Consider the following 56,192-nt stretch of genomic DNA (forward strand, 5'->3'; position numbering starts at 1 on the left):
TTGGGGTCCCCTCTGTGCGTGCCGAGGAGCGCAGCTTCAGGCGGAAAAAGGGCCGCGCGTGTTTGAGCGAAGCGAGTTTGCGCGGACCCCGCCTGAAGCGAGCACCGCAGGTTGCCCGAAGCGAAGCGCAGGGACACGCACAGTGGGGTCGCCTTTCTTTTGCTTACTTTTCTTTGGCGAAACAAAGAAAAGTAAGTCGCCCGCCGGGGCGAGACCCGGCCCCCACCCTCAAAGCGCCCAGTCAAACCAACACCCACATCAACGTCCCCAACGGAGGCACAGAAACCACAACAGACTGCCCCTGCCCATGCCAAGCCAAGTCCTCGCTCCCCACAACCCCATTCCCCACCCCACTCCCCCCATACACAGCGTTATCGGTATTGATGATTTCCCGATAAGCCCCCGCCGCAGGCACCCCCAACCGATACCCATGCCTCACCACCGGCGTGAAGTTGCAAACAGCCACCACAAAACTCCCATCCCTCGCCCGCCGCACAAACGCAAACACCGACTGATCCACATCGTCATGACACAGCCACTCAAACCCGTGCGGCTCGCTGTCCATCTCGTGCAGCGCCGGGAAATGCCGATATACGTTGTTCAGATCCCTCACCAGTCGCCAAATCCCTTGATGGGAAGCCTGCTCGAGCAGATGCCAGTCCAGGCTCCGATCGGCGTCCCACTCGGCCCATTGCGCGAACTCCCCGCCCATGAAAAGCAGCTTCTTGCCCGGGTAGGCCCAGAGATACCCATACAGATTGCGCAGTCCCGCAAACTTCTGCCAGAGATCCCCCGGCATGCGCCCGATCATCGAGCCCTTGCCGTGCACCACTTCGTCATGCGACAGCGGAAGCACGAAGTTCTCGCTATGGGCATACATCAGCCCGAAGGTGATCTGTTGGTGGCGGTACTTGCGGAAGACGGGATCGACACCGGCATAGGCCAGCGTGTCGTTCATCCAGCCCATGTTCCACTTGTAGTGAAAGCCGAGGCCGCCGCTTTCGGGAGGACGCGTCACGCCAGGGAAGCTGGTCGATTCCTCGGCGATGGTCACGGTGCCCGGCCGTTCCACGCCCACCACGTGGTTCATGCGGCGCAAGAAGTCGATCGCCTCCAGGTTCTCGCGGCCCCCCTGCGCGTTGGGCACCCATTGGCCCGGCTCCCGGCTGTAGTCGCGGTAGAGCATCGACGCCACGGCATCGACGCGCAGGCCGTCCACGCCATAGCGCTCCAGCCAGTACAGCGCGTTGCCGACAAGGTAGTTGCGCACCTCCGTGCGTGCGTAGTTGAAGATGAGCGTCTGCCAGTCGTTGTGGAAGCCCTCGCGCGGATCGGCGTATTCGTAGAGCGCGGTGCCGTCGAAGCTGCCGAGGCCGTGCGAATCCGTCGGGAAATGCGCGGGCACCCAGTCGAGGATCACGCCGAGTCCCGCCGCATGCGCCGCTTCGACGAAGGCGCGGAAATCACCGGGTGTGCCGAAGCGCGAGGTCGGGGCGTAGAGGCCGATCGGTTGGTAACCCCAGGAACCATCGAAGGGATGCTCGCTGATCGGCAGGAGCTCGATGTGGGTGAAGCCCATGTCGCGCGCATAGGGCACCAGCGTGTCGGCCAGTTCGCGGTAGTCGAGCCATTCGTGACCGTTCTTGCGTCGCCATGAGCCCATGTGCACCTCGTAGATGCTGATGGGTGCGTTGCGAGCGTTGGCTTGGGCGCGCCCGGCCGGCACTTTGGCGGGCGGCGGCAGCGGCTGGACGACGCAGGCGGTGTCGGGCCGCAGCCGGGCGGAGAAGCCGAAGGGATCGGCCTTGCGCAGCACGTGGCCGTGGGCCGACAGGATCTCGAATTCGTAGCTGTCGCCGGGCGCGAGGTGCGGCGCGAAGATCTCCCACACGCCGCATTCGCGCCGCAGCCGCATCATGTGACGGCGGCCGTCCCATTGGTTGAAGTCGCCGACCACCGACACGCGGCGCGCGTTCGGCGCCCACACCGCGAAGGCGACGCCGCGCACGCCGTCTATCTCGCGCAGATGCGCACCGAGTTGCTCGAAGGGGCGCAGGTGCGTGCCTTCCGCCAGCAGCCAGACATCGGTTTCGCCCAGAACGGGCGGGAAGCGATAGGGGTCTTCGAGCAGCGAACTGTGCGTGCCCCAGTCGACGTGAAAGCGATAGCCGAGCCGGGCTTCCGATGCGGGAACGAGCCCGGCGAACAGATCGCCGTCGCCTTGCCGGCCCAACTCCGCCAGCGGCCAGCCTGACTCGGACTGCATGACCGTCACGGACTTTGCGCCGGGCAACAGGGCGCGAACCCGCAAGCCCTCGTCCGTCCGATGCGGGCCGAGCACGGCGAAAGGATCGCCGTGCTCGGCCCGCATCAGGGCACGGACTTCGGAATCAGGAAGCATGGAGCGGTTCTCCGAAGAAAACGCCGAAGGGCGGCAGCATGAGTGTGGTGCCTTCGACCCGTGCGCCGGCAAAGGGCGTGTCCGTCATTGGCTCGAGCGCTTGCGGCAAGGCCAGAGTGGTCGACTCAGCGGAGAGGTTGAACACCGCCTGGATGGCGGAATCGCCCAGACGCCGCTCGAACCACAGCAATGGTTCGGGCGCATCGAGGAACTGCATGCTGCCCGTTTGGAGCAATGGCTGCCGGCGCCGCCAGCGCAGCAGGGCGCGGCTGAAATGGAGCATCGACTCCGAATCGTTCGCCTGGCGATCGATGGCCAGCGCAATATGCTTGTCGGAAACTGGTAGCCACGGCGTGCCGCTCGTGAAACCGGCCTGATGCAAATCGGCAACCCACGGTATCGGTGTGCGAGCGCCGTCGCGGCCCTTGAATTCCGGCCAGAACGCACGCCCGTACGGATCCTGCAGCAACTCGAAGGGCACCTCGGCCTCGGGCAGGCCGAGTTCCTCGCCCTGGTAGACGCTCGCGCTGCCGCGAAGCGACAACAGCAGGGCGAGCCAGAGCCGGTCACGACGGGTGTCGTCCGGGCCGCCGGCATTCCAACGGGTGGCGACGCGCGGCACATCGTGATTCGACACGGCCCAGCAACCCCAACCGTTGGTTTTTGCCAGCGCGCGGTCGAGCGCCTCGACCTGCGTGCGCAAATGGCGCGCGCTGTGCTCGCTCGTGAGCAGGCTGAAGCTGTAGGCCAGATGCAGGCGCTTGCCATGTTCCGTGTACTGCGCCATCACGGGCGGCGCGTCCTCGTCGCCGACCTCGCCGAGCGCCACGGCGCCGTATTCGTCGAGAAGGGAACGCAGCCGTTCGAGAAAGCGCAGGTTTTCCGGCTGGCTCTTGTCGTACAAGTGCTGCTGCATCGCATAGGGGTTGTCGGCGCGCACCGTGCTCACTGCGCCGCCGTCCGCTGGCGGGTTGTCGCGCAATTGCGGATCGTGGAACTGGTGGTTGCAGGCATCGAAGCGGAAGCCGTCGACGCCGCGTTCGCACCAGAAGCGCACCTCGCCGAGCAGGGTGTCCTGCACGGCGGTGCAGTGAAAGTTGAGGTCGGGTTGTTCGGCCAGGAAGCTGTGCAAGTAGTACTGCCGCCGCCGCGAATCCCATTGCCACGCCGACCCGCCGAAAACCGACAGCCAGTTGTTGGGCGGCGTGCCGTCGGGCCGGGGATCGGCCCAGACATACCAGTCGGCCTGTGGGTTCTGGCGGCTTGCCCGGCTGGCGGCGAACCAGGCATGCTGGTCGGACGTGTGCGAAAGCACCTGGTCGATGATCACCTTGAGGCCCAGCGCGTGGGCGCGGGCGAGAAGTGCGTCGAAGTCCTCCAGCGTGCCGAACATCGGGTCGACCGCGCGGTAATCGGCGACGTCGTAGCCGAAATCCTTCATCGGCGACCGAAAAAAGGGCGAAACCCAGATCGCGTCCACGCCCAGCTCGGCCACATGGTCGAGCCGGGCAGTGATGCCCGGCAAGTCGCCAATGCCATCGCCGTTGCTGTCCATGAAGCTGCGCGGGTAGATCTGGTAGATCACCGCTCCGCGCCACCAGTCCTTGACCATGGGAAGCCTCTCGGGTTCGTAAATCATTGTGGCATGCGAGAAGTGGGCCATCTCAGTACCCGCGATAATCCGCCTTCCCCCGGCCGCCTGGCGCCGGGCCGTTGCCCAAGCCCAATGAACCCCAGCTACAAACCCAGTGACGTCGAGTCCGCAGCCCAGGCCTACTGGACGGCTGCCGACGCTTACCGCGTGACCGAGGACGCGCGCAAGAAGAAGTACTACGCCTGCTCGATGCTGCCCTACCCCAGCGGCAAGCTGCACATGGGCCACGTGCGCAACTACACCATCAACGACATGCTCACGCGCTACCTGCGCATGAGCGGCTACAACGTCCTGATGCCCATGGGCTGGGACGCCTTCGGGCTGCCGGCAGAGAACGCTGCGCTCAAGAACGGCGTTCCGCCGGCGCAGTGGACCTACGAGAACATCGGCTACATGAAGAGCCAGCTCCAGGCCATGGGCCTGGCGATCGACTGGAGCCGCGAGATCGCGACCTGCGATCCGAGCTACTACAAGTGGAACCAGTGGCTGTTCCTGAAGATGCTCGAAAAGGGCATCGCGTACCGCAAGACGCAGGTCGTCAACTGGGACCCGGTCGACCAGACCGTGCTGGCCAACGAGCAGGTGATCGACGGCAAGGGCTGGCGCACGGGCGCCACCGTCGAGCGGCGCGAAATCCCCGGCTACTACCTCAAGATCAGCGACTACGCCGAGGAACTGCTGGAGCACACCCAGCACAAGTTGCCGGGCTGGCCCGAGCGCGTCAAGCTGATGCAGGAGAACTGGATCGGAAAGAGCGAAGGCGTGCGCTTCGCCTTCATGCACAAGATCAAGGATGACAAGGGCAAGTTGATCCAGGGCGGCCGCATGTACGTCTTCACGACGCGCGCCGACACCATCATGGGCGTGACCTTCTGCGCCGTGGCGCCGGAGCATCCGCTCGCACTGCACGCCGCGAAGCACAACCCGAAGCTCGCCGCGTTCATCGAGGAATGCAAGGCCGGCGGCACCACCGAGGCCGAACTCGCCACCCAGGAAAAGAAGGGCGTGCCCACCGGCCTGACCGTGACGCACCCGATCACCGAGGAGCAGGTTCCACTCTGGGTCGGCAACTACGTGCTGATGAGCTACGGCGATGGCGCCGTGATGGGCGTGCCTGCGCATGACGAGCGTGACTTCGCGTTTGCGAACAAGTACGGCATCGAGATCATCCAGGTCGTGCTGGTCGACGACGAGCCGCACTTCGACTATCACCGCTGGCAGGACTGGTACGCCGACAAGCAGCGCGGCGTGACCATCAATTCGGACAACTTCAGCGGCATGTCGCACGTCGAGGCCGTCAAGGCCGTGGCGCATGCGCTCGAGCAGAAGGGCCTGGGTGCGATGCAGACCACCTGGCGCCTGCGCGACTGGGGCGTGAGCCGCCAGCGCTACTGGGGTACGCCGATCCCGATCATCCATTGCGAAGAGCATGGCGCCGTGCCGGTGCCGGCGCATGACCTCCCGGTCGTTTTGCCGACCGATTGCGTGCCCGACGGATCGGGGAACCCCCTCGCGAAGCACGAGGGCTTCCATGCGGGCGTCGTGTGTCCGGTGTGCGGCAAGGCCGCACGGCGCGAGACCGACACGATGGACACCTTCGTCGACAGCTCGTGGTACTTCATGCGCTACTGCGATCCGAAGAACGACGACGCCATGGTGGCCGAAGGCGCGAAGTACTGGATGCCGATGGACCAGTACATCGGCGGCATCGAGCACGCGATCCTGCACCTGCTCTATGCGCGCTTCTGGACCAAGGTGATGCGCGACCTCGGCCTCGTGAAGGTCGACGAGCCTTTCAGCAAGCTGCTCACGCAGGGCATGGTGCTCAACCACATCTTCTACACGCGCGGCGAGAAGGGCGGCAAGGAGTACTTCCCGCCCTCGGATGTGACGCCCGTGCTCGATGCGCAGGGCCGGATCACCGGCGGCACGCTGGCCGACGGAACGAAGCTGGAATACGGTGGCGTCGGCAAGATGGGCAAGACCGAGCGCAACGGCGTCGATCCGCAGGATCTGATCGAAAAATACGGCGCCGATACCGCGCGGCTCTACACCATGTTCACCGCGCCGCCCGAGGCGACGCTCGAATGGAACGATGCAGCGGTGGAAGGCAGCTACCGCTTCCTGCGCCGGGTCTGGAATTTCGGCGTGGCGCTTCAGGGGGCGACGTCCGGTGCAGGCGCCGCCACGCAAGCTCCCGTCTTCGGCAAGGACGCCAAGGCGCTGCGGCGCGAGGTGCACACGGTGCTGCGCCAGGTCGACTACGACTACCAGCGCATGCAATACAACACGGTGGTGTCGGGTGCGATGAAGCTGCTCAACGCGCTCGAAGGCTTCAAGCCCGAAGCCGCCGATGCGGGTGACCGCGCTGCCGTGCGCGAAGGCATGGGCATCCTGCTGCGGTGCCTCTATCCGGCGACGCCGCACATCGCGCACCAGCTCTGGCATGAACTGGGCTATGACAAGGACATGGGCGATCTGCTCGATGCGCCATGGCCCGTGGTCGACGTCGGTGCGCTCGAGCAGGACGAGATCGAGCTGATGCTGCAGATCAACGGCAAGCTGCGCGGCTCGCTGCGTGTTCCGGCGGCCGCGACGAAGCAGGAGATCGAGAAGCTCGCGCTCGCCAGCGAAGCCTTCATCAAGCACGCGGAAGGCGCTCAGGCCAAGCGGGTGATCGTGGTGGCGGGGCGGCTGGTCAACGTGGTGATATGAGGGGCATGAACGCCGCTCGGCCGCCCGAAGGCGTTCGCACCGCAGTGCGAAGCACGAAGGTTACCCAATACACACGCCGTGCGCTGCCGCGCCGCGGGTTTCTCGCCGCCGTTTCGGCTTCGCTCGTGCTGGCGGGCTGCGGCTTCGAGTTGCGCAAGGCGCCGAACTTCTCATTCAAGACCATCGCCGTGCCGGGCAACACTGCCTTTGCGAACTACGTGCGTCGCAATCTGCGTTCGGCGGGTACCGTCGAGGTGCTGCCGGCGGATCAGGTGAACAAGGCCGAGGCCGTGCTTGAGATCCTGGCCGAGAACCGCGAAAACATCGTGATCTCCACCAACGCGGCAGGCCAGGTGCGCGAAATGCAATTGCGCCTGACGGTGCGTTTCCGGTTGCGCGGGCAGGGCGGCAAGGAATTGCTGGCTCCGGCCGAGATCGCGCAGACGCGCGACATCACCTACAACGAAACCGTTGCGCTGGCGAAGGAAGCCGAAACCGAACTGCTGTTCCGCGACATGCAGACCGATATCGCCCAGCAGATTCTTCGACGCCTCGCTGCCGCAAAGCCAGTGGCGTGATGATGCTCTCCCCCAGGCCTGGATCGGTATGCAACTGACGGCGGCGCAGCTTTCGGGGCATCTCGCGAAGCGGGTCGCGCCGCTTTACGTCATTCATGGGGATGAGGCGCTTCTCGCGCAGGAAGCAGCGGATGCGATTCGCGTGGCGGCGCGGGCGCAGGGGTACACCGAACGCAGTGCTTACACGGTGGCAGGTGCGCATTTCGACTGGAGCGCGGTGCTCGCTGCCGGTGGTTCGCTGAGTCTTTTCGCCGATCGGCAGATCGTGGAGATCCGCATTCCGTCCGGCAAGCCGGGCAAGGACGGCAGCGTGGCGCTCCAGCAGATCGCGGACGCGGCACAGGGCAATGAGAGCACGCTCACGCTGGTGATGCTGCCGCGCCTGGACAAGGCGACGCGGACGGGCGCATGGTTCTCGGCGTTGGAGAACAATGGCGTCAGCCTGCAGATCGAGACCATCGAGCGCGCCGCGTTGCCGCCGTGGATCGCGCAACGCCTCGCGCAGCAGGGCCAGCGCGTGAAGAGCGGCGAAGAGGGCCAGCGTACGCTGCAATTCTTCGCCGATCGGGTGGAGGGCAATCTGCTTGCTGCACATCAGGAGATTCAGAAACTTGCGCTGCTGTACCCGGCAGGCGAACTGAGCTGGGAGCAGGTCGAGGGCGCAGTGAACAACGTCGCGCGCTACGACGTCTTCAAGTTGTCCGAGGCCGTGCTGGCGGGCAATCCGCAGCGTGTGGCTCGGATGCTCGACGGCTTGCAGGCCGAGGGCGAAGCCGAGGTGCTGGTTCACTACACGCTGGCCGAGGACATCCGTGCGCTGAAGCGTGTCAAAGATGCCATGTCCGCCGGCCGGCCGCTGCCCATGGCGCTGCGCGAAAACCGGATATGGGGACCGCGCGAGCGCGCCTTCGAGCGTGTCTTGCCACGGCTGGACGACCGCGCGCTGGCGCGCATGCTGCGCGCGGCGCATGTGGTCGATGGCATCGTCAAGGGCTTGAAGCAGCCAGACTGGCCGGCCGACGGATGGCAGGCGCTGCAGCGACTGGCGCTGATGCTTTGTCGGGCGTGCGCAAGTCCTGCTGCGGCTTCGCGGTGACAGATGCTCGGCGGCGCACAAAAATGGTGCGAACTCGCCCCTTCGTGACGATTGCCCTTTGGGGGCGCGGCACAATCCGGGAATGAATATGTTGAATGTCCCCGACTATGTGCGGGCTCTGGGTTCGCAGGCCAAGGAGGCCTCGACCCTGATGGCGCGCGCGGATGCCGCCACCAAGAACAAGGCTCTCAGGGCCTTGGCGCGCCGTTTGCGCGCCGCCGGCGACGTGCTGGCCGAGGCCAATGCCAAGGATCTTTCCCGCGCTGAAGGCGCCGGCCTCTCGGCGCCGATGGTGGATCGCCTCAAGCTGACGCCGAAGGTCATCGAGACCGTCGCCCTGGGTTGCGAGCAACTGGCGGCCATGCCCGACGTGATCGGCGAAGTCATCGGGATGAAGCAGCAGCCCAGCGGCATCCGTGTCGGCCAGATGCGCGTGCCCATCGGCGTGTTCGGCATGATCTACGAGAGCCGGCCGAACGTGACCATCGAGGCCGCAAGCCTGGCGATCAAGAGCGGCAACGCGGCGATCCTGCGCGGCGGTTCGGAGGCCATCGAATCGAACAAGGCGCTGGCCTTGCTCGTCGCCGAATCGCTCGCTGAAGCGGGCCTGCCGGCCGCCGCCGTCCAGCTCGTACAGACCACCGACCGCGAGGCTGTGGGCCAGCTGATTGCGATGCCCGAATTCGTCGACGTCATCATCCCGCGCGGCGGCAAGGGACTGATCGAGCGCATCAGCCGCGATGCCAAGGTGCCGGTGATCAAGCATCTGGACGGCAATTGCCACGTGTACGTGGACGACACAGCCGAACTCGACATGGCCTTGAAGATCGTCGACAACGCCAAGACGCAGAAGTACAGCCCCTGCAATGCCGCCGAGGGCCTGCTGGTGGCCGCGTCGATCGCCGAGACTTTCCTGCCGGAGATCGGCGCGATCTTCGCGGCCAAGGGCGTGGAAATGCGTTGCGATCCTGCCGCCGCGCGAATCCTGCGCGAAGGCCTGAACGCGCCCGGCAAGGCCGTGGTGGACGCCGTGGAGTCGGATTGGTCGGAGGAGTACCTCGCGGCGGTCATCAGCATCAAGGTCGTCGAGGGTGTGGACGAAGCGATTGCGCATGTCAACCGCTACTCGAGCCACCACACCGATGCAATCGTCACGCGCGACCACATGAACGCGCAGCGCTTCTTGCGCGAAGTTGACTCGGCCAGCGTGATGGTCAACGCGAGCACCCGGTTCGCCGATGGTTTCGAGTTCGGTCTGGGCGCCGAAATCGGCATCAGCACCGACAAGTTTCATGCGCGGGGCCCGGTTGGCATCGAAGGCCTGACTTCCTTGAAATACGTCGTACTCGGCCAAGGCGAAGTCAGGACCTGACCGCCCGGCCTCTTCTTGTGACTTGTCATTGGGGCGGCAGCCCCAAAATCTACAATTCCCTTTTGCCCCGATACAAATCCAAGAAGGCCGCCGCATGGTCCCCCACCTCGTCACCGCTCTGAACGGCCCGATCAACGAACTCGAGCAGCGCATTCTCGATTCCACGCCGGCCATCGAGCGCTGGTTCCGGCTCGAGTGGATGGAGCACACGCCGCCGTTCTACAGCTCGGTCGACATCCGGAACGCGGGCTTCAAGCTGGCGCCGGTCGACACCAATCTCTATCCTGGCGGCTGGAACAACCTGACGCAGGAGATGCTGCCGCTGGCCGTGCAGGCAGCGCAGGCCGCGATCGAGAAGATCTGTCCCGAGGCGCGCAACCTGCTCGTGATTCCCGAGAACCATTCGCGCAACACCTTCTACCTGGCGAACGTGGCGCAACTGGTGCGCATCTTCCACATGGCGGGACTCAACGTCCGGGTCGGATCGATCGATCCGGCGATCAAGTCGCCAAAGAAGATCGAACTGCCGAACGGCGAGACGGTGTGCCTGGAGCCTGTGGTCCGCAGCAAGCGGCGCCTCGGGCTCAAGCACTTCGATCCCTGCACGATCCTGCTCAACAACGATCTCGCGGCCGGCACGCCGGGCATCCTTGAGGACCTGCACGAGCAATACTTGCTGCCGCCGCTGCACGCCGGCTGGTCGGTGCGCCGCAAGAGCAATCACTTCCACAGCTACGAAGAGGTGTCCAAGCGCTTCGGCAAGCTGCTGGGCATCGACCCCTGGCTGATCAATCCGATGTTTGCCAAGGCCGGCGAGATCAGTCTCGCCACAGGCCAAGGAGTCGACGTGCTGACCAGCCACGCGGATGCCCTGCTGACCAAGATTCGCCGGAAGTACAAGGAATACGGCATCAACGAGAAGCCCTTCGTGATCGTCAAGTCCGACAACGGACAGGACGGCATGGGGGTCGTGACGGTGCGCGATGCCAAGGAAATCGAGGCGCTTGCCCGCAAGTCGCGCAGCAAGGCCGGCGCGTCCAAGGACGGGCAGGAGCCGAGCGAGGTGATCGTTCAGGAAGGCGTGCTCACCAATGAGCGCGTGCATGACGGTGTCGCCGAGCCCGTGGTCTACATGATGGACCGCTACGTGGTCGGCGGCTTCTATCGGGTGCACGCGGAACGCAGCCCCGACGAGACGCTCAAGCTGCCGGGTGCGAGCTTCGTGCCGCTGGCGTTTTCAGAGAGTGCGCACTTACCGCAGCCGGGCGCGAAACCCGGAGCGAGCGCGCCCAACCGCTTCTACATGTACGGCGTGATCGGGCGCCTGGCCATGGTGGCGGCCAGCTACGAACTCGAGGCTACCAACCCCGACGCCGAAATCTATGAATGATTTCGGACTACATCTTGCGGGCCCTCGCGGCGGCGGCAAAATAGCGACCCCATAGCAACGCAAAAACGAGGGCGGAGGCGATGCGGCGGCCAGGTAGGGCGGCCGACGCACCCGGGTGCATCACCCGGAACGCCCTTTGCATCGACTTCGTGTCCGCCCCTAAATCCTCCTCCCTTGCGTTGATCCTCGCGGCGATCGGCGTCGTCTATGGCGATATCGGCACGAGCGTTCTCTATGCGGTCAAGGAGGTGTTCGGCCACGGCCACGTCCCCTTCACGATCGAGAACGTCTACGGCATCCTGTCGATGTTCTTCTGGACCCTGACGGTGATCGTCTCGCTCAAGTACGTCGTCCTCGTGCTCCGCGCGGACAACGAGGGCGAAGGCGGGCTGGTCGCGATGCTCGCCCTGGCGTCGCAGGCGGTGGTCGACAAACCCCGGTTGCGGCATGTGCTGCTGGTGGTCGGCATTTTCGGCACCTCGCTTTTCTACGGCGACGGCGTCATTACGCCGGCCATCTCGGTGCTGTCGGCGGTCGAGGGCCTGGAGGTCGTCTCGCCGGAGTTCCGGCACTACGTCATTCCGATCACGCTGGTCGTGCTGTTCTGCCTGTTCGCCGTGCAGAAGCGCGGCACCGCGGGCATCGGGCGGTTTTTTGGACCGATCACACTGTTGTGGTTCGGGGCGATCGCGCTGCTCGGCGTGTCGCAGATCGTGACCCATCCCGAAATCCTGAAGGCGCTGAGCCCGTTCTATGCGCTGCGCTTCATGTGGGGCAACCCGCTCACCAGCTTCATCATCCTGGGTGCGACGGTGCTGTGCGTGACCGGCGCCGAGGCGCTCTACGCCGATCTCGGCCACTTCGGCAAGCGACCGATCCGCGTCGCCTGGTTCTCGGTGGTGATGCCCGCGCTCACGCTCAACTACTTCGGCCAGGGCGCGCTGCTGCTCGAGAACGCGGAGGCCGTGAAGAACCCGTTCTTCATGATGGCCCCTGAATGGGCGCTGCTGCCGCTGGTGTTTCTCGCCACCGCCGCCACGGTGATCGCGTCCCAGGCCCTCATCACCGGCGCCTTCAGCGTCACACGGCAGGTGATCCAGCTCGGCTACCTGCCGCGCCTGAACATCGAGCACACCAGCGTGCGCACCACCGGCCAGATCTACATGCCCTTCGTCAACTGGGGCTTGTTCGTCGCGATCGTGCTGGCGGTGCTGATGTTCCGCTCGTCGAGCAACCTGGCGGCTGCATACGGTATCGCCGTGACGACCGACATGCTGATCACGACGGTGCTGACCTTCTTCGTGATTCGTTATGCGTGGAAGTACCCGCTGATCCTTTGCATCGGCGCGACGGGCGCTTTCTTCGTGGTCGACTTCCTTTTCTTCGCATCGAACCTGCTCAAGCTGTTCGAGGGTGGCTGGTTCCCGCTCCTGATCGGCGGCTCGATCTTCATGCTGATGCTGACCTGGAAGGAAGGCCGGCGCCTCATGGGCGAAATGCAGTTGGCCGAGGCCATCGACCTGCGCAGCTTCCTGGATTCGGTGTTCGTCAGCCCGCCGGCGCGTGTCGACGGCACGGCGGTGTTCCTGACCGCTGAGCCGGGCGTGGTGCCGAATGCGCTTCTGCACAACCTCAAACACAACAAGGTGATGCACGACCAGAACCTCTTCGTCACGGTGCGCAACCACGAGGTGCCCTGGGTTCCCATGGACAAGCGCATCGAGATGGAGCCACTGGGGCATCACTGCTGGCAGGTCGTCGTCCACTACGGATTCAAGAACGACGTGGACCTGCCACGCGCGCTGGAACATGCCCGCCTGCGCGGCTGCCAGATCGAACCGATGGCGACCAGCTACTTCCTGTCGCGCGACGTGGTGATCCCCACGCTGGGCAGCGGCATGGCCCCGTGGCGTGAAAAGCTGTTTGCGCAAATGCACCACAGCGCGAGCGGCGCGGCGGACTTCCTGGGCCTGCCGAACAACGCCGTGGTCGAACTCGGATCGAAGATCGAGATCTAGCTGTGATCTAGCTCGCCCCCAGGTTGGCTCACTTCGTGTAGCCGCCCACCCCCTGCCGGGGGCAACACCAGCGGCCCGGCAAAGCCGGTTCCTCGGTGTTTCCCGAATGATTGCGACGGGCCGGCACAATCTGGACATGAGATTTTTCAAGGACCTGAGTCTTTCGGCCTTTACCGCGGGGTTTGTTGCGGTGCTTGTGGGGTTCACGAGTTCGGTGGCGATCGTGTTCCAGGCTGCACAGGCATTCGGGGCGACGCCCGAGATGATTTCCTCCTGGATGTGGGCGTTGGGCCTCGGCATGGGGCTGGCCTCGGCGCTGCCTTCGCTGTGGTGGCGGAAGCCGGTGATGATTGCCTGGAGCACGCCGGGTGCTGCGGTGCTGGCGGTGGCTGGCGCGGGCTATTCCATGAACGAAGCGGTGGGCGCGTTCATCGTTTGTGCGGTGTTGATGACGCTTGCCGGCGCGACTGGCTGGTTCGAGCGGGTGATGAACAAGATCCCGATGGCGCTCGCTTCTGCGCTGCTGGCCGGGGTGCTGGCCCGCTTTGGCTTGCAAGCCTTCCTGGCTGCCCAGACCGCATTGCCGCTGGTGCTCCTGATGCTTGGCACTTATCTGATCGGCAAGCGGATGCTGCCGCGCTACGCGGTTCCGCTCACGCTGCTCGTGGCGATTGCTTTCGTCGCCGCGCACGGCGAGCTCGCCTGGGGCGCGGTGCATTTCAGCTTGGCGATGCCGGTCTTCACGATGCCGGTCTTCAACTGGCAGGCCGTGGTCAGCCTGGCGCTGCCGCTGTTCGTGGTGACGATGTCGTCGCAGAATCTTCCCGGCGTTGCAGCGATTCGGGCGGCGCGCTATGAATTGCCGGTGTCCAAGCTCATCACGATCAGCGGGCTGACGACGCTGGTGCTGGCGCCTTTCGGTGCGTTCGCGCTCAATCTCAGCGCCATCACCGCTGCGATCTGCATGGGCCGTGAGGCGCATGAAGACCCGGCGCGCCGCTACACCGCGGCAGTGAGCTGCGGCGCGATCTATGTGGTGATCGGGTTGTTCGGCGCGGCCGTCACCGGCCTGCTGACTGCATTTCCGAAAGAACTCGTTGCCGCGATCGCCGGGCTGGCGCTCCTGGGCACCATCGGCGGCGGACTTGCCGCCGCGGTGCAGGACGAATCGCACCGCGAGGCCGCGCTGATCACCTTCCTCGTCACGCTCTCGGGCGTCACGCTCCTTGGCATCGGCTCCGCCTTCTGGGGCGTGGCGGCCGGCGCCGTCGCGCTGGGCATCCAGCAACTCGGGCGCAGACCCTTCGTCGGCAAGGACATCCCCACTGCCCGCAAGATCAAGTCCGACAACGCCGGAAAGACCTCCTGAAATGCACATCCTCTTCGTCGCCGACCCGCTCGCGCACTTCAAGATCTACAAGGACACGACCTTCTCGATGATGCGGGAGGCGCAACGGCGCGGCCACACCATCTCGGTTTGCGAACCCCGCGACATGAGTTGGCAACGCGGCCGACCGGTCACGGCCAGGATCCGTGCGATCACGCTGACCGGCTCGCCGGACGACTGGTTCCGCGAAGAGTCCGTCGAAGAGCGACCGCTGCGCGACTTCGACGTCGTGTTGATGCGCAAGGACCCGCCCTTCGACGCCGAGTACATCTACGCGACGCACCTGCTCGAACAGGCCGAGCGCGAGGGCGCGCGCGTGGTCAACAAGCCGCGATCATTGCGCGATCACCCGGAAAAGCTCGCGATCATGGAGTTCTCGGAATTCACCACGCCCACGCTGGTGACCCGCGACGCCGCCGCGGTGCGCGCCTTTCACGCCGAGCACCAGGACATCATCCTGAAGCCGCTCGACGGCATGGGCGGCATGGGCATCTTCCGCGTCAAGGGCGACGGGCTGAACCTCGGATCGATCGTCGAGACGCTCAACAAGGAGGGTGCCGAAACGATCATGGTGCAGCGCTTCGTGCCCGAAATCTCGCAAGGCGACAAGCGCGTGCTGGTGATTGGCGGGCAGGCAGTGCCCTACAGCCTCGCGCGCATTCCGCAGGGGACCGAGGTGCGCGGCAACCTGGCCGCCGGTGGCAAGGGCGTGGCGCAGCCGCTGACGGATCAGGATCGCCGGATCGCCGAAGCAATCGGACCGGTGCTGAGCGCCCGAGGGCTGCTGTTGATCGGTCTGGACGTGATCGGCGGCTCGCTGACCGAGATCAACGTGACCAGCCCCACGTGCTTCCAGGAGATCACCGAACAGACCGGCTTCGACGTGCCGGCCATGTTCATCGACGCGCTCGAAGCGGAGCTGAAGAAGGCGGCTTGACGGCGCCGGCGGGCTTGCCTGCCCTGCCCGGCTTTCGCCCTTTGCCGTGGCCGAGCTGCGCCTGGAGCAGGCGGGCGCGGCGTTTTCTTGCCCAGATGACGATGCCGGTGACCGACAGCATCGCCACCATCACGCCCATGAACGACATCAGGATGCGCCCCGGCAGGCCGAGGATGCGTCCTGAATGCAAGGGAAACTGCAGCTGCACGAACACGTCGGCCGCGGTTCCTTCCCACGGACGGTTCTGGCTCAGCACGCGTCCGTCCTGCGCGTCGATGTAGAGATTGCTCAGCCCCATACCGCCTTCGCCGTGGTCGTTGTCGGCCTGGAAGAACGAGACGTTGTAGAAGCCGCTGCGCTTCTCGTAGTAGATGCCGCCGAGCGGTGTCGTCCACCCGCGTGCCCGTGCCTCCGCATCGGCGATGCGCACCACCTCGGCGAAGCCGAGCTTCGGCGTCACTTCCTGCCCGAGCGGCACCATCGCGCGTGTCTCGTACGGGCCGGGCGTGGTCTTGGAGACCAGCGAGAGCACGGGGTAGAAGACCTCGCGATAGAGGTTGAGGGAAAACGACGTGAAGGCGATCACGATGATCGCCAGCCAGACCCACAGGCCGCCGGCGCGGTGCAGGTCGAAGTTGAGCTTGTAGCCGCCGGCACGCCAGCGCATCAACCACGAGGGCTTCCATCGCGCCCGCCACGTCGCGGCGTCTCGATGGTGCGGTGCGCGGGAGCCGGCCGGAACGCGCAGGCGGCGCGGCATGGTGAGGTATAGCGCTACGAAGCTGTCGAGCAACCACACCAGAGCGACGGTGCCCATGATCCAGTAGCCGATGCGGTCCGTGCCCCACATCGCTGGTATATGCAGGCTGTAGTGCACGGTGCGGAGGAAGGGCATCAGGTTTTCGCGCGACAACGAGACAGCGTGCGTGTCGCGCCGACCCTTGATCTCGCCCGTCACCGGATCGACGTGGACCTTGTCGTAGCCGAGGACGTAAGGCTGGCCCGTGGCGGGGTCGATGCGCGGCTCGACGAAGTAGCCCGCGGTGTGGCCTTTCTCGAAGCCGAGCGAGATGTAGGTCACCTTGGCGCGCGGGTCCGAGGCTTCCACCGCGGCAGCGAGTGCCATCGGATCGCGGAACGGACCCTGGCTGTCGGTCAGGTAGAGATCGCTGTTGAGCCACTCGTCGAGCTCATGATCCCAGGAGGTGACCGCGCCGGTGAGGCCGGCGACGATCAGGAACAGCGCGACCGCGAGACCCAGCCAGCGATGGACCACCGTCCAGATTGCGCGCATGGCTGTGCTCCCTCCCTGATCAGAACTCGACGGAAGCGGTCAGGCTGAAGGTGCGTGGGTTGCCGAGTACCAGGTAGCCCGCGCCCGGATAGCCCCCGACCGAGGCCCAGTAGTCGCGATTGGCCACGTTGTTCACGCGCGCACGCACCGTCACCAGCTTGCCGGCCACGTCGGTGACGTAGCGCGCGCCGATGTCCAGGCGTCCCCAGCCGTGCACGCGCAGGGTGTTCAGGTCGTCCGCGTAGCTGGCGCCAGTTGCGATGACACGGCCGTCGAGCGTGAGACCCGGCACGCCCGGCACGTCCCATTCCAGCCCGATGGTGCCCTGCTGGTCCGGCACGCCGATGACCTTGTTGCCGTTCGTCGCGGGGTTGCCGGTGTCTCGCTGCACGGCGTCTAGGAAGGTCACTCCGCCCAGGACCCGGAAGCCCTTGATCGGCTCGCCGAAGACCGTGAGTTCGAGACCTTGGTGGCGATCCTGGCCCTCGGCCACGAACAGCCCTGCCGCATTGCGCAAGGCGCGCGGCTTCTCGATCGAGAACAGCGCAGCGGTGGCGCCGAGCCCTCCGGCTTCGTACTTGACGCCGATTTCCTGCTGCTTGGCGACGTAGGGATCCAGCGTCTGGCCCACGTTGACCACCGGAAGTCCGCCGACTTGCGCCGGCGCCGTTTCGCCCGGCGAGAGGTTTTCGACGTAGTTCGCGTACGCGGACAGTTCCTTGCTGAACTTGAAGACGACGCCTGCGGCAGGGCTGGTATGGCTCTCGTCGTTGCCGCCTGCGGGCGCGCCCGTGTCATAGGCGAAGTTGTCGATGTTGAGGGTCTGGCGACGCGCTCCCAGCGTGAACAGCAGTGTGTCGTCCAAGAAGGACATGGTGTCGCCGAGGACGTAGCTCGTCAGGCGCTTTTCCTGCGTGAGCGCCGGGGAGGCCAGGTTGTTGCCGCCAAGCGCGAAGGGCCCGAACGCAGGCAGCGGTGAATAGACGGGGTCGTAGAGGTTCGTCGCCTGGGTGTTGAGGAAGTCGAAGCGATAGGCGTTCTTGCGCTCGGAATTGAAGTAGTCATAGGACGCGACCAGCGTGTGCTTGACCGGGCCCGTCCTGACGGTGCCGCGAATGCCGACCTGGGCCGCCTTCACGTCTTCCTCCGCCGTGTTGTCGAAGCGGTATGTGGTGCCCGCGCCCGTGAAAGCGTTGTCCACCGTGAGGTTGGCGAGCGAATTCGCTTCGCTGCCGTTGCGCGCGCCGGCGGCGAACCAGCCGGTGACGTTGTCGCTGAAGTCATACTCGCCCCGCAGGGTGCCGAAGGTGTCGCGTTCGTTCGAATAGGTCCACGGCTGCGCCCAATTGGTGGTGGCATCCGGCGGCGACGGCACGCGGGTGACGCCGCTCGCCAATGTGACGTTGGTGCGTGTCTGCGTCAGGCGGTGGTCCTGATAGCCGACGTCGGCGGAAAGGCGCGCATTGCGGCTGCGCCAGTCGAGGCCAACAGATGCGACGTCGAGGTTCACGCCTTCGTAGTCGACACCCGTGCCGCCTTCGCGATGGGCCGCGTTGACGCGGATCCCCACACTGTCGTCCGGTCCGAAGCGGCGCGCGATGTCGGCTGCACCATAGAGTTCGGAGCCAGTGGCACCGCCCAGCGTGATTTGCGTGAGAGGCTCGTTGCCGGCGCGCTTGGGTGACAGGTTGACTGAGCCGCCGATGCCATCGCCGCCAGGTGCCGCGCCGTTCAGGAAAGCGCTGGGGCCGCGCAGCACTTCCACGCGCTCGAAGAGTTCGGACGAGATGTATTGGCGCGGCAGCAGGCTGTAGATCCCGTTGTACGCGATGCTGTCGGAGCCCAGGAGGAAGCCGCGGATGAAATACGTTTCCTGGAAGTTGCCGAAACCGCGTGCGACGCGGACGGACGGGTCGTTCAGAAGCACGTCGCCCACGCTGCGGGCTTGCTGGTTCTGGATGAGTTCGTTGGTGTAGCTCGTCGCGCTGAAGGGCGAATCCATGTTGTCGAGCGTGCCCAGGATGCCGAAACGCCCGCCGCGGGCGACCTGCCCGCCCGCGAAAGGCTTGGTCAGGCCGGCTGCCGCGTCTGCGCTGGCTTCGACCGTCACGGTGGCCAAGTTTCCGCCCGATTCGGCTGGCGATGCGGGTGCTGTTTGCGCCGTCGCGATCAGTGTCTGGAGCGCGAGGGTGGTGGCAAGGGCGACGGGACGGAGCGGAAACCGGACTGAAGACATTGGGCTCTTGGGGATGCGTAAATGAGAATGATTATTATCTCCGTTGGCTTGCCAACGAAGGTTCTCGTGCGCATGAAAAGAGCCGGCGTCGTTGTTTTCAGGTCAAACAGAGCCTCGGCCGCACCGTCCCGGTGCGCAGGCGTCAGCCCTTGCGGCGTCCGTCCACGAACACCGCCAACTCCTGCGGCGCGAAGGCCGTCCAGGTTTCGTTGGTCGTCAGCGGGGCCGTCACGACGACCGCGACGCGATCGTTCGGGGTGGTGTGCTGCGCGAAATCAATGCTGAGATCCTCATCGGACAATTCGGCCGTGAGGAAAGGATGCTTGCGCTCGACATACCAGAGATGCGTCGACGCGTGCGCCCACAGCGCCTGCCCGTTCGACAGCATGAAATTGAAGGTCCCATGGGTCGCGAGTCGCGGCGCGAGTTCGCGAAGTGTGAGCGTGAGTTCGTCAATGCTCGGAACGTCGGCATGGGACTTGGCGAGCTCTTGCATGATCCAGCAGAAGGCGTGCTCGCTGTCGGTGCTGCCGACGGGATGGAAGCTGCCGTGCAGGCGCGGTCTGAAATCCTTCAGGTCGCCGTTGTGGGCGAAAACCCAATAGCGGCCCCAGAGCTCCCGCACGAAGGGGTGGCAGTTCTGCAGGTTCACCGCGCCCTGCGTGGCCTTGCGGATGTGGGCGATGACATTGCGGCTCTTGATGGGATAGCGCCGGATCAATTCGGCCACCGGCGATTCGCAAGCCGGCTGATGGTCGACGAAGTGCCGCAGTCCCCGATCCTCGAAAAAGGCGATACCCCAGCCGTCCGCATGGTGGTCGGTGCGCCCGCCGCGCTGCGCGAAGCCCGTGAAGCTGAAGGTCACGTCGGTCGGCGTGTTGCAGTTCATTCCCAGGAGCTGGCACATCTTGCAAGCTTACCCCCAGGCTCGCGCACTTCGTGTCGCTCTCCACGGCGGTTCCCGAAGGCTGCGCGCTGCGCGGCCGCGCGATTTCGCTTATCGGGCGGGTTGTTCGCTCAGGTTCTTCGGGGCTTTTTCACGCAGTTGGAGGGCGGCGCAGATGGCCAGGGCGCAGAGGCCGGCCAGCATGGCGAAGACTTCGTTGAAGGCCTCGAGGCGAGCGGCGCTGCTGACGGGGTTGTTGAGCGAATCGCCGTGGGCTGCCAGGCGCCATTCGAGAATGACGGCGCAGAGGCTGACGCCGGCGGCGCCGCCGAGCATGCGCAGGAAATTGATCGCGCTCGCACCCTGCGGGATCAGCGGCTTGGCGAGCGGCCGCATCGATCCGAGATTGAGCGACGGGAGGATGAATCCCAGTCCGAGTCGGCCGACGATGGCGAAGGCGACGAGCAGCCAAATTCCGCTGTCGAGATGCAGCACCATCATCAGCGCGAAGGACGCGGCCAGCAGCGCCAGGCCGATGCTGACCAGCAGATAGGTCGGATGCCGGTCGGCCAGCCTGCCGACGCCGGCGATGGTCAGTGCGAGCACGATGCCGGCCGGCAACAGGATGGTGCCGACGTGCGAGGCCGAGAGTTGCAATCCGACCTGCATGTAGACGGGCAGCAGGTACGTCGATCCGAACAGCGCGGTGCCGTAGATGAAAGCCACGATGCTTCCCATGGCGAACTGCCGGTACTTGAAAAGCGACAGATTCATCAGCGGTGCCCCGCCGGCCGCCGCGAATCGGGCCTGCCATGCCAGGAAGGCGCCGAAGGAGATGCCTGCCGCCGCCAGCAGCGCGGTTGCCTGCAGCGGCGCGTCGCCGCGGAGTTCGACCAGTCCGTTCAGGAGGCACAGCGTGCCGACGGTGCCGAGCACCAGTCCGCGCCAGTCGAGTCCGCTGCCGCGTTCGGCGGCCACGCCGCCCGGTGCGGTGGTCGGCACGAACTTGAAGGCCAGCCAGATCGAGGCGATGCAGAACGGCACCACCATGAAGAAGATCGACCGCCATCCGAACAGGTCCACCAGCACGCCGCCGATGCTCGGCCCGATGGCCGGCGCGAGCACGACGCCCATGCCGAAAATGCCGCTCGCGCGACCTTGCTCGTGAGGCTCGAAGGCCCGCAGGATGATGATGGCCGGGATCGGCTGCACGACGCCTGCCGCCAGCCCTTCCGCCACTCGCGCAATCAGGACGAGGGAGAAGTTGGCCGCCAGACCGCCCGTCATCCCACCTGCCAGCAGCAGCACCATCGTGCCGACGTACGTGCGGCGGTAGCCGTAGCGGGAGAGGAGCCACGGCGTGGTCAGCATCGAGACCGTCATCGCGACCATGAAGCCGGAACTGACCCACTGCGCGCGTTCTTGTCCGAGCAGGAAGTGGTGGCTCATGCCGGGAATGGCCACGTTCACGATCGTGGACGACATGATCGATGCCATGACACCGACCATCACGGACATCAGCAACAGCCAACGATATCGCTTGCCGTAGCGGCTGCTCAGGGTTTGTGGGGGAGGTTGATTCATGGAGCGGAGCCGATTCGGGCCGTCCTACAAGGATATCGGCGTTTGGGTGCCGGAACGGTGACGACGTCGCGGCCACAATGAGATATGCAATCTCAAGACGAGACCCAGGGCGGCATCCAGGATGTCCAGGATGCCGCGCCAGTGGACGCACAGGACGCCGCCCCTGCCCAGGCACTGGATCTCCAGGCCCCCACGCTCAGCCGTGCCTACCAGTGCCAATGCGGTCGGCCGGTGTTCCTGCGCAACAGCCAGTGCCTGGCCTGTCACACGCCGCTGGGCTACGTGATCGAAAAGCTCGGCGTGGTACCGCTGGCGCCGGCCACGCACGACGGCGCCGAACCGGACACCTTCACCGTGTTCGGCGACACCCATGGCAAGGCATACCGCCATTGCGCCAACCTGTTGACGGCGGCCGCATGCAACTGGATGGTGCCGGCGCCACGCGAAGGCGACGATCCGGCTTTCAACGTCCACGGCCTCGCACAGGGGTTCTGCCTGTCGTGCAGCGTCACGCGCACCATTCCTGACCTTTCCGTCGAAGGCAACGGCGATTTGTGGCGCAGCCTCGAACTGGCAAAGCGCAGGCTGATCTCGCAACTGCTTGCGCTGGGGCTGCCGGTGGTCACGCGCCTGAGCGATCCCGCGCACGGCCTCGCGTTCGACTTCCTCAGCAACACGCCCGGCGGCCCGCACGTGCTGACCGGCCACGAGATGGGGATCATCACGCTCAACGCCGAGGAGGCCGAGGACGCCGTTCGCGAGCGCATCCGTGCCGAGATGCGAGAGCCTTACCGCACATTGCTTGGCCATTTCCGCCATGAGATCGGCCACTACTACTGGGACTTGCTGGTCGCGCCCGCGTCGTGGATCGACGGCTTCCGAGCACTCTTCGGCGACGAGCGGGCGGACTACGCCGAAGCGCTTCGCAACCACTACGACAACGGGCCGCCGCCGGACTGGGCCATCCGTTTCGTGACCAGCTATGCCAGCTCCCATCCCTGGGAAGACTGGGCCGAAACCTGGGCGCACTACCTCCACATGGCCGACACGGCCGATACGGCGATGAGCTTCGGCGTGGACGCGCGGAACGTCGAGCTTGCCAGCGACCTGTTCGAATCCGCGGATCTCTGGCAGCCGGATCACCCGGAGGCCGGCAAATTCCTGGATTTCCTCAACGGCTGGGTTCGGCTCACGAACGTGCTCAATGAGTTGTCTCGCAGCATGGGGCAACCCGACTACTACCCTTTCGTCCTGCCGCGCGCGGCGGTCGGCAAGCTGCAGTTCATTCACCAGGTGATCACCGAGCAGCGCGAGCGCGGCGGCCTGCCGGCGGAGGCGCTTCCGCCTGAGCTCGCCACTGAGCCTGTCACTGAACCGATGCCGGCTCCGATGCCTCAGTCCTGAGCGAGGGCCAGCGCGGCGCAACGCGCGCAGATGCAAGCGAGTTGCCGCTTCTCCGTCGGCACCCGGGCGAGAAGCTCAGGGCTGAAGTCGACGTCCGTCGCCATGCACCAGCACCGCGGCTGCTTCAGGCCTGTTTCGCGCTCGACTTCCATCGCGCAGCGATTGGCCTCGCCGCACAGCGGGCAGCGGGATGGATCGACTCGCACCGCTTCAACCATCACGCGATCTCGAAGGCCGGCAGCTTCCTGGCGACCGCGTGGTTCCCCAGCGTCACATAGGCTGGCAGGCCGTCGCGGTAAGCCGGATAGTCCTCGCCCTGGATCAGCGGCAGCAGATACCGGCGGCATTTCTCGGTGATGCCGTAGCCGTCATCCGAGATGAAGTCGCGCGGCATGAACTTCTCGGCGTTGGCAACCGCATCGAGCGGCGCCGTGCCGATGCGGTAGGCATAGGGCTCGTCGGACAGGCGTTCGATCGTGGGCATGACCGAGTTCTTTCCTTCGAGCGCAAGTTCGACCGCACGCTGCCCGAGTTCATAGGCTTGCTTCACGTCGGTGGCCGAAGCGATGTGTCGCGCCGAGCGCTGCAGGTAGTCCGCCACGGCCCAATGGAACTTGTGACCCAGCGCTTCCTTGACCATCTGTGCCACCACCGGTGCCGCACCGCCGAGTTGCGCATGACCGAAGGCGTCCTTCGTGCCCTGCTCGGCGAGGAAGGTGCCGTCCGGATGGTGGCAGCCTTCGGAGACGACAACGGTGCAGTAGCCGTGGTACTTCACCAGTGCGTCGACGCGTGCCAGGAAAGCCGGCTGGTCGAATGGAATCTCGGGAAAGAGGATCACTACCGGAATGCCATGGTCGCCCGCCAGTCCGCCGGCCGCGGCGATCCATCCCGCATGGCGACCCATGACCTCGATCACGAAGACCTTCGTGGAGGTGGCCGCCATCGAGCGCACGTCCATCGAGGCTTCGAGCGTCGACACGGCCACGTACTTCGCGACGGAGCCGAAGCCGGGACAGCAGTCGGTGATCGGCAGGTCGTTGTCGATGGTCTTCGGCACGTGGATCGCCTGCAACGGATAGCCCATCGACTGTGACAACTGGCTCACCTTGAAGCAGGTGTCCGCCGAATCGCCGCCGCCGTTGTAGAAGAAATAGCCGATATCGTGCGCCTTGAAGACCTCGATGAGACGCTCGTACTCGCGCCGGTTCTTCTCCAGCGACTTGAGCTTGTAGCGGCACGAACCGAACGCACCGGACGGCGTCGATCGCAAGGACGCGATCGCCTCGGCCGACTCGCGGCTCGTGTCGATCAGATCCTCGGCCAGCGCGCCGATGATGCCGTTGCGGCCGGCGTACACATTGCCGATGCGGTCGGGATGCCGGCGTGCTGTCTCGATCACGCCGCAGGCCGAGGCGTTGATCACCGACGTGACGCCGCCCGACTGGGCGTAGAAGGCATTGAGGGTGGGCATGCGGCATTGTCCCGCAGGCCACTTCTGGGCGCCAGTGGCCGGTCAGCGCCCCGGCAGCCCCATCGATCGCGTGATCACTTCTTTCATGATCTCATTCGTGCCGCCGTAAATGCGCTGCACGCGCGCATCCGCGTAGGCCCGCGTGACCGGGTACTCCCACATGAAGCCGTAGCCACCGTGCAGTTGCACGCACTCGTCCATGACCTTGCATTGCAGGTCGCTGGTCCAGTACTTGGCCATGCTGGCGGTTGCGGTGTCGAGCTTTTCCTGCATCAGCAACTCGATGCATTTGTCGACGAAGACCTGCGCGACCTGCACCTCGGTCTGCAGTTCAGCCAGCGTGTAGCGCGTGTTCTGGTACGCGCCCACGGGCTGGCCGAAGACCTTGCGGTCCTTCACGTAGGCCACCGTCTGATCGATCACCGACTGCGACGCTGCCACCGCGCTGATGGCAATCTGCAGCCGTTCCCACGGCAACTGCTCCATGAGACAGACGAAGCCGCGGTTCTCCTGTGCGGCACCACCGAGCAGCGCATCGGGCGGCAGGCGCACGTCGTTGAAGAAAAGCTCTGATGTGTCCTGAGCCTTCAGCCCAAGCTTCTTCAGTCGCTTGCCTTTCTCGAAGCCGGGCGTGCCGCGCTCCACCAGGAAGAGGCTGGTGCCCTTGGCGCCGCCGGCCGGATCGGTCTTTGCAACCACGATCACCACGTCGGCGTGCCAGCCGTTCGTGATGAAGGTCTTGCTGCCGTTCATCACGTAGGTCCCGTCCGGCTGCTTCATCGCGGTCGTGCGAACGGCCTGCAGGTCGCTGCCGGCGGCCGGTTCGCTCATCGCGATCGCGCCGATCATCTCGCCGCTGGCGAGCTTGGGCAGGTAGTGTTGCTTCTGCGCGTCCGTGCCGTAGCGCAGGATATAAGGCGCGACGATCTCGCTGTGCAGGCCGTAGCCGATGCCCGTGTAGCCGCGCGCCCAGAGTTCCTCGAACTGGATCACCGAATACAGCAGGTCGGCGCCGGAGCCGCCGTATTCCTCGGGCAACGACATGCAGAGAAAGCCGTTGTCGCCGGCCTTGTTCCAGACCTGTCGATCGACGTAGCCCTGCTCTTCCCAGGCTTCGTGGAAAGGCGCGATCTCCTTGTCCATGAAGCGGCGGAAACTGTCGCGGAAGGCCTCGTGATCTGGCGTGAAAAGCGTGCGTTCGATCATGGCAGCGCCCGCCCGGCCGCCCGAAGGGCGCTGCGCGGCCCCCTCGGGGGGCAGGGAACGAAGTGAGCGTGGGGGTTTTTCATTTTCACCGCCTCGGAAACACGGGGGTGCGCTTCTGCAGGAAAGCCATCACGCCTTCGGCGAAGCTCGGCTGTTCGATCAACTCGCGTTGTCGCTCGCTCTCGTAGTGGAGCTGATCCGGCAACGTCTGGCGCTCCGACAACTCAAAAGCCTTGCGCGCTTCAATCACGGCGTGCGTGGGCAACTGCGCGAGTCGCTGCGCGATCTTCTGGGCTTCGAGCAGCAGCAGGTTGTCGTCGATGCTGGCCCAGATCAGGCCCCATTGCGCGGCGGTCTCGGCGCCCAGCTTCTCGTCGAGCAAGGCCATGCCCATTGCGCGCGCAGGCCCGACGCGCCGTGGGATGAACCACGTGCAGCCCAGGTCCGGCACGATGCCCAGCTTGGGCAGGAAAGGCAGATAGAAGTACGCGCTGCGCGCCGCCACGACGATGTCGCATGCCAGCGCCAGCCCCACGCCGGCGCCGGCCGCCGGGCCGTTGACGGCGCAGACCACCGGCACGGGCAGCGAGCGCAGTTCCTCGATCAACGGATTGCTCATCGACTGCATCCATTCGGCCGTCTGGTCGCCGAGCGTCTGGCCTTCGGCGGGCGACCTCATCGCGCCCAGGTCCGCGCCCACGCAGAAGGCCTTGCCCGCGCCCGTGAGCACCACGGCGCGCACGCTGTTGTCATGGCGAATGCGCGCGAGCGAATCGCGAAGCTCGCGTTGCAGTTCGATCGCGATCGGATTCAGCTTGGCCGGCAGGTTCAGCGTGAGCGTTGCGACGCCCTCGTCGACTTCGTAAAGGACGAAGCTCATGTCACAGCCGCTCGACGATGGTGACGTTGGCCATGCCGCCGCCTTCGCACATGGTCTGCAAGCCGTAGCGCTTGCCACGCTGCCCGAGCGCATTCACCAGCGTGGTCATGAGCTTGGTGCCCGATGCGCCCAGCGGATGGCCCAGCGCGATGGCGCCGCCGTTCACGTTGAGCCGCGCCGGATCGGCGCCCAGCTTCTGCAGCCACGCCAGCGGCACTGGCGCGAAAGCCTCGTTGACCTCGAAGAGATCGATGTCGTCGATCTTCATGCCGGCCTTGGCCAGCGCTCTCTCGGTGGCAGGGATCGGCGCCTCCAGCATGATGACCGGATCGTGCCCGATCACGCTCAGGTGGTGGATGCGTGCGAGCGGCTTCACGCCCAGGGCCTTCAGGCCACGCTCATTGACCACGAGCACGCCGCTCGCGCCGTCGCAGATCTGGCTCGCCGTGGCGGCGGTGCAGCGCCCGCCTTCGGCGATGAGCTTGACGCCGGCGATGCCTTCGAGCGTGACATCGAAGCGGATGCCTTCGTCGACGGTGTGCATCTCGCCGCTGGCCGAACCATCGGCGAGGCGGATCTCGACCGGCACGATCTCGTCGTTGAACGCTCCTTCGCGGGTCGCCGCTATGGCGCGCTGGTGGCTTTCGAAGGCATAGCGGTCGAGATCGTCCTTCGAGATGCCGTAGTTCTTCGCGATCATCTCGGCGCCGGTGAACTGGCTGAACTCCACGCCAGGGTAGCGCCGCTTCATCGCGGGGCTCATGTAGGTGCCAAGGCCCGCCTTCGCTGGCAGTGCGTTGGGCGTGAACATCGGCACGCGCGTCATGCTCTCGACGCCGGCCGCGATCACCGCGTCCATGCTGCCGGACATCACGGCCTGCGCCGCGAAATGCAGCGCTTGCTGCGAGGAACCGCACTGGCGGTCGACGGAAGTGCCCGGCACGGATTCGGGAAGCTTCGACGCGAGCACCGCGTTGCGGGCGACATTGGTGGCCTGTTCGCCGACCTGGCTGACGCAGCCGAGGATCACGTCCTCCACGGCTGCCGGGTCGATCCCGCTCCGTGCTACCAATGCGTCGATGACCTGTGCCGCCAGGTCGACGGGATGCCAGCCCGCGAGCTTGCCGCCGCGACGGCCACCCGCTGTGCGCGCGGTGGCCACGATGTATGCCTCTGCCATGGAAAGTCCTTCGTCGGAAATAGAAGGGCCCGGCTCGGTACGTCCATGGCCCCCGGTCGTTGATGGTTCAACGCCGGGTACTTTCGGTCAAGCCGGGGACATCCCGTGGGACCACAGTCGCCAAGGCGACGGGGAATGTTGCGGACGTTCCGGTGCCGCGGCAATGGAGAGCCCCTCGGCGCTGAATCGCACGCACGACGGCTCGAGCGCCGCGACCAGCGCGCGCCGATGCCTGTCGCTGCGAAAGCGCTCGCCGCGTTCGAGCACGATATCGCGCTGATCGTGGTCGAGCGTGATCCATACCGCGCCGCTCTGGCATTCGATGTCCACGTCGTGCGCATCGGGCACCGTGAAGATTGCTTTCTTCGGCAGGCTGAGACTGAGGCGTTGTGTGCTCATGGCGGACTCCTTGGCATTCACCATGAGAATGAATATAGTCATCGTTTGTCCCAGTGTCATACGGTCATTCGGAACTCATTACATGCGTCTGGAGAATGCGAAACCACTGTCGACCACGGCCGACCTGCCGCCGCTGGAGCTCCTGAGGAGCTTCGAGGCCGCGGCGCGCACGCTGAGCTTTACCCAGGCGGCAGGGGAGCTTTTCCTGACGCAATCCGCCATCAGCCGGCAGATCCAGCAACTCGAAAGCAGCCTCGGCGTGATGCTTTTCGAGCGCCGTCATCGGGCGCTGGCGCTCACCGAGCCGGGCCGCGTCTTCCAGCGCGCGGTGGTCGAGGCCCTGGAGCGACTGCGCGACGCGGCGGCGCGCGTCCGGGCGGTGCCGGTGCTGCGCCAGGTCGCGCTCACCACCACGCCGGGCTTTGCCTCGTTGTGGCTCATTCCGCGTCTCGCGCGCTTCACGGCCGACCATCCGATGGTCGACGTCCGCATGTCCGCCACCCTCGAAGTGCTGGATCTCGAGCGCAGCCGACTCGATCTCGCGGTCCGTTTCGTCCCGATCGACCGGGGGACCGGGCCGACGCTGTTCGAAGAATCGGTCATGCCGCTCTGCGCGCCGCGCATCGCCGCAGCGCTGCACGCACCGAGCGATCTCGTCGAGCAAACCCTGCTGACCGTCGACATGCCCAACCACGCCGAAGCACCCACCGCCGATTGGGAGCCCTGGCTCGAAGTCATGGGCCTGACCGACCTCCGCATGAAGAACACCATGCGCTTCACGCAATACCCCGACGCGGTCGCTGCCGCGGTAGCCGGGCAGGGCGTGGTGATCGGGCGCCTGCCGCTGCTGCGCGAACTGGTCCGGACCGGGCAACTCGTGGCGCCTTTCGGCGAGGGTGCTGCGTCGCGCAGGGGGTATTTCATCGAGACCTCGCGCCGAGCCGCAGCCAATCCTGACGCGCAGGACTTTGTGCGCTGGTTGCGCGCAGAAGCCGAGGCCGCGCGCCGAGGCTGAACCCCAGGGGCATTAAAGTCGGGGGCTACGCACGCCCGATGTGCCACCGATTCCGCAGACAAGAAATTCCGATGACCTCGACGACCGAAAACGCCCCCGCGCCAACCGCTGCCAAGAAGGGCGGCCGCGACCGGCAGAACACCCAACACAAGGGCGACAAGGGCGCCCAGCGCCCGCGCAAGGTCAACCCCGTGCTCGAAAAGCTCTTCGAGCTTTATCCCAAGATGTTTGGCGCGCGCTTCCTGCCGCTCAAGCTCGGCGTGTACCAGGACCTGCTGGCCCTGCATTCGGATGAGTTCAAGAAGGAAGACCTCAAGATCGCGCTCGGCCTGCATGCGCGCTCCACGCGCTATCTGGAGGCTGTGGCCACCGGTGAGAAGCGCCACGACCTGAACGGCGTGCCCGTCGAGCCCGTCGCGCCCGAGCATGTGCACCATGCGATTCTCGAAGTCTTCAAGCGCCGGCAGGCGCGCACCGAAGAAGACCTGCGGCCCAAGCTGCGCGCAAGGCTGGTCGAGGCCGTCGAGTCTTCGGGCCTGACGCGCGAGGAATACATGCTGACCGTTCGCACGAACGACGAGACTTCGAACGCCGTGCTCGACGAAGCGTTTGCCGAAGTCGGCGCACGGACGGCAAAGCGCGAAGCCCTGCTGCGCGCCTTCGAGGCCAGCGGCCGTACGGTCGCGGAGTTCGCCGAGATGTACGGGATGGATCCTGCCGAAGTCGGCAGGACCCTGGAGCGCGCGCGGGCCGGTCGGCCGGGCTGATCAGGTCGCCGCTGCCTTCACCTTCAGGCGCCATGCGTGCAGCAGTGGCTCGGTGTAGCCGCTGGGCTGCTCGATGCCCTTGAACACCAGGTCTTGCGCCGCCTTGTAGGCGAACGAGGTGTCGAAGTTGCCGGCCATGTTCTTGTAGAGCGGGTCGCCGGCGTTCTGCTGGTCGACCACCGCGGCCATGCGCTGGAAGGTCGCATCGACCTGTTCGCGCGTCACCACGCCGTGCAGGAGCCAGTTGGCGATGTGCTGACTGGAGATGCGCAGGGTCGCACGGTCTTCCATCAGGCCGATGTTGTGGATGTCCGGCACCTTGGAGCAGCCCACGCCCTGGTCGATCCAGCGCACGACGTAGCCCAGGATGCCCTGCACGTTGTTGTCGAGCTCTTGCTGGCGCTCGGCATCGGTCCAGTTCACGTGCGCTGCGACGGGCACCTTCAGCAGGTCATTGAGGATGTTGTCGCGCTCGGCGTTGGCGTCGATCTGCTCCAACTGCTTCTGCACGTCCGCGACACTGACCTGGTGGTAGTGCAGCGCGTGCAGCGTCGCGGCCGTGGGCGACGGCACCCATGCTGTGTTCGCGCCGGCCTTGGGATGCCCGATCTTCTGTTCGAGCATCGCGGCCATCAGGTCGGGCATGGCCCACATGCCCTTGCCGATCTGCGCCTTGCCGCGCAGGCCGCACGAGAGGCCGACCAGCACGTTGTTCTTCTCGTACGCCTGGATCCACGGCGTGGTCTTCATGTCGCCCTTGCGCAGCATCGCGCCGGCCTGCATGGCGGTGTGCATCTCGTCGCCCGTGCGGTCGAGGAAGCCGGTGTTGATGAAGGCCACGCGCGACGCCGCTTCGGCGATGCAGGCCTTGAGGTTCACGCTGGTGCGGCGCTCCTCGTCCATGATGCCGAGCTTGACCGTGTTGGCCGGCAGGCCCAGCAACTCTTCGACGCGACCAAACAGCGCGCTCGCGAATGCCACTTCGGCAGGGCCGTGCATCTTCGGCTTGACGATGTAGACACTGCCCGTGCGGGAGTTGCCCTTGCGCTTGAGGTCGACGGTCGCGATGGTGGTCGTAATCACCGCATCCATGATCCCTTCGGGGATCTCCTTGTCGCCCGCATACAGGATGGCTGGATTGGTCATCAGGTGGCCCACATTGCGCACGAACATCAGCGAGCGGCCGTGCAGCTTGACCGGTTTGCCGTCGGCGCCGGTGTATTCGCGGTCGGGGTTGAGGCCGCGCGTGAAGGTCTTTCCGCCTTTGACGACTTCCTCGGTCAGCGTGCCCTGCAGGATGCCGAGCCAGTTCGAATAGGCGAGCACCTTGTCCTCGGCATCGACCACCGCCACGGAGTCTTCGAGGTCGAGGATGGTCGACAGCGCAGCTTCGAGCACGACGTCGCTGACGCCCGCCGCGTCGCTCTTGCCGATGGGCGTGCCGCGGTCGATCTGGATGTCGAGGTGAATGCCGTTGTGCTTGAGCAGCACCGACTTCGGCGCGGCTGCGTCGCCCTGGTAGCCGATGAACTGCGATGGATTCTTGAGGCCGGTGCTGCTGCTCTGAAGCGCGATCACCAACTTGCCGTGCTCGACCTTGTAGCCGGTCGCGTTCTTGTGCGAGCCGTTTTCCAGCGGCGCGGCCTGGTCGAGCACGTTGCGCGCGAATTCGATGACTTTCGCGCCACGTGCCGGGTTGTAGCCCTTGCCCTTTTCGGCGCCACCGGTTTCCGGAATGGCGTCGGTGCCATAGAGCGCGTCATACAGCGAGCCCCAGCGTGCGTTCGCGGCATTGAGCGCGTAGCGTGCGTTCAGGATCGGCACCACCAGTTGCGGGCCGGCTTGCAGCGCGAGTTCGGCGTCGACGTTGGTGGTGGTCGCCGTCACGTCCTTCGGTTGCGGGAGCAGGTAGCCGATCGATTCGAGGAAGGCGCGGTAGGCCGGCATGTCGGCGATCGGGCCGGGATGCGCCTTGTGCCACTTGTCCATTTCCGTCTGCAGGCGGTCGCGCTCGGCCAGCAGCGCCACGTTCCTGGGCGCGAATTCGCTGACGATGGCGTCGAAGCCCTTCCAGAAGACGTCGCTCGCCACACCGGTGGCGGGCAGGACTTTTTCTTCGACGAAGCGGTGGAGTTCGGTGGCGACCTGGAGGCCGTGGACGTTGGTGCGGGCGGTCATGTTCGTTTCTCCTTGAAGGCTGAGGCGGGCGCAGCCGGTAACTTTATTCGATACCTCACTGGCCAGTAATAACGAAAAGCGGGTTTTATCAATGACAAAAATGAAGGTAATCGGCCCACGCCGCAGCTTTTGTCAAAGGGTACGCCCTGACAAGCGGCGCGAACATCCTCCTTGCCCTCGAAATCGCCAGCACCTATCTCGACAACAACGCCATTGCGCTGTTTCTGGCCTTAGACCTGGCCTGTGAGGCGGTGGGCGGCGGTGCGCACGGGGTCGATGTACCGCTCGTCGTAGCGGTGCGCGGGCATGGTGAGGGTGACTGCGGCGGCGAGGCGGCCATCGGCGTGGAACACGGGGGCCGAGATGCCGCCTAGTTCGGCCGTGCGGTCGCCGACGAGGGCGCAGTAGCCCTGGGCGCGGATCGATTCGTAGAGCTTGCGGTCTTTTGCGCTGCGCGGCCATTCGGCGTGGGGGCCGAATGCGATGAGGACGCGGGCGCCTGCGCCGCGATCGGCGGGCAGCAAGTCGCCGGCGCGCACGTGGTCGCGCACGATGTGTGGGGAATCAACGCGGTAGAGGCATAGGCGCGCCCAGACGCCGGCTTGCTGCTGGCGCACGTGGTAGGCCGCGCTCTCGCCTGTGGCTGCGACGAGGTCGCGCAGGACCGGCAACACCACGTCGTCCAGCGAGAACGAGGCTGCATACAGGGCATTCAGCCGCGCGATCTCGCTCCCCAATGCGTAGCGGCCGTCGTCTTGCCGGCGTATCAGGCGCGCGTGTTCCAGCGAAGCCAGCAGGCGCAAGGCGGTACTCTTGTAGAGTTGCGTCCGCTCCGCCAGTTGCGCCAGCGACAGCGCTTCGTCGCCGGGCTGGAAAGCGGAAAGAAGGCTCAGCGCGCGGTCGACCGCTGCCGCGCCGCCGGGCGCTGCGTTATGGTCTGACATCGATTCGGTTTGGGCTTTGCGGGGCATGGCTTTCTTGACGGGAAGGACGATTGCCGGGTTTAATTCTGTTCTACGGAATGTAGTTCGATCAGACAGAACTGTCAAATAACCCTCGCCCCTTTCAGGAGACAAGAATCGTGACAGTCCCCGATGTCCTCATCAGCGAGGTCGGCCCGCGCGATGGCCTGCAGTCGGTCAAGGCGACCATGCCGACGCCCGACAAGCTCCGCTGGATCGCCGGCCTGCCGGGCGAACCGGTCTACGGCATGACGCCCGAGGCCGGCCTGCCCAAGGGCTTCACGCAAGGAATGCAAGGAACCCAAGGAACCGCCCATGTCTGAATCCACCCCGCTGCCCTACGCGGGCGTCCGCGTCATCGAGTTCACCCACATGGTGATGGGCCCCACCTGCGGCATGCTGCTTGGCGATCTTGGCGCCGAGGTCATCAAGGTCGAGCCGATCGAGGGCGACAGCACGCGGCGCCTGCTCGGCTCCGGCGCGGGCTTCTTCCCGACCTTCAACCGCAACAAGAAGAGCATCGCCCTCGATCTGAAGAAGCCCGAGGGTGTGGAAGCGGCGCTGCGGCTCATCGCCACGGCCGACATCATGAGCGAGAACTTCAAGCCCGGCACGATGAAGAAGCTCGGGCTGGATTACGACAGTCTCCGCAAGCTGAACCCGCGCCTCATCTACGTGAGTCACAAGGGCTTCCTGCCCGGCCCCTACGACCACCGGACCGCGCTCGACGAAGTGGTGCAGATGATGGGCGGACTCGCCTATATGACGGGCCGCTCGGGCGATCCGCTGCGCGCGGGCACCAGCGTGAACGACATCATGGGCGGCATGTTCGGTGCCATCGGCGCGATGGCCGCGCTGCGTCAGCGCGAACGCACGGGCGAGGGCTGCGAAGTGCAATCCGCTCTGTTCGAGAACAACATCTTCCTCGTCGCGCAGCACATGATGCAGTTCGCCGCCACCGGCAAGGCTGCCGACCCGATGCCGAGCCGTATCTCGGCCTGGGGCGTGTACGACGTCTTCACCGTGAAGGACGGCGAGCAGATCTTCCTGGCCGCGGTGAGCGACAAGCAGTGGGCGATCTTCTGCAAGGCCTTCGGGCTCGACGACCTGCTGGCGGACCCGCGCCTGAAGACCAACAACGACCGCGTGCTGGCGCGCGACTGGATGATGCCCATCCTGCGCTCGCACATGGCGAACCACAGCGCCGCGGAACTCAGCGCGGTGTTCGAGAAGAACGAACTGCCCTTCGCGCCCATCACCAAGCCGCAGGACCTGTTCGACGACCCGCACCTCAATGCCACGGGCGGGCTCGCACCGGTCCGAATGAACGACGGCAGCCAGTCGAAGGTGCCGCTCATGCCTTTCACGCTCGGCGGCGAACGCCCCGGCATCCGCCTGCAGCCGCCGCTGCTCGGCGAGCACACGAATGCGTTGCTCAAGGAGGTGGGCTACAGCGATGCGCAGATCGCCGCGCTCAAGGCGCAGAACATCACCACCGGAGAGTGACGCTCATCTCAGGTCTTCATGAAGGCACAGGATGTTGCCTTCGGGGTCCTCGAACCAGGCTGCCTTCTCCGACCCGAGCACGCAGACGTGCTCGACCGTCTTGAGCCCGGGCAGGTCGTAATCGGCGAAGCGCACGCCGCGTTCCTTCAGCGCAGCCACGGATTCGCCGATGTCCGCCACGCGAAAACTCACTGCCGTGTGTTCCGCCTTGGTGCCTTCGGGCTTCGGGAACAGGGCCAGTTCGGTGCCGCCGCAACGGTAGATGAACTTGCCGTCCGGTTTGGCGCCGAGCGGCTCCAGCCCAAGGGCGTCTTCGTAGAACCGTCGCGCCCGGGCGAGATCCTTCACGGGCAGCATGCAAGTGACGTGGCTGGACGCGAGTGGGCTCATGGTGGTGCTCCACACAGTTCTCGACAGGCTCCTTGTAGGCCGTTCGGGTCCACTTCGCCATGCGCAGGAAGGCCTACGCCCATTGGTCGATGCTTCTCAGCGAAGCCCGGGGACGACCAGGGTGATCGCCAACCCTGCAACTGCGCAGACGCCGAGCAGCGGCATCACGCCGACCTTGAACCGGAACAGCGCCACGACCGCGGCGACGGCAATGACAGCCGACACCGCATCGAAGCGCCCGCCGAAACCCTTCGGCCAGAACACGTGGTACGCGAAGAACAGCGCGAGATTCAGGATCACGCCCACCACGGCGGCCGTGACCGCCGACAGCGGTGCGGTGAAGCCGAGCTTCCCGTGCGTGGCCTCGACCAGCGGCCCGCCGACGAGGATGAAGACGAACGAAGGCAGGAAGGTGAAGAAGGTGACCACCGCGGCGGCCAGTGCACCGCCCAGGAAGACGGCGTCCGGCCCGAGCACCCGCTGGGTCCAGCCGCCCACGAATCCGACGAAGGCCACCACCATGATCAGCGGGCCGGGCGTGGTTTCGCCGAGGGCCAGGCCATCGATCATCTGCGCGCCCGACAGCCAGTGATGCTGTTCGACCGCGCCCTGGTAGACGTAAGGCAATACCGCGTAGGCACCGCCAAAGGTCAGCAGCGCGGCCTTGGTGAAGAACCAGCCCATCTGCGTGAGCGTTGCCTGCAGGCCTTGGCTGGCGATGAGTGCGCCCATCGCCGCGGCCCACAGCCCGATCCCGACGGCCAGCAGTCTTGCCAGATGACCGCGCGAGAAGCGCGCATGAGGTGGCGTCGGCGTGTCGTCGTCGATCACTGCGGGCCCGTAGCGCTTGTCCCCGTTTCCATGGCTGCCGCCTATCGCGAAAACGCCCGGTGCCTGGCGCGCGCCGAAATGGCCGATCAATCCTGCGGCGGCAACGATGGCGGGGAACGGCGTGTCGAAGACAAAGATCGCGACGAAGGCTGCCCCGGCGATGCCCCACATCCAGGCATTCTTCAGCGCGCGGGTGCCGATGCGGTGCGCGGCATGCAGAACGATGGCCGTGACGGCGGGCTTGATGCCGTAGAAGATGCCCGCCACCAGCGGCACGTTGCCGAAGCGCAGGTAGATCCACGACAGCGCGATCAGGATGAACAGCGACGGCAGCACGAACAGTGCCCCGGCGATGATGCCGCCCCAGGTGCGATGCATCAGCCACCCGATGTACGTGGCCAGTTGCTGGGCCTCCGGGCCGGGGAGCAGCATGCAATAGTTGAGCGCATGCAGAAAGCGCTTCTCGCTGATCCAGCGTCTGCGCTCCACCAGTTCGGTGTGCATGATCGCGATCTGCCCGGCCGGGCCGCCGAAGCTGATGAACCCCAGCTTGAGCCAGAACCGAAAGGCTTCCGCGAAGCTGATGGGTGCCGGCGGCTTGGAAGGATTCATGTCCCGAGCCTAAGCGACTTGCCCCGGCAGCGGCGCGTGAAGGCATCATTGGCGCCTGCCATGGACAGACTCAAGCAACTCGAATCCTTCGTCTCGATCGCCGCGCGCGGCAGCCTCACGGCGGCGGCCAAGGCGGAGGGCGTGGCGCCGGCCATCATCGGCCGCCGCCTCGACGCGCTCGAAGAACGCCTGGGCGTCAAGCTGCTGCTGCGCACCACGCGGCGCATCACCCTCACGCATGAGGGGAGCGCTTTCCTGGAGGATTGCCAGCGCCTGCTGGTCGAACTCGCGAATGCGGAGGCCAGCGTCAGCGCGGGCGGCGTCAAGGCCAGCGGCCATCTGCGCGTGACGGCGCCGGCGGGCTTCGGCCGGCGGCACGTGGCGCCCCTGGTGCCGCGTTTTCATGAACAGCATCCGGAGGTGACCATCTCCCTGAACCTGAGCGATCGGCTCGTCGACATGGCGGGCGAGAGCTTTGACTGTGCGGTGCGCGTCGGCGACCTGCCCGATTCGTCGCTGGTGAGCCTGCGCCTTGCCGACAACCGGCGCCGCTGTGTTGCGACGCCCGATTTCGTGCGCCGGCACGGCGCGCCGCGTCATCCGGGCGAATTGGCGCGCTTCGCCTGCCTGAGCCTGTCGAGCGACGCATCGCAAACACGCGGCTGGGCCTTCCGCGTGCCGACCGGCGACGGAGACCACGAGGTGATCCATCTCAAGCCGACCGGACCGCTCGACTGCTCTGACGGCCAGGTGCTCCACGATTGGTGCCTGGCCGGCCACGGCATTGCGTGGCGCAGCACCTGGGAGGTCGAAGCAGAAATCGACGCCGGCTTGCTGATGCCGCTGCTCGACGAATTCGCGGCGCCGCCGAACGGCATCTACGCGGTGTTTCCGCAGCGCAAGCATTTGCCATTGCGGGTGCGCCTGTGGCTCGATTTTCTGAAGGCGCAGTATGCGCGGCCGGAGTTCTGGGGCGGCACAATCGCTGCGCCGTCGACAACGAAGGAAACGAAGGAATCTCCACGATGACGCTCGAAGCCATCCTTGCCTACCTGCATTTCCTTGCCATCCTGACCATGGTGGTCTTCATTTCCAGCGAGGCGGCCCTGTGCCGGGTCCAGTGGCTCAACGCGGCGGTGGTCGAACGGCTGGCGAGGGTCGACATGGTCTACGGCATCGCGGCCGTCGCGGTGCTTGCCACGGGCGTCGCGCGCACCTGGTGGGGCATCAAGGGCACGGTCTGGTACTGGACCAATCCTTTGCTTCACGTGAAGCTGGCTCTTTTCATCATCATCGGCGTGATTTCCATCTTCCCGACGCTCACCTATGTCCGCTGGCGCAAGACGCTGCGGTCGAGCGGCACGCTCCCGCCCGAGGCTGAAATCCGCAAGACGCGCAAGCTGGTGATGATCCAGGCGCACATCATCGCGGTGATCCCTTTGGTCGCCGTGTTCTTCGCGCGCGGCTTCGGCGCAAGGAGCTAGCCTCCGATGCGGCCGGCAAGCATCAAGGCGCTGTTTGCGGGCACCATCTTCACCAGCGCCTTCCTGCTTTTCCTGGTCCAGCCGCTGATCGCCAAGCAGATCCTGCCCTGGTTCGGCGGGTCGGCGGCGGTGTGGTCGATCTGCATGGTCTTCTTCCAGGTCGTGCTGCTCGCGGGCTATGCGTATTCCGACTGGACCACCCGCCGGCTCGGCACGCGCGCGCAAGCGAAGCTGCATGTCGGGCTGTTGCTGGCGAGCCTGGCCTTCCTGCCGATCGTGACCAGCGCGCGCTGGAAACCGACCGGCGCCGAAGACCCCACGCTGTGGATCCTCGGGCTGCTGCTCGGCACCATCGGCCTGCCGTACTTCCTGCTGTCGACCACGGGTCCGCTGGTCCAGTCGTGGGTCGCACGCACGCCCTGGGGCGCGCAGGTGTACCGCTACTTCTCGCTTTCCAACTTTGCCTCGCTCGCGTCGCTGCTGAGCTATCCGGTGCTGATCGAGCCGCGCAGCACGGTGGTGCAGCAGGCTTGGGGTTGGTCGATCGCCTATGGGGTGTTCGTGGTGCTGTGCGCCGCCACCACGCTGTACGTGGCGCGACACTGGGCAGCAGCCGCGCTGCCGGCCGCCGGAAGGCCGAGCGTCGAAGCGGCGAGCCCGACCACGAGGCCGGGACTCGCCGATCACCTGATGTGGCTCGCCCTGCCCGCGCTCGGCTCGTGGCTGCTGCTCGCCATCACGAATCACATCACGCAGAACGTCGCGGCCATTCCTTTCCTGTGGGTGCTGCCGCTGTCGGTCTACCTGCTGAGCTTCGTGCTGACCTTCGAGAGCGATCGCTGGTATCGCCGCGCGGTCTTCGTGCCGCTCGCAGCGGTGATGTTGGCGCTGTGCGCGTTCGGGCTGCAGGACAACCTCGGCTCCAACCTCCGGACGGCGCTGCCGATCTACGTCGTCGGCCTGTTCGCGCTGTGCATGTTCCTCCATGGCGAGATGGCGCGGCTGCGGCCCGGCAGCGCGTACCTGACGCGCTTCTACCTGATGCTGTCGCTGGGCGGCGCGCTGGGTGGTGTGAGCGTGGGGCTGGTCGCGCCGCATGTGCTGCCGGCGTACTACGAACTCGGCGTCGGCCTCACGCTGTGCGCGCTGATCGCGGCCGTGCTCTGGCGGCAGCGGCGCGTCGGCATGGCCGCCTCGCTCGCGTTGGCGGGCGCCTGCGCGTGGTTCCTCGTCCTGCAGGTGGAAGGTGATGCGACGGGTGCGCGGCGCATGCAGCGCAACTTCTACGGCACGCTGGTCACCCTCGACACGCTGCGCGGCGCAGCGAAGGATCGCGTGCGCCAGATGTACCACGGCTCGGTCAAGCACGGCGAGCAGTACCTGGCGCCCGGCCGTCGTCGCGAACCCACGACCTACTACGGGCGCAGCTCCGGCATCGGCCTGGCCATCGCGGCGGCACCGGCCAGACCGCGACGCATCGGCCTCGTCGGACTGGGCGCCGGTACGCTGGCCACCTACGGACGGCCGGGTGACATCTACCGCGTTTACGAAATCAATCCGGAAGTCTTCGACCTGGCCGACAGCGAGTTCAGCTTCCTTGCCGACAGCCCGGCCCGTATCGAACGCGTCCTCGGCGATGCACGACTGGCCCTGGAGCGCGAACCGCCGCAGGCCTTCGACGTACTGGCGGTCGATGCGTTCTCGGGCGATTCGGTGCCGATCCACCTCATCACGTGCGAGGCGATGGATGTCTACCTGAGGCACATGCGCCCGGAAGGCATCGTCGCCTTTCACGTCACCAATCGATTCCTGGCACTCGCGCCTGTGGTGGAGAAGATCGCGCTGGCCAAAGGCCTGCATGTAGCGCTGGTGCACGACGAGCCGGCCAACCCGGGCCTGCGCAACACCGACTGGGTGCTCGTCGCGCGCGACCCCAAGGTGCTCGCGCGCGACGCGATCCGACTGGCCAGTTCAAAGATCGAGCAGATCGCCGGCCTGGAACCCTGGACCGACGACTACAACAACCTTTTCGGCGTCTTGAAGTAACAGTGACCAAGGCCGCCACAGCCCGGCCTGTTCGTAAAACACCGCGGAACTGGCTCTGCCAGGCCGCTGGTGTTGCCCCCGGTAGGGGGTGGGCGGCTACACGAAGTGAGCCAACCTGGGGGCGAGCAACAGTTCAGCCCTTCGCGTCGGCCTCACACTTTTTCATGAAGCTGTTCTTCGCGGCACCCGCCAAGGGCTTGCCGTTCTTGTCGATCGCCTTCGTGGCGCAAGTAGTCTCCACGGCAGCCTTGGCGTCTTTTTCGCACTTCTTGACGAAACTGGTCTTGGCGGCGCCATTCAGCTTCTTGTCCGCGGCCTGGGCGTCACAGGATTGCGCGTGTGCTGCACCGAACGACAGGGAGGCGCCCAGAGCCAACAGGGAAAGGAGCTTTTTCATGGTGTATGAATCCTTGAGGACGGGTTGTGACTGGTTTGCCCCACCCAGGGGCTGTCCATCCTAACGGCCGACGTTCACCGTTGGATGACGTTCATTGACGATCGTTAGGGTTCGTGGTTTTGACCCCGGTAAAATCCCGCGATGCTATTGGTCAAACAGGAGCTGCTCGCGGCGCTCGCGAACACGCTCGAATCCCTCTCGCCCGGCGCCGGCAGCAAGGCCGCGTTCGAGTCGCCCAAGGTGGCGGCCCACGGCGACTTCGCAAGCACGGCCGCCATGCAGCTCGCCAAGCCGCTCCAGCGCAAGCCGCGCGAACTGGCTGAAGAGCTCAGCACCGCCTTGCGCGCGACGCCGGCCTTCACTCAATGGGTCGAGGCCATCGAAATCGCCGGTCCCGGTTTTCTCAACATCCGCCTCAAGACCGCCGCCAAGCAACAGGTCGTCCGCGAGGTGCTGGCGGCGCGCGACGCTTTTGGCCATCAGGCCTCCGGCGGTGAACGCGTCCTGGTCGAATTCGTTTCCGCCAACCCCACGGGCCCCCTGCATGTGGGCCACGGGCGCCAGGCGGCGCTGGGCGACGCCATCTGCAACCTGCTCGCGACGCAGGGTCAGAGCGTCTATCGCGAGTTCTATTACAACGACGCCGGCGTGCAGATCCAGACGCTCGCGAACAGTACGCAACTGCGCGCCAAGGGCCTCAAGCCGGGCGACCCGCAATGGCCCGAGCAGGCCTATAACGGCGAATACATCGCCGACATCGCCGAGGACTTCAAGGCGAAGAAGACAGTCCGCTCGGACGACCGCGAATACACCGCCAGCGGCGATGTCGAAGACATCGATTCGATCCGCCAGTTCGCCGTCGCCTACCTGCGCCACGAGCAGGACCTGGACCTGAAGGCCTTCCAGGTGAAATTCGACAACTACTACCTGGAGTCCAGCCTCTACACCAGCGGTCGCGTCGAGGCGACGGTGAAGAAGCTCATCGACGCCGGCAAGACCTACGAGCATGACGGCGCGCTGTGGCTCAAGTCCACCGAATACGGCGACGACAAGGACCGCGTCATGCGCAAGGGTGACGGCACGTACACCTACTTCGTGCCCGATGTGGCGTATCACATCGCGAAGTGGGAGCGTGGCTTCCACAAGGTCGTCAACATCCAGGGCACAGACCACCACGGGACGATCGCACGCGTGCGCGCCGGCCTGCAGGCCGCGGGCGAAGGCATCCCGGCCGGCTACCCTGACTACGTGCTGCACACCATGGTGCGCGTGATGCGCGGCGGCGAAGAGGTCAAGATCAGCAAGCGCGCCGGCAGCTACGTCACGCTGCGCGACCTGATCGAATGGACCAGCACCGATGCGGTGCGCTTCTTCCTGTTGAGCCGCAAGCCCGACACCGAATACACCTTCGACATCGATCTCGCGCTGGCGCAGAACAACGACAACCCCGTCTACTACGTGCAGTACGCGCATGCGCGCATCTGCTCGGTGCTGGCGGCCTGGGGCGGCGATGTCGCCACGCTGAATGATGTCGACCTGTCGCCGCTGCAGAGCGCTGCCTCGCAGGCCTTGCTCCTGCAGATCGCCAAATATCCGACCATGCTCACCGCCGCGGCCAAGGATTTCGCGCCGCACGACGTGACCTTCTATCTGCGCGAGCTGGCCGCGAGCTACCACAGCTACTACGATGCCGAGCGCATCCTGGTCGACGAGGAGCCCGTGAAACTGGCCCGCCTGGCCCTCGTCGCCGCCACCGCACAGGTGCTGCACAATGGCCTCGCTGTTCTCGGCGTCAGCTCGCCGCAGAAGATGTGATTACCTTCCACCATGAAAAAAAGACATAGCAGCGGCAACATCGTCATCGGGTTGATCATCGGCCTCGTGCTCGGGCTCGGCGTGGCCCTCGGCATCGCGGTCTATGTGACCAAGGTGCCGATCCCGTTCATGACGAAGACCCAGCGCAGCGGCCCCGAGCAGGACGAAGCCGAGGCGCGCAAGAACCGGGATTGGGATCCGAACGCGCCGCTCGCAGGCAAGGCGTCGGCGCCCGCCCGTCCGCCGGCAGCGGCAGCCACCGCGACGGCGACGCCACCCCAGCCGGCGACGGTCGGCCCGCTCAATCCGCCGACCTCGGCGCCCGTGCCGGTGGTCGTGGCGCCCAGCGCCCGAGGCAGCGATTCGGCAACGCCGACACGCCCGGCGCGCACCGCGCCGGTGCCGGCCGAGGCCAATGCGACGCCATCGAGCGACCCGCTGGGCGATCTGGCCCGCGCGCGGTCGGGGATGGGGTCGAGCACGACTGCGAGCGCAAGTTCATCTGGCGCCAGCGGCGATCCTTTCGTGTACTTCGTGCAGGCCGGCGCCTACCGCACCCCGGAGGATGCCGAGGCCCAGCGCGCCAAGCTGTCGCTGATGGGCGTCGAAGCCCGCGTGACCGAGCGCGAGCAGGCAGGGCGCACCGTGTACCGTGTGCGTGCCGGCCCGTTCAACAAGAAGGACGACGCCGATCAGCTCAAGGAGCGACTGGACAGCGGCGGCCTCGAGTCCGCCCTGGTACGCGTCCAGCGTTGAGCTTTGCCATTCTTTACCTCGACAGGTCCGGGAACTCCACCCGGACCCCGGGCTCTTTCAGCCGCATAGGAGAATTTCATATATGAAACGTCGTGACTTTTCGCTGGCCGCAGCTTCGCTGGGTCTTCTTCCGCTGGTTGCCCCTTCGTACGCGCAGCAGCAGCCACCCAAGGCCGGCAAGGACTACATCGTCCTGGGCAAGCCTGCGCCGGTCGACACGCCGGCCGGCAAGGTCGAGGTGATCGAATTCTTTTCGTACAACTGCCCGCACTGTGCGGCGTTCGAGCCACAACTGGAAGCCTGGGCCAAGAAGCTGCCACCTCACGTCGCGTTCAAGCGCGTTCCGGTTCCCTTCGTGGGCAACGACACCGAAGCCAAGCAGCGCCTCTACTACACGCTCGAAGCCATGGGCAAGGTGGACGAGTTCCAGCCGATCCTGTTCGACGCCATTCACAAGCAGCGCCAGCCCATCATGGGCGACGCGGCCATCCTGGCCTGGGCCGAGAAGCAGCCGGGCCTGGACGCCAAGAAGTTCGCCGAACTGTTCAAGTCCTTCTCCGTGGTCGGCAAGGCCAAGCGCGCCAGCCAGCTCACGAGCGACTTCCAGGTGGCCGGCGTGCCGGCATTCGGCGTGGCCGGGCGCTGGTATGTCGATGGTGAAACGGCCGGTTCCATGGAACGCGCGCTGCAGGTCGTGGATTCCCTCGTCGCCGAAGCCCGAAAGGGCTGACAAGGTCGGGCCGACCCGACTTCCTTCCCCCGAAAGGCCCGCTTTGGCGGGCTTTTTCGTCAAGGCCGCGCAAGGCCGCATCCCCCGGGGGCATACAATCGCAGAGCAAGTTTCGTGCCTCTATGAAATCGCCCCTCACCTCCACTCCCTTTCGTCATGCCGGTCGCGCTCTGTGGCTGGCTCTGGCCCTGACCGGCATGGCCTCGGTCGCGCAGGCCGAAAAGGCCGACCGCGCCAAGCCCATGAACATCGAAGCGGACTCGATGCGCTACGACGATCTCAAGCAGACCAGCGTGTTCACCGGCAATGTGGTGGTCACCAAGGGCACGATCGTCGTTCGCGGCGACCGCATCGACGTGCGGCAGGATCCCGAGGGCTACCAGTACGGCGTCGTCACTGCTGCGCCCGGAAAGTTGGCATATTTCAAGCAGAAGCGGGATGCCGGCACCGACGAGTGGATCGAAGGCCAGGGCGAGACCATCGAATACGACAGCCGCGCCGACAACGTGAAGTTCATCCGCCAGGCGGTGATGCGTCGGCTGATCGGCGCCACCGTCAGCGACGAGAGCAGCGGGCCGCTGATCGTCTACGACCAGAGCAACGACACCTTCACGGTCAATGGCTCGTCGCTGCCACCGAACGCTGGCGTGGCAAGCCAGCCCGGCGGCCGCGTCCGGGCCATCCTCACCCCCAAGACCGCCGCGGCGCCGGGCGCCGCCCCTGGTGCCAAGCCGGCGCCTGCCGCAGCCGCCAAGCCGGCCGAGGGCAAGGGCTTGCGGTCCACCACCACGCTGGGCGGAGAAGCAAAGAGTGATTGAAACCGCTGGTATGAGCGCAGGCGCGGACATGGCGGAAAGCCGCCTCGAGGCGCGTGGCCTGCAAAAGAGTTACGGCAGCCGCACGGTCGTCAAGGACGTGTCCCTGGGCGTGCAGAAGGGCGAGGTCGTCGGCCTGCTGGGCCCCAACGGCGCAGGCAAGACGACGTCCTTCTACATGATCGTCGGCCTGGTTCGCGCCGATGCCGGCGACATCACCATCGACGGCGAGCCGATCGCCCACATGCCGATCCACCGGCGCGCGCGCATGGGGCTGAGCTACCTGCCGCAGGAAGCGTCGATCTTTCGCAAGCTCACGGTCGAGGAAAACGTCCGGGCCGTGCTCGAGTTGCAGTACGAACCCGACGCCCACGGGCGACCGGCGCCCCTGAGCAAGCGGCGCATCGAGGAGCATCTGGCCGAACTCCTGGCCGACCTGCGCGTCGACCACCTGCGCGATTCCCCGGCCCTGGCCCTGTCCGGCGGCGAGCGCCGCCGCGTCGAGATCGCCCGCGCCCTCGCCACGCAGCCGCGTTTCATCCTGCTCGACGAACCGTTCGCGGGCATCGACCCGATTGCGGTGATCGAGATCCAGCGAATCATCAGCTTCCTGAAGGAGCGCGGCATCGGTGTGCTGATCACCGACCACAACGTCCGTGAAACGCTGGGCATCTGCGATCACGCTTTCATCATCAGCGACGGGCATGTGCTCGCCCAGGGCACGCCTTCGGAGATTGTCGACAACGCCGATGTGCGGCGCGTCTACCTCGGCGAGCATTTCAGAATGTGATCGCGTTCCATGAAGCAGGGTCTTTCGCTGCGTGTATCGCAGCATCTCGCGCTGACACCCCAACTCCAGCAATCGATCCGACTGCTGCAGCTTTCCACGCTCGAACTTTCGCAGGAAGTCGAGCAGATGCTCGACGACAACCCGTTTCTCGAGCGCACCGCCGAAGAGGCCGCGCGCGAGGAATTCGGTCTCGATGCCGCCGACGCACCCGTCCGCGATGACGACCGGATGGCCGAGGTCGATGGTGACTTCGTCGCCGGCGCGCCCGGCTCGGCGGCGGAATCCGCCACCGCCGTCAACGGCGAAGCCGAAGTCGCCGTCGCCGAAGGCGTGGACTCCGAACCCGACTGGGAGGGCGACGGCACCGTCGATCTTGCGCCCGACGACAGCGAATGGGGCGGCGATGCCCCGGCCCGCGCCAACAACCTCGGCGACGACGAGCGCACCGACGCGACCGAACTCGCGCGCAGCCAGGAGTCGCTCCAGTCCTTCCTGCATCGCCAGGCCTTGGGCCTTCGCCTGAGCGACACGGACAGCGCGGCACTGCGCTTCCTGATCGAATCGCTCAACGACGACGGCTACCTCGAAGATTCGCTGCCCGCGCTCGCATCCGGCCTTGCTGGAGACGACAACGATCAGTTCGACGACCTGGTGCATCACTTCCAGGTTGCGCTCGGCCTGCTGCAGAGCCTGGAGCCGGTCGGCGTCGGCGCGCGCAGCCTCGGCGAGTGCCTCACCATTCAACTGCGCGCCCTGGCGAGCGAGGACGAGACCGAAGAGGAAGCGCAAATCCGCAAGACGGCCATCGCCATCTGCAAGCAGCCGATGGAATTGCTCGCCCGGCGCGATATCAAGCGACTGGTCACGCTCACGCGAAGCAATGAGGACGAGGTTCGCGCCGCGCTGCAGCTCATCGCCAGGCTCGAACCCAAGCCGGGTCGCCGTTTCGTGGACGTCGAACGCAACGTGGTCATTCCGGACGTGATCGTTTCGCGCGTCGGCAACGGCACGAACACCAAGTTCCGCGTCATGCTCAACCCCGAAGTCATGCCGCGTCTGCGCGTGCACGACATCTATGCCAGCGCGCTCAAGCAGCACAAGGGCGAAGGCAGCCAGGCGCTGTCGCAGCGGCTGCAGGAGGCGCGCTGGTTCATCAAGAACATCCAGCAGCGCTTCGACACCATCTTGCGTGTGTCCAACGCCATCGTCGAGCGGCAGAAGAGCTTCTTCGTACACGGCGAACTCGCGATGCGACCGTTGGTGCTGCGCGAAATCGCCGACGAACTGGGCCTGCACGAATCGACCATCAGCCGCGTGACCACGGCCAAGTACATGGCGACGCCCTACGGCACCGTCGAGCTCAAGTACTTCTTCGGCTCGGCGCTGGGCACCGAGACCGGCGGCAACGCTTCAAGCACGGCGGTGCGGGCGTTGATCAAGCAGTTCGTGAGCGCCGAGGATCTCAAGAAACCGCTGTCCGACAGTCAGATCTCCGAGATGCTCAAGGAGCAGGGGATCGAATGCGCCCGCCGCACGGTCGCGAAATACCGCGAGGCCTTGCGCATCGCGCCGGCGAATCTCCGCAAGGCGCTCTAGATTCGCCTTTGAGCCCGCAGCAGCAGCGCGCGCAGGTCGGCGGGCTGCACCGGTTTGCGCAGCGCCTGCCAGCCGCGTTCGCGGGCCAGTTCGAGCGTTGCGTCGTCGATGTCGGCGGAGATCAGCGCGATCGCCAGGTTCGGGCTTCGCCGCTGCAGTTCCTTGGCGAGCGCAATGCCATCCAACTCACCCGGCAGCCGGATGTCGCACAGCGCGATCTCGAAAGCGGGAAGGTTCGGCAACGCCAATGCGTCCGCCGCGCTGATGCAGACGTGCGGGCGCGCCCTCCAGAGGCGCAGCAGCGCCGCAACGCTGTCGGCGACCACGGTGTTGTCCTCGACCACCAGCACCCCAAGGCCCTGCCGCAGCGTTCCCGGGGCGGCGGCTTCGGTAGCCGAGACCATCGAAGGCACGACCGGCGCGCCCAGCGGTGCGGCCGGCAATTCGAAGCCGAACACCGATCCGCGCCCGGGCGCCGAGCGCAGCGTGATCTCAACGCCGAGTCGAGCAGCCAGCCGTCGCACGATGGCGAGTCCCAGTCCGTGGCCACGCTGCAGGTTGCGTTCGATGTTGCCGATCTGCTCGAAGTCGCCGAACACGCGCTCCTGTGCTTCAGGCGCGATGCCGACGCCCGCGTCGCGCACTTCGACGCGCCATGCATCAGGGCGGCGCCGGCATGCCAGCAGCACGCGCCCCCGGGGCGTGAACTTGAGCGCGTTGTCGACAAGGTTGCCGAGGATGCGGCGCAGCGCAACCGCGTCCGTCCAGACCACCACGTCCGGCGGGCATCGCACACGCACGCGGCCGCTGCCGGCTTGGCGCGCCAGTTCGTTCAGCAAGGGCGCGAGCGCGACGGCGACCGGCGTGATCGGGTCGGCCGCGGCCTCGATGCGTCCGATCTCCAGCAATTGATTGGTAAGACCTTCGAGCGCCTGCTGCGCGCGCGATAGCGCGGCGACGGTGTTCTGCACGGTCAGCCGGTCTTCGCCGGCATCCAGCTGATGGCGCAGGACCTCAGCTTGCAAGCCCATCGCCATCACCGGCTGGCGCAGATCATGGTTGGCGGCCGAGAAGAAGCGCAGCCGCTCGGCCTGCGCTTCCTGCGATTCGCGCAGGCCCGCCAGCGCCTGCGCGCGCAGCGCACTTTCGTTGTGGCGCAGGCCGATGTTCTCTTCGAGCTGCCGCGCACGCTCGCCCACCAGGCGCCAGACCATGGCGAGCAGCCCGATGCCGAGCACCGCCATGACCATCATGGACGGGGCGCCGAATCCGATGCCCATGACGATCACCGGCGCCAGCAGCAACGTGATCGCCAGTTGCATCGCCGGCGTGTAGTACGAGACGGAAAACACCGACGACAGCGTCATCGCCATGACCACCAGCCCGATCATCAACTGCGAGGTGGCGTTGGCCGGGTCGAAGAGCAACACGCCCGCAGCGCCGTGAGCGCCCTCGTGCACCGCGATGCGCAGCGTGTGCAGGCGCAAGGCCGGCTTGATGTTCTCGGGCGTCAACGGGTCAGGCAGCCGCTGCGGAAAAAAACCGCGATAGGCTGTGGTGGCCGCAATCATGGCGATCCAGATGGCCGCATGCGACACCGAGTACTGCCACGCGAAAAGCGCCGCCACGCCGCAATCGAGCAGAAACTGAACGAGCAGAACAGGTCCGCTCGGCTGAGTGCTGAGCCTGAGGACCTCGCAATGCACGGCAAACCGGTCGGCTGCCGAAGTCTCTGTTTGAGCTGGGACGGTCGGGGAGCTCATCTGCGAGCCACTATAGAGCAGCATCGAGACAAGGCGACAATCGGCGTGTGAACGATCTTTCGCTTTTTCTTCCCTGCGCCGCTGGCGTCGAGGATTTCCTCGCACAGGAAGTCCACGCGCTGACTGGCCGTGTCGGTCAGGACCTGCTGACGCTGCGCGGCGGCGTGCGCGTGCGGGCCGATTGGCGCGATGCGCTGAAGCTCAATCTCCACAGCCGGCTGGCGCAGCGCGTGCTGATCGAGCTCGCCCATGCACCATATCGGAGCGAGAACGACTTGTACGCGATCGCGAGTGGCGTGGCTTGGGAGATCTGGTTCACACCCAAGCAGACCTTCAAGATCGAGACCACCGCCCAGCACAGCCCACTGCAGAGCCTGAACTTCGCCACCCTGCGCATCAAGGACGCGATCGCCGACCGCTTTCGCGCCAAGGCGGGGGGCGTGCGGCCCAGCATCGAGACCCAGTGGCCCGACACCCGCGTGTTCGCGCACCTGACGACCGACGAGTGCACCCTCTACATCGACACTTCCGGCGAGCCGCTCTTCAAGCGCGGCTGGCGGCAGGACAAGGGTGATGCACCCCTCAAGGAAACGCTGGCCGCCGCCATGCTGGCCGCCAGCGGCTGGTGGAACCCCGAGACGGGCGTGGTGTCGACGCAACCCCTGTACGACCCCTGCTGCGGCAGCGGGACCATCGCCATCGAGGCCGCGCAGATCGCATCCGGCATGGCCTCGGGCTCGCTGCGGCGATTCGGCTTCGAAAAGCTGCTGCCGTTCCAGGCGCATGTGTGGGCCGCGCTCAAGACCGAGGCCGTGCCCAAGGAGCGCGCGCCGGCGCCCGCCGTCTTCGGCTCGGACGTCTCGCACCGCATGGTGGATTTCGCCGAGCGCAACGCCGAGCGCGCCGGTGTCGCGCAGTTGGTGCAGTTCCGCGGAGGCGATGCGTTGCAGCGCATGCCGCCGGCCGAATCGGGCGTGATCGTGCTGAATCCACCCTACGGCGAGCGCATCGAGGTCGGCGGCGTGTCGCGCGGCCGCGAGCAGGCGCAGACCGAAGACGGCGGCCAGTTCTTCACCCAGTTGGCCAGCCACTGGAAGAAGAACTACGCCGGCTGGACGGCCTGGGTGCTGACGCCCGATCTGCAACTGCCGAAGCGCATGCGGCTGAAGGAGTCGCGCCGCGTGCCGATGTGGAACGGGCCGATCGAGTGCCGCCTGTTCAAGTTCGACATGATCGCCGGCTCGGCACGCGCACGGCCCGATCCCGGCTCGCCTGCGAAGGCGTAGCGCCTGGGACAGAATGCAGGCCTTCTCGTCCCAACCTCCCATCACGCCATGACAGACCTGTTGTCCGCTTTCCCCATCACCAAGAAATGGCCCGCGCAGCATCCGGAGCGCCTTCAGCTCTATTCGCTTCCGACGCCGAACGGCGTGAAGGTGTCCATCGCGCTCGAAGAGACGGGGCTGCCCTACGAGCCCCATCTGGTCAGCTTCGAAACGCAGGACCAGGTGTCGCCGGAATTCCGCTCGCTCAATCCCAACAACAAGATCCCGGCCATCATCGATCCGAACGGACCCGGCGGGAAGCCGCTGGCGTTGTTCGAATCCGGCGCCATCCTCATCTACCTGGCCGACAAGACCGGCAAGCTGCTGCCGAAGGATCCGGCTGCGCGCTACGAGGCGATCCAGTGGCTGATGTTTCAGATGGGCGGCATCGGTCCCATGTTCGGCCAGGTCGGCTTCTTCCACAAGTTTGCCGGCAAGGCCTATGAAGACAAGCGCCCGCGCGACCGCTACATCGAGGAATCGAAACGCCTGCTGCGGGTGCTGGACCAGCGCCTCGAGGGCCGCGCATGGCTCATGGGCGACGACTACACGATCGCCGACATCGCGACCTTCCCATGGGTGCGCAACCTGATCGGCTTCTATGAGGCGGGGGACCTCGTCGGGATCGCCGGCTTCCCGCAAGTGACTCGGGTGCTGGAGGCTTTCATCGCCCGCCCCGCGGTCGTGGCTGGCCTGGGAATCCCGCGCCGCAATTGAGCGCGCCCGCCGTGCCTTCCGGCAGCGTCGTCCTCGACACCAACATCGTCCTGGACCTCCTGGTGTTCGACGACCCGGAACGGGCGCAGCTTGCGGCTGCGCTCGACGCCGGAGAACTGTGCTGGCTTGCCACCGCCGAGATGCGCCGCGAACTCGCGCGCGTGCTCGGCTATCCGCTGATCGCGAACCGGCTGGCCGCCCTCGGGCGTGAGGCGTCGGAGGTGCTCGCCGCCTACGACGCGCGAGCGCGATTGGTCGAAGGCACGCCGGCGCGTGCGCCCTGCGTCTGCAGCGATCCGGACGACCAGATGTTCATCGACCTCGCGGTGACGCACCGTGCGCGGCTGGTGAGCAAGGACCGCGCGGTGTTGACGATGCGCAAGCGGCTGGCGGCGCTCGGCGTCGAGGTGGTCGGGGCTTAGCGTCTACAGGGTCGCACCTGTCATGAGGAAGGGGCTCAATTTTCACGCCGGAACGGACCATCCGGTGGTACACCACGTCCTCGCGCTCGATGTGAAAAGCGCGACCGTCGGATGCGATCGTTCACCATCAAGGAGTCCATGACCATGGCAGTTTCGAAAAACACGAAGGATGCGAAGAAGCGGCGGCTGGCGCCCCTGAAGACACCCAGTCCCTTGGGCGCAGATGCCGTCCGCGACATTTCGGCGGAACTCAACGCGCTCCTGGCCGACACCTTCGCGCTGTACCTGAAGACCAAGAACTTCCACTGGCACATGTCGGGTCCGTACTTCCGCGACTACCACCTGCTGCTGGACGATCAGGCCGACCAGATCTACGCGACCGTCGACCCCATCGCCGAGCGCGTGCGCAAGCTCGGCGGCACGACGCTGCGCTCGACAGGCCACATCACGCGGCTGCAGCGGATCTCGGACAACGACGCCGATTTCGTCACGCCGGCCGACATGCTTGCGGAACTGCGCGAAGACAACCAGCGGCTGGCAGGCTTCATGCGCGAGACACACTCCCTGTGCGACGACAGCGGCGACGTCGCTACTGCCAGCCTGCTGGAAGTGTGGATCGACGAAGCCGAGCGGCGGACCTGGTTCCTCTTCGAATCGGGGCGGCAGACCTGAGGACCTGAGCTAGCTGCCGTACCACCGCGCCAGCAGGCTCGCCACGGCACGCACGCGCTGCGTGTCGCGGCCCCAGCGACGTCCGGACGGCAGGTGCCGCAGCCAGCGCATGCGGCGCGCGGCCACCGCGAGACGTTCCCGCACTTCGTCGCTCGCGTCCGCCAGTGTCCTGTGCCAATGCGCGGCAGCGGCGTGCGGCGAGGCGGCATCGACCAGCATCGCGGTGGAGTGCAGGTAGCTGAGCCAGTCGCGCGCCTGGCATTCGGCCAACGGAAGCGTTTCGCCGGGGTCGTCCTCGAAGTCGATGTAGCCGATGGCGCCGTCCGGGCACTGCACCAGATTGCGGTCGAAGGCCTGGCTCAGATAGGCATCGCGGGCATGGACGTGGGCGATGGCGGCGAGGCCTTCGTTCCAGACGGCAAGCAGCGACGCCGGGCCCGCGGCTGCGGCTTGATCGAGCCGTTCCTGCAGCACGACAGCCGGCCGGCCGCTTTCGCCGAGGTCGGAAATCATCAGTCCGTCAGGCTGCTGTGCCAGTACCGTCGGAACGCGCAGTCCCGCCAGACCCAACTGATACAGCCGGCGCGCCTCGATCACCAGCGCCGCCTCGCCGCCCGGGTTGGGCACGGGCGCCAGCACATCGAGCCGCAGGATGCTGGAGATCACCGCCTGCAGGCGGTAGCGCAACATGCCGTGACGCGGCCCCGCCTTCTTGATCCATACGCGCTCCGCGCCGAATCGGTGGCTTGCGACAGCCTTTGCCTGCTGCGGCAGCATCGTCCGAAGGAACTCGGCGTAGTCGTCAGGCTGGGGCGGCGTTGCGCCCGTCTCGAGCGGCGCCGGCGCGGAGGCAAGCCCCTTGCGCATGTGCACGCGGGTGGACATCCCACCTCTTCTCACTGGATTCATACGAAAAAGCCGGCCACGCAGAGGGCAAAGGCGGTGTAACGCGCCGGAAACGGCGGATTCAGCGGGGTAGAAATAACGAGTCTCCGGGAACCTTGCTGCATCATAGAGGGCTCCCCGTGCAACGACATGACAACCCTTCCCGACTCCCAGACCCCCTCCCAGCCCGACGAAGCCCCGCTCGGACCCGACGATTTCGACGCCCAGGACCAGGCGCTCGACGCCATGCGCGAGCATGACGAAGAGATCCCGCAGTGGGAATTCTGCGAAGGTTTCATGGCCGCGCTGGTGTGCACGCGGCGGCCGATCGATCCGGCCGAATACTGGCCCGTGCTGCTCGGCGACGGGTTCGTGCCGGCACAGCACATGGAATTCGTCTGGCGCTGGAAGCAGCGCTGGCGCGAGATCGAAACCGGCCTCGACGCCGACGTGCAGTCGCTGGACGATGAGCGCACCTGGCAGCCCGAGGTACTCGATACCCGCGGCGCGATCGCGGCCCTGCCCGAGGAAGAGCGCGGCGAGATGGAGGGCGAGGCCATTCCGTCGTTCGCCCAGGTCTGGGCGCTGGGCTTCATGTATGCGGTCGAGAACTGGCCCGACGAGTGGACGCCGCCCCGCGACAAGGAAGGCGCACAGATGCTCGACGAGGCGCTCGACGCCATCGTCACGCTGGCCGACGACGACAAGGGCAAGCCGGTGCTCTCCATGTACAGCGAAGACGGCCCGCCCAGCGTGAGCCAAGAACGGATCGACGATTTCGGCGCCGCGATCTGGGCCGTGTACGACCTGCGCCAGCTCTGGCGCAGCATGGGCCCGCGCATCGAGACCATTCGCAAGGAAGCCACCCCGGGGCGCAACGACCCTTGCCCCTGCGGCAGCGGCAAGAAATACAAGAAGTGCCACGGTGCCTGAGGCAACGCTCAGGCACGAAGCCGCGCCCGCGGCGCTGACTGCCCGCACCGCCTGGGCCATGGTGCTGGCCCTGTGCACGGCCTTTGCGCTGAGCCAGGCCTATCGCACGGTCGGCGCCATCATGGCGAGTCCGCTGCAGAACGAGTTCAAGCTCTCGGCGCAGGCGCTCGGCATTTTTTCGGGGTCGTTCCATTTCGCCTTCGGTGCCATGCAGCTTTTCATGGGCATCGGCATCGACCTGCATGGCATTCGCCGCACGGTGCTCACGGCGTTTCCGCTGGCAATCGCCGGCGCGGTCCTCTCCGCGATGTCGACCAGCTACGGCGTTCTGGTGGCAGGCCAGGTGCTGATCGGCATCGGCTGCGCACCGGCCTTCCTCGTGTGCACGGTTTTCATTGCGCGGCATTTTCCGGCGGCGCGTTTCGCGACGATCTCGGGCCTGGTTCTCGCGATCGGTGGCGTGGGCATGCTGGCGACCGGCACGCCGCTCGCGTGGCTGGTTCAGGAGCGCTCGTGGCGCATGGGCTTCGTCGTGTTGGCGGTCGCTTCCGTGCTGGCCTGGCTGTCGATCTGGCGCTGGGTGCGCGAGCCTGCCCGGCAAGACACGCGATCGAAAGAATCGATGGGCGAGGCGCTGCGCCAGTTCGGCGCGCTGTTCGCGATGCGGCACACGCTCGGCATCATGGTGCTCGGCGCGGTGACCTATGCGGCCTTCATCTCGCTGCGCGGGTTGTGGCTCGGGCCGCTGCTGATCCAGCGGCACGGTTTCTCCCTGGTGCAGAGCGGCAACGTGGCCTTGATCGTCTCGGTCATCTCGCTGATCGGCGCGCCGCTCTTCGGGCGCCTCGATCGCGACGGGCTTGTGCGTCGTCGGCGCATCGTGGCCTGCAGCCTGGTCTATGCCGCGCTCTTTGCCGCCATTGCCGTTTTCACCCAGGCATGGATCGATGTCGGCGGCAGCATCCTGATCGGGCTCGTGTCGGGCTTCATCGTCTGGCAGTACGCCGACGTGCGGGTCGCCTATCCGGCGGCCATCACGGGGCGCGCGATGGCGGTGTTCACGATGGCGATGTTCCTTGGCGTGGCACTGATGCAGTGGGTCACCGGCATCGCCGCTTCGGTGGCGCAGGCGCACGGCATGGAGCCCTTCAGGGCCGTGCTCGCGACCATTGCCGTGCTGCTGGTCGGGGCGACGATCGCGTTTGCGTGGCTGCCTGCACCGACTCCGCGATCGGGGCTGGGCCAATAGTGCGCAGCGTTCAGTAAGGAGGCGCCTTGCGCGCCCGCTGTTCGCGAGCGGCCTCCGTCCACCAGGCCAGATCGTCGGCAAAGCGGCCGAACGAGCGCTCCAGCGCTTCGCCGGCGCCGCCGGTGGGGTGGCCATCGGCGTCGAGCGTCTGGGAGATTGGCCCGACGGCCAGGGTGCTCGACACCACGACCATCCCCATCTCCGACAGGATCGAATGCCAGATCGTGCCCGACCGAACACCGGAGAAGCGGCCCGCCGAGTAGCTTGCGACGGCGGCGGGGCGCCAGAACCACTCTTCGAGAAAGTGGTCCGTCAGGTTCTTCAAGCCGGGTTGCGGTCCCCAGTTGTATTCGCCGGTCACGAAGACGAAGGCGTCGGCCTTGCGGATCTTGTCCGCCAGCGCTTCCATCGGCGCGGGCGCGGTGCCTTTCGGGTACTCCTTGTACATCCGGTCCAGCATGGGCAATCCGACGGCCTGGGCATCCACCAGCTCCACGTCGGCGCCGCGCGCCTGGAGGCCCCTGACGACATAGTCCGCCAGCCGAATGCCCATCCGGTCGGACCGGTAGGAGCCGTAGAACACCAAAACCTTGTCGGCCATGCTCGCTCCTTGCTTCAGATCTTGAAAGCGCGCTGGATGTCGGGCCGCACAAGGTCGGCATAGTCGCGGTGCTTGCGGATCCAGCCCGCGATGAACTGGCACACCGGGATGACGTGCTTGCCCTGTGCCCGCGCCTCGTCGAGCACATGCTTCGCGATGGCCGAGCCCACGCCCTTGCCTTCGAAGGCGGGCAGCACCTCGGTGTGCGTGAACATGATGGCTTCGCTCAGCAGGTTGTATTCGCAGTAGCCGGCGAGTTCGCCGCCGATGCTGGCTTCGTAGCGATGCGCGGTCGGGTTGTTGGTGATGGTGATGTCGGTCATTGGGCTTCCGGAGGTTTCAGGATGTGCGCGCCAGAAAGGTCGCAAGATTGGCCGCCGCTGTGGCCCGCACCTTCTTCTTGAGCATCGGCGACCAGCCCAGCAACAGGCCCGGCGTGCCGAGTGCCTGCCGTGACCAGCGCCAGAAATCGAAGCTGTCGCGCTGTGTGGCGATCGAGCCCTCGGGCGTGAAGGTGAAGCGCGAGTCGATCGCGTTGTCGACGATGCGCCCGGTGGCACTGAAGAGGTAGTGCGCATCCCAGTGCGCCTGGCCGGTCGCCGCGTCGGCCTCTACGTCCCGGTAGGTGAGCTTCCAGACCGCTGCGCCCTTGGCCTTCGTTCCGCTGCAGAGCATCTTCCACATGCCGCCGATCTCATGCGCGCCGCGCAGGGAGAAGGCTTCGTCGTCGAAGGTGGCGTCCAGCGCGTAGCAGGCGGCCATGGTGTCGGCGTCGAGCTGCGCGAACGCGTCGTAGAAGCGGCGGAGGGTCTGTTCGTTGCGCATCGGCGGCATCGTAGCCGAG

49 protein-coding genes and 1 pseudogene are annotated in these 56,192 nt (G+C 65.9%); 28 read left to right on the forward strand and 22 right to left on the reverse strand.

The window, feature by feature from the left end:
• Window positions 1-241: 241 nt before the first annotated feature.
• Together glgB and AC1DHL_RS22105 are read right to left on the reverse strand one after the other, a co-directional pair.
• Entirely contained in the window at window positions 242-2,401 is a 2,160-nt protein-coding gene (glgB, locus tag AC1DHL_RS22100; protein ID WP_478163370.1) for a 1,4-alpha-glucan branching protein GlgB, read from the reverse strand.
• Window positions 2,391-4,013 (reverse strand): alpha-glucosidase, encoded by a 1,623-nt coding sequence (locus tag AC1DHL_RS22105; RefSeq protein WP_478163371.1) that lies wholly within the window; start codon window positions 4,011-4,013, stop codon window positions 2,391-2,393. The genes glgB and AC1DHL_RS22105 overlap by 11 nt, the downstream gene beginning before the upstream one ends.
• Before the next feature lie 114 nt (window positions 4,014-4,127).
• Here AC1DHL_RS22105 and leuS point away from each other — a divergent pair, with 114 nt between their 5' ends.
• The 8 genes from leuS to gshB all read left to right on the forward strand — a co-directional run bounded on the left by leuS (window position 4,128) and on the right by gshB (window position 15,548).
• Window positions 4,128-6,770, forward strand: a complete 2,643-nt coding sequence (gene leuS, locus AC1DHL_RS22110) for a leucine--tRNA ligase (protein ID WP_478163372.1) — start codon at window positions 4,128-4,130, stop codon at window positions 6,768-6,770.
• Window positions 6,771-6,775: 5 nt separating this feature from the next.
• A complete protein-coding gene (locus AC1DHL_RS22115; protein ID WP_478101803.1) occupies window positions 6,776-7,348 on the forward strand; it encodes an LPS-assembly lipoprotein LptE in 573 nt (190 codons plus the stop codon).
• A gap of 28 nt (window positions 7,349-7,376) precedes the next feature.
• A complete protein-coding gene (gene holA / locus AC1DHL_RS22120; protein WP_478163373.1) occupies window positions 7,377-8,444 on the forward strand; it encodes a DNA polymerase III subunit delta in 1,068 nt (355 codons plus the stop codon).
• An 82-nt stretch (window positions 8,445-8,526) separates the two neighbouring features.
• Window positions 8,527-9,816, forward strand: a complete 1,290-nt coding sequence (locus AC1DHL_RS22125; RefSeq protein WP_478101807.1) for a glutamate-5-semialdehyde dehydrogenase — start codon at window positions 8,527-8,529, stop codon at window positions 9,814-9,816.
• Between the two features lie 94 nt (window positions 9,817-9,910).
• Complete coding sequence (gene gshA, locus AC1DHL_RS22130) at window positions 9,911-11,206, forward strand: glutamate--cysteine ligase (protein WP_478101808.1); 1,296 nt, start codon at window positions 9,911-9,913, stop codon at window positions 11,204-11,206.
• Between the two features lie 149 nt (window positions 11,207-11,355).
• Window positions 11,356-13,224 carry a potassium transporter Kup gene (locus tag AC1DHL_RS22135; RefSeq protein ID WP_478163374.1) on the forward strand — a complete coding sequence of 623 codons (1,869 nt, stop codon included), beginning with the start codon at window positions 11,356-11,358 and terminating at the stop codon, window positions 13,222-13,224.
• Window positions 13,225-13,330: 106 nt separating this feature from the next.
• The gene (locus AC1DHL_RS22140; protein ID WP_478163375.1) at window positions 13,331-14,593 is read left to right on the forward strand and encodes a benzoate/H(+) symporter BenE family transporter; all 1,263 of its coding nucleotides are present in this window, start codon (window positions 13,331-13,333) and stop codon (window positions 14,591-14,593) included.
• A gap of 1 nt (window position 14,594) precedes the next feature.
• A complete protein-coding gene (gene gshB / locus AC1DHL_RS22145; protein WP_478163376.1) occupies window positions 14,595-15,548 on the forward strand; it encodes a glutathione synthase in 954 nt (317 codons plus the stop codon).
• Here the strand turns inward: gshB and AC1DHL_RS22150 are convergent.
• The 4 genes from AC1DHL_RS22150 to AC1DHL_RS22165 all read right to left on the reverse strand — a co-directional run bounded on the left by AC1DHL_RS22150 (window position 15,508) and on the right by AC1DHL_RS22165 (window position 21,548).
• Window positions 15,508-16,842, reverse strand: coding sequence for a PepSY-associated TM helix domain-containing protein (locus AC1DHL_RS22150; RefSeq protein ID WP_478163377.1), 1,335 nt, complete (start codon window positions 16,840-16,842; stop codon window positions 15,508-15,510). The two genes, gshB and AC1DHL_RS22150, sit on opposite strands and share 41 nt — an antisense overlap.
• Before the next feature lie 19 nt (window positions 16,843-16,861).
• Complete coding sequence (locus AC1DHL_RS22155) at window positions 16,862-19,078, reverse strand: TonB-dependent receptor (protein ID WP_478163378.1); 2,217 nt, start codon at window positions 19,076-19,078, stop codon at window positions 16,862-16,864.
• A gap of 142 nt (window positions 19,079-19,220) precedes the next feature.
• The gene (locus AC1DHL_RS22160; RefSeq protein ID WP_478101818.1) at window positions 19,221-19,985 is read right to left on the reverse strand and encodes a class II glutamine amidotransferase; all 765 of its coding nucleotides are present in this window, start codon (window positions 19,983-19,985) and stop codon (window positions 19,221-19,223) included.
• Between the two features lie 90 nt (window positions 19,986-20,075).
• The gene (locus AC1DHL_RS22165; RefSeq protein ID WP_478163379.1) at window positions 20,076-21,548 is read right to left on the reverse strand and encodes a DHA2 family efflux MFS transporter permease subunit; all 1,473 of its coding nucleotides are present in this window, start codon (window positions 21,546-21,548) and stop codon (window positions 20,076-20,078) included.
• A gap of 84 nt (window positions 21,549-21,632) precedes the next feature.
• Here AC1DHL_RS22165 and AC1DHL_RS22170 point away from each other — a divergent pair, with 84 nt between their 5' ends.
• Window positions 21,633-22,952, forward strand: a complete 1,320-nt coding sequence (locus AC1DHL_RS22170; protein ID WP_478163380.1) for a zinc-binding metallopeptidase family protein — start codon at window positions 21,633-21,635, stop codon at window positions 22,950-22,952.
• On the opposite strand, the gene AC1DHL_RS22175 is transcribed toward AC1DHL_RS22170, so the two are convergent.
• The 6 genes from AC1DHL_RS22175 to AC1DHL_RS22200 form a co-directional block, all read right to left on the reverse strand.
• Window positions 22,943-23,170 (reverse strand): cysteine-rich CWC family protein, encoded by a 228-nt coding sequence (locus AC1DHL_RS22175; RefSeq protein ID WP_478102050.1) that lies wholly within the window; start codon window positions 23,168-23,170, stop codon window positions 22,943-22,945. The genes AC1DHL_RS22170 and AC1DHL_RS22175 overlap by 10 nt on opposite strands.
• Window positions 23,170-24,426, reverse strand: a complete 1,257-nt coding sequence (locus AC1DHL_RS22180; protein ID WP_478163381.1) for a 6-phosphofructokinase — start codon at window positions 24,424-24,426, stop codon at window positions 23,170-23,172. Before AC1DHL_RS22180 ends, AC1DHL_RS22175 begins: the two co-directional genes overlap by 1 nt.
• Before the next feature lie 42 nt (window positions 24,427-24,468).
• Window positions 24,469-25,632: an acyl-CoA dehydrogenase family protein gene (locus AC1DHL_RS22185; RefSeq protein ID WP_478163382.1), complete on the reverse strand. Its 1,164-nt coding sequence runs from the start codon at window positions 25,630-25,632 to the stop codon at window positions 24,469-24,471.
• 85 nt (window positions 25,633-25,717) lie between these two features.
• On the reverse strand, window positions 25,718-26,512 hold the full coding sequence (locus tag AC1DHL_RS22190; protein WP_478163383.1) for an enoyl-CoA hydratase-related protein: 795 nt from the start codon (window positions 26,510-26,512) through the stop codon (window positions 25,718-25,720).
• A 1-nt stretch (window position 26,513) separates the two neighbouring features.
• Window positions 26,514-27,692 (reverse strand): acetyl-CoA C-acetyltransferase, encoded by a 1,179-nt coding sequence (locus AC1DHL_RS22195; protein ID WP_478163384.1) that lies wholly within the window; start codon window positions 27,690-27,692, stop codon window positions 26,514-26,516.
• Window positions 27,693-27,779: 87 nt separating this feature from the next.
• Complete coding sequence (locus AC1DHL_RS22200) at window positions 27,780-28,091, reverse strand: DUF2917 domain-containing protein (protein WP_478163385.1); 312 nt, start codon at window positions 28,089-28,091, stop codon at window positions 27,780-27,782.
• Between the two features lie 82 nt (window positions 28,092-28,173).
• Between AC1DHL_RS22200 and AC1DHL_RS22205 the strand changes: the two genes are divergently transcribed.
• Both AC1DHL_RS22205 and AC1DHL_RS22210 read left to right on the forward strand, forming a co-directional pair.
• Window positions 28,174-29,106: a LysR substrate-binding domain-containing protein gene (locus AC1DHL_RS22205; RefSeq protein ID WP_478163386.1), complete on the forward strand. Its 933-nt coding sequence runs from the start codon at window positions 28,174-28,176 to the stop codon at window positions 29,104-29,106.
• A 71-nt stretch (window positions 29,107-29,177) separates the two neighbouring features.
• Window positions 29,178-29,873, forward strand: coding sequence for a ProQ/FINO family protein (locus AC1DHL_RS22210; RefSeq protein ID WP_478163387.1), 696 nt, complete (start codon window positions 29,178-29,180; stop codon window positions 29,871-29,873).
• On the opposite strand, the gene AC1DHL_RS22215 is transcribed toward AC1DHL_RS22210, so the two are convergent.
• Together AC1DHL_RS22215 and AC1DHL_RS22220 are read right to left on the reverse strand one after the other, a co-directional pair.
• Entirely contained in the window at window positions 29,874-32,051 is a 2,178-nt protein-coding gene (locus tag AC1DHL_RS22215; protein WP_478163388.1) for a malate synthase G, read from the reverse strand.
• Window positions 32,052-32,281: 230 nt separating this feature from the next.
• On the reverse strand, window positions 32,282-33,022 hold the full coding sequence (locus tag AC1DHL_RS22220) for an IclR family transcriptional regulator (RefSeq protein ID WP_478101840.1): 741 nt from the start codon (window positions 33,020-33,022) through the stop codon (window positions 32,282-32,284).
• 110 nt (window positions 33,023-33,132) lie between these two features.
• On the opposite strand from AC1DHL_RS22220, the pseudogene AC1DHL_RS22225 reads away from it, so the two are divergent.
• Window positions 33,133-33,240: pseudogene (locus tag AC1DHL_RS22225) on the forward strand (hydroxymethylglutaryl-CoA lyase); the annotation flags it as partial.
• 88 nt (window positions 33,241-33,328) lie between these two features.
• Complete coding sequence (locus AC1DHL_RS22230; protein ID WP_478101842.1) at window positions 33,329-34,519, forward strand: CaiB/BaiF CoA transferase family protein; 1,191 nt, start codon at window positions 33,329-33,331, stop codon at window positions 34,517-34,519.
• A gap of 3 nt (window positions 34,520-34,522) precedes the next feature.
• Here the strand turns inward: AC1DHL_RS22230 and AC1DHL_RS22235 are convergent, their stop codons facing one another.
• Window positions 34,523-34,909 carry a VOC family protein gene (locus tag AC1DHL_RS22235; protein WP_478101844.1) on the reverse strand — a complete coding sequence of 129 codons (387 nt, stop codon included), beginning with the start codon at window positions 34,907-34,909 and terminating at the stop codon, window positions 34,523-34,525.
• A gap of 96 nt (window positions 34,910-35,005) precedes the next feature.
• Window positions 35,006-36,352 carry a chromate efflux transporter gene (chrA, locus tag AC1DHL_RS22240; RefSeq protein WP_478163389.1) on the reverse strand — a complete coding sequence of 449 codons (1,347 nt, stop codon included), beginning with the start codon at window positions 36,350-36,352 and terminating at the stop codon, window positions 35,006-35,008.
• A gap of 60 nt (window positions 36,353-36,412) precedes the next feature.
• Between chrA and AC1DHL_RS22245 the strand changes: the two genes are divergently transcribed.
• From AC1DHL_RS22245 to AC1DHL_RS22255, 3 genes are read left to right on the forward strand one after another with little or no spacing between them, the layout of a single operon-like run.
• Window positions 36,413-37,381, forward strand: coding sequence for a LysR family transcriptional regulator (locus AC1DHL_RS22245; protein ID WP_478101848.1), 969 nt, complete (start codon window positions 36,413-36,415; stop codon window positions 37,379-37,381).
• The gene (locus tag AC1DHL_RS22250; RefSeq protein ID WP_478101850.1) at window positions 37,378-37,836 is read left to right on the forward strand and encodes a DUF2214 family protein; all 459 of its coding nucleotides are present in this window, start codon (window positions 37,378-37,380) and stop codon (window positions 37,834-37,836) included. Before AC1DHL_RS22245 ends, AC1DHL_RS22250 begins: the two co-directional genes overlap by 4 nt.
• A gap of 6 nt (window positions 37,837-37,842) precedes the next feature.
• Complete coding sequence (locus AC1DHL_RS22255; protein ID WP_478163390.1) at window positions 37,843-39,882, forward strand: fused MFS/spermidine synthase; 2,040 nt, start codon at window positions 37,843-37,845, stop codon at window positions 39,880-39,882.
• 133 nt (window positions 39,883-40,015) lie between these two features.
• Here AC1DHL_RS22255 and AC1DHL_RS22260 read toward each other — a convergent pair whose 3' ends face one another.
• Window positions 40,016-40,279: a hypothetical protein gene (locus AC1DHL_RS22260; protein WP_478101854.1), complete on the reverse strand. Its 264-nt coding sequence runs from the start codon at window positions 40,277-40,279 to the stop codon at window positions 40,016-40,018.
• Between the two features lie 141 nt (window positions 40,280-40,420).
• On the opposite strand from AC1DHL_RS22260, the gene argS reads away from it, so the two are divergent.
• From argS to AC1DHL_RS22290, 6 genes are all read left to right on the forward strand, one after another.
• Window positions 40,421-42,094 carry an arginine--tRNA ligase gene (gene argS / locus AC1DHL_RS22265; RefSeq protein ID WP_478101856.1) on the forward strand — a complete coding sequence of 558 codons (1,674 nt, stop codon included), beginning with the start codon at window positions 40,421-40,423 and terminating at the stop codon, window positions 42,092-42,094.
• Between the two features lie 12 nt (window positions 42,095-42,106).
• Window positions 42,107-42,850, forward strand: coding sequence for an SPOR domain-containing protein (locus AC1DHL_RS22270; RefSeq protein ID WP_478101858.1), 744 nt, complete (start codon window positions 42,107-42,109; stop codon window positions 42,848-42,850).
• 82 nt (window positions 42,851-42,932) lie between these two features.
• Entirely contained in the window at window positions 42,933-43,580 is a 648-nt protein-coding gene (locus AC1DHL_RS22275; protein WP_478101860.1) for a thiol:disulfide interchange protein DsbA/DsbL, read from the forward strand.
• Window positions 43,581-43,702: 122 nt separating this feature from the next.
• Window positions 43,703-44,398, forward strand: coding sequence for a lipopolysaccharide transport periplasmic protein LptA (lptA, locus tag AC1DHL_RS22280; RefSeq protein WP_478101862.1), 696 nt, complete (start codon window positions 43,703-43,705; stop codon window positions 44,396-44,398).
• Between the two features lie 10 nt (window positions 44,399-44,408).
• Window positions 44,409-45,185 carry an LPS export ABC transporter ATP-binding protein gene (gene lptB, locus AC1DHL_RS22285; protein ID WP_478101864.1) on the forward strand — a complete coding sequence of 259 codons (777 nt, stop codon included), beginning with the start codon at window positions 44,409-44,411 and terminating at the stop codon, window positions 45,183-45,185.
• A gap of 9 nt (window positions 45,186-45,194) precedes the next feature.
• Window positions 45,195-46,781, forward strand: a complete 1,587-nt coding sequence (locus AC1DHL_RS22290) for an RNA polymerase factor sigma-54 (protein ID WP_478101866.1) — start codon at window positions 45,195-45,197, stop codon at window positions 46,779-46,781.
• Here AC1DHL_RS22290 and AC1DHL_RS22295 read toward each other — a convergent pair.
• The gene (locus tag AC1DHL_RS22295) at window positions 46,778-48,544 is read right to left on the reverse strand and encodes a sensor histidine kinase (protein ID WP_478163391.1); all 1,767 of its coding nucleotides are present in this window, start codon (window positions 48,542-48,544) and stop codon (window positions 46,778-46,780) included. The two genes, AC1DHL_RS22290 and AC1DHL_RS22295, sit on opposite strands and share 4 nt — an antisense overlap.
• A 47-nt stretch (window positions 48,545-48,591) precedes the next feature.
• On the opposite strand from AC1DHL_RS22295, the gene AC1DHL_RS22300 reads away from it, so the two are divergent.
• The 4 genes from AC1DHL_RS22300 (at window position 48,592) to AC1DHL_RS22315 (ending at window position 51,680) form a co-directional block, all read left to right on the forward strand.
• Window positions 48,592-49,830 (forward strand): THUMP domain-containing class I SAM-dependent RNA methyltransferase, encoded by a 1,239-nt coding sequence (locus AC1DHL_RS22300; protein ID WP_478163392.1) that lies wholly within the window; start codon window positions 48,592-48,594, stop codon window positions 49,828-49,830.
• A gap of 48 nt (window positions 49,831-49,878) precedes the next feature.
• Window positions 49,879-50,586 (forward strand): glutathione S-transferase N-terminal domain-containing protein, encoded by a 708-nt coding sequence (locus AC1DHL_RS22305; protein WP_478101872.1) that lies wholly within the window; start codon window positions 49,879-49,881, stop codon window positions 50,584-50,586.
• Window positions 50,583-51,008, forward strand: a complete 426-nt coding sequence (locus AC1DHL_RS22310; protein ID WP_478101874.1) for a putative toxin-antitoxin system toxin component, PIN family — start codon at window positions 50,583-50,585, stop codon at window positions 51,006-51,008. Before AC1DHL_RS22305 ends, AC1DHL_RS22310 begins: the two co-directional genes overlap by 4 nt.
• A gap of 144 nt (window positions 51,009-51,152) precedes the next feature.
• Window positions 51,153-51,680 (forward strand): Dps family protein, encoded by a 528-nt coding sequence (locus AC1DHL_RS22315; RefSeq protein WP_478163393.1) that lies wholly within the window; start codon window positions 51,153-51,155, stop codon window positions 51,678-51,680.
• Between the two features lie 9 nt (window positions 51,681-51,689).
• Here the strand turns inward: AC1DHL_RS22315 and AC1DHL_RS22320 are convergent, their stop codons facing one another.
• Window positions 51,690-52,589, reverse strand: a complete 900-nt coding sequence (locus AC1DHL_RS22320) for a BUD32 family EKC/KEOPS complex subunit (protein ID WP_478163394.1) — start codon at window positions 52,587-52,589, stop codon at window positions 51,690-51,692.
• A 126-nt stretch (window positions 52,590-52,715) separates the two neighbouring features.
• On the opposite strand from AC1DHL_RS22320, the gene AC1DHL_RS22325 reads away from it, so the two are divergent.
• Window positions 52,716-53,498, forward strand: a complete 783-nt coding sequence (locus AC1DHL_RS22325) for a UPF0149 family protein (protein ID WP_478163395.1) — start codon at window positions 52,716-52,718, stop codon at window positions 53,496-53,498.
• Window positions 53,499-53,556: 58 nt separating this feature from the next.
• Window positions 53,557-54,747 carry an MFS transporter gene (locus AC1DHL_RS22330; RefSeq protein WP_478102052.1) on the forward strand — a complete coding sequence of 397 codons (1,191 nt, stop codon included), beginning with the start codon at window positions 53,557-53,559 and terminating at the stop codon, window positions 54,745-54,747.
• 10 nt (window positions 54,748-54,757) lie between these two features.
• Here AC1DHL_RS22330 and AC1DHL_RS22335 read toward each other — a convergent pair whose 3' ends face one another.
• The 3 genes from AC1DHL_RS22335 to AC1DHL_RS22345 are packed head-to-tail and all read right to left on the reverse strand — an operon-like array spanning window position 54,758 to window position 56,173.
• The gene (locus AC1DHL_RS22335) at window positions 54,758-55,348 is read right to left on the reverse strand and encodes an NADPH-dependent FMN reductase (protein ID WP_478101882.1); all 591 of its coding nucleotides are present in this window, start codon (window positions 55,346-55,348) and stop codon (window positions 54,758-54,760) included.
• Between the two features lie 14 nt (window positions 55,349-55,362).
• On the reverse strand, window positions 55,363-55,671 hold the full coding sequence (locus AC1DHL_RS22340; protein WP_478163396.1) for a GNAT family N-acetyltransferase: 309 nt from the start codon (window positions 55,669-55,671) through the stop codon (window positions 55,363-55,365).
• Window positions 55,672-55,687: 16 nt separating this feature from the next.
• On the reverse strand, window positions 55,688-56,173 hold the full coding sequence (locus AC1DHL_RS22345) for a nuclear transport factor 2 family protein (RefSeq protein ID WP_478163397.1): 486 nt from the start codon (window positions 56,171-56,173) through the stop codon (window positions 55,688-55,690).
• Between the last annotated feature and the right edge of the window lie 19 nt (window positions 56,174-56,192).

The sequence above is a fragment of the Variovorax sp. 10L426 genome, from assembly GCF_056395305.1.

What these genes read in the sequence shown, in the direction of transcription:
- lptA (WP_478101862.1), top strand. Translation starts at nt 43,703, where the DNA reads ATGAAATCGCCCCTCACCTCCACTCCCTTTCGTCATGCCGGTCGCGCT.
- argS (WP_478101856.1), top strand. Translation starts at nt 40,421, where the DNA reads ATGCTATTGGTCAAACAGGAGCTGCTCGCGGCGCTCGCGAACACGCTC.
- gshA (WP_478101808.1), top strand. Translation starts at nt 9,911, where the DNA reads ATGGTCCCCCACCTCGTCACCGCTCTGAACGGCCCGATCAACGAACTC.
- AC1DHL_RS22340 (WP_478163396.1), bottom strand. Translation starts at nt 55,671, where the DNA reads ATGACCGACATCACCATCACCAACAACCCGACCGCGCATCGCTACGAA.
- AC1DHL_RS22170 (WP_478163380.1), top strand. Translation starts at nt 21,633, where the DNA reads ATGCAATCTCAAGACGAGACCCAGGGCGGCATCCAGGATGTCCAGGAT.
- AC1DHL_RS22345 (WP_478163397.1), bottom strand. Translation starts at nt 56,173, where the DNA reads ATGCGCAACGAACAGACCCTCCGCCGCTTCTACGACGCGTTCGCGCAG.
- AC1DHL_RS22125 (WP_478101807.1), top strand. Translation starts at nt 8,527, where the DNA reads ATGAATATGTTGAATGTCCCCGACTATGTGCGGGCTCTGGGTTCGCAG.
- AC1DHL_RS22335 (WP_478101882.1), bottom strand. Translation starts at nt 55,348, where the DNA reads ATGGCCGACAAGGTTTTGGTGTTCTACGGCTCCTACCGGTCCGACCGG.
- AC1DHL_RS22305 (WP_478101872.1), top strand. Translation starts at nt 49,879, where the DNA reads ATGACAGACCTGTTGTCCGCTTTCCCCATCACCAAGAAATGGCCCGCG.
- AC1DHL_RS22140 (WP_478163375.1), top strand. Translation starts at nt 13,331, where the DNA reads ATGATTGCGACGGGCCGGCACAATCTGGACATGAGATTTTTCAAGGAC.
- glgB (WP_478163370.1), bottom strand. Translation starts at nt 2,401, where the DNA reads ATGCTTCCTGATTCCGAAGTCCGTGCCCTGATGCGGGCCGAGCACGGC.
- gshB (WP_478163376.1), top strand. Translation starts at nt 14,595, where the DNA reads ATGCACATCCTCTTCGTCGCCGACCCGCTCGCGCACTTCAAGATCTAC.
- lptB (WP_478101864.1), top strand. Translation starts at nt 44,409, where the DNA reads ATGAGCGCAGGCGCGGACATGGCGGAAAGCCGCCTCGAGGCGCGTGGC.
- AC1DHL_RS22330 (WP_478102052.1), top strand. Translation starts at nt 53,557, where the DNA reads ATGGTGCTGGCCCTGTGCACGGCCTTTGCGCTGAGCCAGGCCTATCGC.
- leuS (WP_478163372.1), top strand. Translation starts at nt 4,128, where the DNA reads ATGAACCCCAGCTACAAACCCAGTGACGTCGAGTCCGCAGCCCAGGCC.
- AC1DHL_RS22255 (WP_478163390.1), top strand. Translation starts at nt 37,843, where the DNA reads ATGCGGCCGGCAAGCATCAAGGCGCTGTTTGCGGGCACCATCTTCACC.
- AC1DHL_RS22245 (WP_478101848.1), top strand. Translation starts at nt 36,413, where the DNA reads ATGGACAGACTCAAGCAACTCGAATCCTTCGTCTCGATCGCCGCGCGC.
- AC1DHL_RS22160 (WP_478101818.1), bottom strand. Translation starts at nt 19,985, where the DNA reads ATGTGCCAGCTCCTGGGAATGAACTGCAACACGCCGACCGACGTGACC.
- AC1DHL_RS22155 (WP_478163378.1), bottom strand. Translation starts at nt 19,078, where the DNA reads ATGTCTTCAGTCCGGTTTCCGCTCCGTCCCGTCGCCCTTGCCACCACC.
- AC1DHL_RS22150 (WP_478163377.1), bottom strand. Translation starts at nt 16,842, where the DNA reads ATGCGCGCAATCTGGACGGTGGTCCATCGCTGGCTGGGTCTCGCGGTC.
- AC1DHL_RS22215 (WP_478163388.1), bottom strand. Translation starts at nt 32,051, where the DNA reads ATGACCGCCCGCACCAACGTCCACGGCCTCCAGGTCGCCACCGAACTC.
- AC1DHL_RS22195 (WP_478163384.1), bottom strand. Translation starts at nt 27,692, where the DNA reads ATGGCAGAGGCATACATCGTGGCCACCGCGCGCACAGCGGGTGGCCGT.
- chrA (WP_478163389.1), bottom strand. Translation starts at nt 36,352, where the DNA reads ATGAATCCTTCCAAGCCGCCGGCACCCATCAGCTTCGCGGAAGCCTTT.
- AC1DHL_RS22320 (WP_478163394.1), bottom strand. Translation starts at nt 52,589, where the DNA reads ATGAATCCAGTGAGAAGAGGTGGGATGTCCACCCGCGTGCACATGCGC.
- AC1DHL_RS22260 (WP_478101854.1), bottom strand. Translation starts at nt 40,279, where the DNA reads ATGAAAAAGCTCCTTTCCCTGTTGGCTCTGGGCGCCTCCCTGTCGTTC.
- AC1DHL_RS22205 (WP_478163386.1), top strand. Translation starts at nt 28,174, where the DNA reads ATGCGTCTGGAGAATGCGAAACCACTGTCGACCACGGCCGACCTGCCG.
- AC1DHL_RS22220 (WP_478101840.1), bottom strand. Translation starts at nt 33,022, where the DNA reads ATGCCCCGCAAAGCCCAAACCGAATCGATGTCAGACCATAACGCAGCG.
- AC1DHL_RS22250 (WP_478101850.1), top strand. Translation starts at nt 37,378, where the DNA reads ATGACGCTCGAAGCCATCCTTGCCTACCTGCATTTCCTTGCCATCCTG.
- AC1DHL_RS22325 (WP_478163395.1), top strand. Translation starts at nt 52,716, where the DNA reads ATGACAACCCTTCCCGACTCCCAGACCCCCTCCCAGCCCGACGAAGCC.
- AC1DHL_RS22315 (WP_478163393.1), top strand. Translation starts at nt 51,153, where the DNA reads ATGGCAGTTTCGAAAAACACGAAGGATGCGAAGAAGCGGCGGCTGGCG.
- AC1DHL_RS22290 (WP_478101866.1), top strand. Translation starts at nt 45,195, where the DNA reads ATGAAGCAGGGTCTTTCGCTGCGTGTATCGCAGCATCTCGCGCTGACA.
- AC1DHL_RS22105 (WP_478163371.1), bottom strand. Translation starts at nt 4,013, where the DNA reads ATGGTCAAGGACTGGTGGCGCGGAGCGGTGATCTACCAGATCTACCCG.
- AC1DHL_RS22295 (WP_478163391.1), bottom strand. Translation starts at nt 48,544, where the DNA reads ATGAGCTCCCCGACCGTCCCAGCTCAAACAGAGACTTCGGCAGCCGAC.
- AC1DHL_RS22185 (WP_478163382.1), bottom strand. Translation starts at nt 25,632, where the DNA reads ATGATCGAACGCACGCTTTTCACGCCAGATCACGAGGCCTTCCGCGAC.
- holA (WP_478163373.1), top strand. Translation starts at nt 7,377, where the DNA reads ATGCAACTGACGGCGGCGCAGCTTTCGGGGCATCTCGCGAAGCGGGTC.
- AC1DHL_RS22165 (WP_478163379.1), bottom strand. Translation starts at nt 21,548, where the DNA reads ATGAATCAACCTCCCCCACAAACCCTGAGCAGCCGCTACGGCAAGCGA.
- AC1DHL_RS22200 (WP_478163385.1), bottom strand. Translation starts at nt 28,091, where the DNA reads ATGAGCACACAACGCCTCAGTCTCAGCCTGCCGAAGAAAGCAATCTTC.
- AC1DHL_RS22230 (WP_478101842.1), top strand. Translation starts at nt 33,329, where the DNA reads ATGTCTGAATCCACCCCGCTGCCCTACGCGGGCGTCCGCGTCATCGAG.
- AC1DHL_RS22180 (WP_478163381.1), bottom strand. Translation starts at nt 24,426, where the DNA reads ATGCCCACCCTCAATGCCTTCTACGCCCAGTCGGGCGGCGTCACGTCG.
- AC1DHL_RS22235 (WP_478101844.1), bottom strand. Translation starts at nt 34,909, where the DNA reads ATGAGCCCACTCGCGTCCAGCCACGTCACTTGCATGCTGCCCGTGAAG.
- AC1DHL_RS22210 (WP_478163387.1), top strand. Translation starts at nt 29,178, where the DNA reads ATGACCTCGACGACCGAAAACGCCCCCGCGCCAACCGCTGCCAAGAAG.
- AC1DHL_RS22275 (WP_478101860.1), top strand. Translation starts at nt 42,933, where the DNA reads ATGAAACGTCGTGACTTTTCGCTGGCCGCAGCTTCGCTGGGTCTTCTT.
- AC1DHL_RS22115 (WP_478101803.1), top strand. Translation starts at nt 6,776, where the DNA reads ATGAACGCCGCTCGGCCGCCCGAAGGCGTTCGCACCGCAGTGCGAAGC.
- AC1DHL_RS22175 (WP_478102050.1), bottom strand. Translation starts at nt 23,170, where the DNA reads ATGGTTGAAGCGGTGCGAGTCGATCCATCCCGCTGCCCGCTGTGCGGC.
- AC1DHL_RS22190 (WP_478163383.1), bottom strand. Translation starts at nt 26,512, where the DNA reads ATGAGCTTCGTCCTTTACGAAGTCGACGAGGGCGTCGCAACGCTCACG.
- AC1DHL_RS22270 (WP_478101858.1), top strand. Translation starts at nt 42,107, where the DNA reads ATGAAAAAAAGACATAGCAGCGGCAACATCGTCATCGGGTTGATCATC.